We start from the raw sequence: 57671 nt of genomic DNA on the forward strand, positions 1-57671 counted from the left end.
TCGGGCCAGGCCAAGGTCTGATTCGTCTCAAGCCATTTTTTCGCAGGACATCATCATGTTTGTCGACTCGCACTGTCACATCAACTTCGAAGGACTCGCCGACCGCTTGCCGCAGGTGCTCGAGAACATGCGCAGCCATTCGGTCACGCATGCGCTGTGTGTGTCGGTCGATCTGGAGACGCTGCCGTCGGTGCTGGAGATCGCCAGCCGCCACGAAAACGTCTACGCGTCGGTCGGGGTGCATCCCGATCACGAAGACATGCGTGAGCCGGGCCTCGCCGAGCTGATCGAGCTGGCGAAGCATCCGAAGGTGGTCGCGATCGGCGAGACCGGGCTCGACTACTACCGTCTGGAAGGCCGCTCGATCGCCGACATGGAGTGGCAGCGCGAGCGCTTTCGCACCCATATTCGCGCCGCGCATGCGACGAAAAAGCCGCTGATCATCCACACGCGGTCGTCGTCGGAAGACACGCTGCGGATCATGGCCGAGGAGCGCGCGAGCGAGCCGGGCGGCGTGATGCATTGCTTCACCGAGCCGTGGGCCGTCGCGGAACAGGCGCTGGCGCAGAATTTTTACATTTCGCTGTCAGGCATCGTCACGTTCAAGAGCGCGACCGATGTACAGGACGTCGCGCGCCGCATGCCGCTCGATCGTCTGCTGATCGAAACCGACTCGCCGTACCTCGCGCCGGTGCCGTATCGCGGCAAGCCTAATGAACCTGCGTACGTAAGTTATGTCGGACGCTTCATCGCGCAACAACGCGAGATGCCGGACGAGGCGCTGGCCGCTGCGACCACGCAGAACTTTTTCCGGCTTTTCAACATCCCTTCGCCGAGCGTTGCCTGAGCCATCTGGCCGACAATGTCACGTAACATCAAAAGGATAGGGAAGTTTCCTAAAGCAAAATATGAAAATTATTTCGATGTCGACTGCTACCATTCATCAGACTTTTTCGGCGCGAGATGTGGCTCAGGTGGCGCTGGTTTCGCTCAAGCGCCGCATGTCCCGTAGCGCTGCGCGCGCTGCGTTTGCCGCCACTTTGGCGTGCGCAGCGTTGACCACGCTGGTGGCGTCGCCTGCGCAAGCCGCGCCGATCGACTCACTGATCAAGGCGGTCAAGTTCGACGACGTCGACGGTGTCAACAAGCTGCTCGCCAAAGGCCTGGACCCGAATAGCGTCGACAATCAGGGCATTCCGCTGCTGGTCATCGCCGCGCGCGAAAAATCGGACAAGGTGGGCGCCGCGCTGCTCGCGAATCCGAAGACCGACATCGAAATCCAGGACAAAGCCGGCGAGAACGCGATGATGATGGCTGCGCTGGGCGGCGACCTCGACTTCGTCAACCTGCTGATCGCGAAAGACGCCGAAGTGAACAAGAAGGGCTGGGCCCCGCTGCACTACGCGGCCGCGAACGGTCACGACGACATCGTCAAGGTGCTGCTCGACCACTCGGCGTACGTCGACGCTGGCTCGCCGAACGGCACCACGCCGCTGATGATGGCGGCTCGAGGCGGTCATGTGTCGACCGTGAAGCTGTTACTCGACAACGGCGCGGACCTGACGGTGAAGAACCAGATCGGCATGACCGCGCTCGATTTCGCGAAGACGTACAAGGAACCGGACGTGATCGAAGGCCTGACTGCCCGGATGCAGCAAATGCCGCAGAAATGACGCCAGCGCGAACTTAAAGCGAACATAAAGCGAACCTACGGTGGTGACCCGGTCTGGCCGTCATGCGCGACCGGTTCACCGCAGATTTGCCTGAAGATAGGCGGTCGGCAGCCTGCTGCGACCCCGTAAAACAGTGCAGAATGACGACTTCGGCGCGTTGTACGGCGCGCCCCTCTGGACGCGGCGAAAGACCGCCTGATAAACGACCCTGGAAAGGAACACCATGCTGCGGGCCTTGATTTTCGCCAGCGCGCTTGCCGTACCACTATCGGCAGCCGCGTTTACGGGAGGCGACCTCAACAAGCTATGCACGAAGACCGACATAGCATCGCGTAGTGCATGCGCGGCTTATATCGAAGGCGCCGCCGACGGTATCTTCAACACGATCGATGCAATTGGCGGCACCACCGGTCCGCGTGTCGGCCAGTATTTTTGCTTGCCACCCGACGCCCGCTCGGCGCAATTAACCGACGCGGTGCGCAAATACATCGCGGAAAATCCGAATGTTTCTGGCTACAACGCCAGCACTGCCATTTCGCTGGGACTCGGCAAGGCGTTCCCTTGCAGGAACGGAAGCTGACCGTAGTCATGCCGGCTGACCCGTCCCCGTGAGGGACGCAGCGCGGGCACCTTTTCCCCCCCGGCGAGGACGAACACCTAAGATGCTGGAAGGTGTAATGGACGTGCGACGAATGTGGCATTGATCCATCTCGCCGGCTCTGCGCAAGCGCTGGCAGCGAGAGCGCGATGCCGTGAGTTCCCCGGCACGCGTCGTGCACCGCACGCAGCGCATGCAGCGCCCGCAACGCCCGCAACGCCCGCAACGCCGCCCATGCGCTTCACGCGCAGCGGTCCTGTCTACCCGTCAAGCCAGGAGGATCTCGCCCGTTATGGTTACTTTCGACGACTTCAGCCGCTTCACCGATTCGCCCCTGCACACGTGGCTCGGCACGTTGATCGTCTCGGTCATTTGCGCGGTGCTGGCCGTGGTGATTCACCGGCTCGGCTCGCGTATCGTGATGCGCCTGGCGAAACCTCATCCGCTGCCGAGCGTGATATTGCGGTACATCAACAAGCCGTCGCGGTTCGTCCTTGTCATCATGGTGCTGGAGGGAATCTGGGCGGAAGCACCGGATACGCTGAACTACATCGTGCCGTTGCGCGACGTTACCGCGATCGCGCTGATCGCCGCGCTGACCTGGCTGTCGGTACGCTCGGCGGCGGCGATTGGCGAGGCGATCATCCGCGCCCATCCGCTCGACACGGCTGACAACCTGCACGCACGCCGCATCCACACCCAAGCCCGGGTGCTGGCGCGTTCGGTGATGATCGTGATCGTGATCGTCGGGGTGGGCGGCGCGTTGATGACTTTTCCGAATGTCCGGCAGATCGGCGCCAGCCTGCTGGCGTCAGCGGGCGTGGCCGGTCTGGTCGCCGGTATTGCGGCACGGCCGGTGCTCGGCAATCTGATCGCCGGTTTGCAGATTGCGTTGTCGCAGCCCATCCGCCTGGATGACGTGGTCGTGATTTCGGGCGAGTGGGGGCGTATCGAGGAAATCACCGGTACTTACGTGTCCGTGCGGCTGTGGGACCAGCGCCGGCTGATCGTACCGTTGCAATGGTTCATCGAGAATCCCTTTGCCAACTGGACGCGCAGCAGTTCGCAAATCATCGGTACGGTGTTTCTGTTCGTCGATTACCGGATGCCGCTCGCGCCGCTGCGCGAAGAGCTGGCGCGGATCGTCGAAGACGCGCCCGAATGGGATCGACGCGTGCAGGTGTTGCAGGTGACGGACGGCACTGAACGCGCGATGCAGTTGCGCGCACTGGTCAGTTCGCTCGATTCGGGGCTGAACTGGGATTTGCGTTGCCGTGTTCGTGAGGGCTTGCTGGATTTCATTCAGAGGCACTATCCGCAGTACTTGCCGAGGGCGCGTGCCGAGGTGTCGGCGGAACTGGATGTCGGTCTGGACGAGCCGCCGCTCGACTGGGTACCGCGCAGTGCGCAAGCGCCTGCCGGCAGTACGGCGGCGAATACCGAAGCGGATCCGGTGGCGAGCCGGATCGGTCGACCGGGTGTTGGGGATGTTTCGCAGAAAGCGAGGGAAAAGGCTTAGCGAGAGCTAGGGGATAATCTTCTCACCGCCCACAACGAAGCTAGGCAAGCCGCGCTATAGAACCGATCCCACCTTTGTGCGGTCGAAACGTCCACTCACTCACGAATCCGGCGTGGCCTCGCGTGCTTCACCAGGCCTCGGGCAGTCGCGGTCGCAACGTCATCGCGTTCGCGGCGCGCATCATGCCCGAGGTGCGCAACGCTGCGTCGTGCGAACCAAGGAGGACATGCACTATGGGCCGATTGATCGTCGTGTCGAATCGCGTTGCGACACCCACTGAAACCAAAGGATCGGCGGGCGGGCTGGCTGTCGGCGTGTTCGGCGCGCTAAAGGATGCGGGTGGCGTGTGGTTCGGTTGGAGCGGTGACGTGGTCAGCGAGACCGTCGCCAATGCCGGGCCCACGCTCGAACAGGACGGCGCGGTGACGTTCGCCACGGTGGGCCTCACGCGCAAGGACTACGACCAGTATTACCGCGGTTTTTCGAATGCCACGCTGTGGCCGGTATTCCACTACCGTAACGACCTCGCACGCTATGAACGTGAGGAATATGCGGGCTACCGGCGTGTCAACGCATGGCTCGCGCACAAGCTGATCAAGCTGCTCGAACCCGACGACGTGATCTGGATTCACGACTACCATCTGATCCCGTTCGCCGAAGCGCTGCGCAACGAGGGCATTACAAACCGCATCGGCTTCTTCCTGCACATTCCGTTTCCTGCTCCGCAGATCCTGCTCAACATCCCACCGCACGAGGAACTGGTGAAGTCGCTGTCGTGCTACGACCTGCTGGGCTTCCAGACCGCAACAGACGAAGAAGCCTTCCGGGATTACGTCACCCGTCATGCACGCGGCTCGGTCGGCAAGGACGGCGTCGTCGAAGCATTCGGGCGCAAGCTGCGCACAGGCGTCTACCGGATCGGTGTATTTCCCGACGAAATCGCCGAACAGGCGAAGCGTTACGAAAGCCGTCAGCACGTGCTCGATCTCAAGCAGAGTCTGGAAGGGCGCAAGCTGATTATGAGCGTCGACCGGCTCGATTATTCGAAGGGGCTTGTCGAGCGATTCCGCGCGTTCGAGCAATTGCTGGAGCGCTCGCCGGAGTGGCGTGGCAATGTCACGCTGGTGCAGATTGCGCCGCCCACCCGGTCCGACGTCGCGACTTATCAGAAGATCCGCCAGGACCTCGAGTACGAGGCAGGGCGAATCAATGGCCGGTATTCGGGCCTCGACTACACGCCGATCCGCTATCTGAATCAGCAATACGATCGCTGGAAACTGATGTCGCTATTCCGCGAATCGCAGATCGGCTTCGTCACGCCGTTGCATGACGGCATGAACCTCGTCGCCAAGGAATACGTTGCCGCACAGAATCCCGACGATCCCGGCGTGCTGGTGCTGTCGATTTTCGCGGGTGCGGCGGCGGAGCTGAGCGGCGCGTTGCTGGTCAATCCGCATGACGCAATCGGTATGTGCGAAGCGTTGCAACGCGCGTTGCAAATGCCGCTCGACGCCCGTCAGAGGCGTCACGAGATCAATATGGCGGCGTTGCGCAAGAACGATCTCGGTGTGTGGCGCGATACTTTCCTGAGCGATCTGCGTAGTGTGCCGGTGCAGAAACCGGGCAAGGGCGGCGGGCATAAGTAATGGCGTGGGCCGACGCGATTGTTCCTGAGCGTGGTCCTGTAGGGAGGTGGCGATTCGCCCTTGCCGCGAGGCGACGGGGGCTTGCATGCTAACGACCCTGGCCGTCGCCGGATACCGGTCGTTACGCGAACTGATCGTGCCGCTAGGCCGGCTGAACGTGATCACTGGCCCGAACGGCAGCGGCAAGTCCAGCGTGTACCGTTCGCTGCGCCTGCTCGCGGAAACTGCCCGCGGCGGCGTGATTACGGCACTGGCACGCGAGGGCGGTTTGCCGTCCACGTTATGGGCCGGTCCCGAGCGATTCTCGCGGGCCGTGCTGGCAGGTGAGTTGCCCGTGCAAGGCACGCGGCGCAAGGAGCCGGTCAGCCTTCGGCTCGGCTTCGCCAGCGACGAATTCAGCTACGCGATCGACCTCGGATTACCCGCGCCGGAAATGCCGTCGCCTCTGGTGCCCAGCAAATTCCTGCTTGATCCGATCATCAAGCGCGAATGTATCTGGAGCGGGCCGGTGTTGCGGCCGTCGGCGGTACTGGTCGACCGGCATGGCGTCGCGCTGCGCACGCGCGACGAGAATGGCGACTGGCAGACCGTTCCGCAGCCGGTCGCCAGTTTCGACAGCATGATGACGGAGTTTTCGGACCCGCGCAGTGCGCCCGAAATGATCACGGTTCGCGAGCAGATCCGTTCGTGGCGCTTTTACGACCATTTCCGGACCGATGCCGACGCGGCTGCGCGTATGCCGCAGATCGGCACGCATACGCCGGTGCTGTCCAACGACGGCTCTGACCTTGCTGCCGCACTGCAAACCATCCGCGAGATCGGCGATCCGCTCGCACTCGACAGCGCGATCGACGACGCTTTCCCCGGCTCGCGTCTGGACATCGACACACATGACGGCCGCTTCGAAGTGGTGATGCAGCAGCACGGCTTGCTGCGGCCGCTGAAAGGCGCCGAGTTATCTGACGGTACGTTGCGCTATCTGCTGTTGGTCGCGGCGTTGTTGACGCCGCGTCCGCCCGCGCTGCTCGTGCTGAACGAACCGGAAACGAGCCTGCATCCCGATCTGCTGCCGGCGCTAGCCCGTCTGATCGCACGGGCTTCGGCCCATTCGCAGGTGCTGGTGGTGTCGCATGCGGCGCGTCTGATTTCGGCGCTTGAACGTGAGGAGGCGAGTCAGTCGATCCTGCTGGAGAAACACTTTGGCGCAACCCGTATCGCCGATGCGGACGAGCGCGATATTCCCGCCTGGAAGTGGCCGTCGCGTTAGGTTGGTAAAAGGTTGGCAAACCGGTTGGCAAAGACGCTGCAGGTCGACGGCGGATGTAAGCTGAATGTAACAGCGCGCAGCAAATGCAAGACTCGGCGCCACGCCTGCCCTGGTAGGGAATAATGCTTTGATGCCGGTCGCACCGGCTGGCCGTGTGCGGACTACCGCATTGATTGGATGTAACGGCGCTGTCATACTCGGCGTCGCTGATGTGCACCGCCAGGAGGCGCAAGCCATCAGTCCACGGAGACAGACAACATGAAGATTGCGCAGATCGCCCCCCTGACCGAATCGGTGCCGCCCAAGCTGTACGGCGGTACGGAACGCGTCGTGTCGTATATCACCGAGGCGCTGGTCGAGCTTGGCCATGACGTGACGTTGTTCGCAAGCGGCGACTCCGTCACCAGCGCGAAGCTCGAAGCTGTCTGGCCGCGTGCACTGCGTCTGGACCCGGGCATCCGCGATCGCGTCGCGCCGCACATGCTGTTAATGGAACTCGTGCGCCGCCAGGCCGAAGATTTCGACGTACTGCATTTCCACCTCGACTACTACTCGTTCTCGGTCTTCAAGCGCCAGGAAACGCCTTTTGTCACGACGATGCACGGTCGGCTGGACCTGCCCGAACAGCAGCCGGTGTTCGATACGTTCAACACCGCGCCGGTCATTTCGATCTCTAACGCGCAACGTCATCCGTTGCCGCAGGCCAGGTGGCTGACCACCGTTTATCACGGGCTGCCGGAGCAGCTTTACACGCCGCAGCCCGTCGAACAGAAATACCTCGCGTTTCTCGGCCGTATCTCGCCGGAAAAGCGCGTCGACACGGCCATCCGGATTGCCGGCCGCTGCGGTATGCAGATTCGCATTGCAGCGAAGGTAGACGAAGCCGACCGCGAATACTTCGAGCGCGAGATCAGGCCGTTGCTGGACTTGCCGTACGTCGAATTCATCGGCGAAATCGCCGATGGTCAGAAAGCCGAGTTTCTGTCCGGCGCCCATGCGCTGCTGTTCCCGATCGACTGGCCGGAGCCGTTCGGCCTCGTCATGATCGAAGCAATGGCGTGCGGCACTCCGGTCATCGCGTTCAATCGCGGTTCGGTGCCGGAAGTGCTGGAAGATGGCGTGACGGGCTTTATCGTCGAAGACGAGATTGGTGCGGTGGCGGCGATCAACCGTCTGCACAAGATGCCGCGTGCGGGCGTGCGGCAACGCTTCGAGGAGCGCTTCACGTCGCACCGGATGGCGCAGCAGTATGTGGACGCGTATCAGTCCGTCATTCGTGCGCAGAAGCGATCACGCTTCAAGGTCATCGATACGTCGGGAACCTGAGCGGGGCCGTGTTGGCTCGCGTTGTCCTGATTGGGCAAGTCGAGCGACCAATAAAAAAGAACGGCGGTGTGCAATGCACATCGCCGTTTTTTATACCGCCCGAGGTTTGCAACGCGTGCGCGCTGAAGCTCGTGTCAAGTTACTGCTGCGTGCCGGCGACGAAAGCCCACACGCAGCTCAATGCAACCGGTGCGCGTCGCCCCTTAAATCTTCAGGCGCGTCACTTTGGTGCCCGCTAGCGACAGGTCGCCCATCAGGCCGGCATTGGTCAGCACGAATGCCTCGACCGGCGCGGTTGCCGTGTTCGAGTCGATTGCGCCGTTTGCGCCGACCGTGATCAGCGCGACCGATGCGTCACCGCCAACCGACCAGCCGTCGGCATTGCGGAATCTGTCGAGCGCGTCCTGCGTCATGAACAGGAAGATCAGGGCCTTCGACTGCGCGCCAGCCTGCAGCCCGAACGAGCCGGAGATCGTGCTGTAGTAGCCGACGGTGCTGCCGCCGACACGCAGTGCACCTTCGCCGTACTGACCGCCGACGATGAAGCCCGCTTGCAGAACCGACGGGAACACCAGCACGCCGCGCGCCTTCGAAACCAGTTCACGCGAACCCTTCACCGTGGTGAACAGCCGCGACATGGTGCCGTCGACACTGGCGTCGATCGACTGCCGTTTGGATTCATTGGTTGATGAGGTGCCCTTGTTGCTATCCGAGCCGGTTGTTGTACAACCCGCGAGTGCAAGGCCTCCGAAAGCGAGCGCAGCGGTAGTCTTCAGCATGAAGTTTCGTCTTTGCATCGTTTTTCTCCGTCATGGTTCCGGGGCGCAACCCCAGTAAGAGTGCTAGGTCGCTTTTAAGTTATATCACACGGGAGCGCAAATAGCGCATTTCGCCGGTAGGCGAAAAGCCTTACGCGGCGGGGCTTTGCGGCGAATCGTAAGGTCTCTGGCTGTAATTTTGACCGGCTTCGCGAAGCGCCACGAACGCTTCGTATGACGTGATTGATTCGACGGTTTATGACTCGCGCCTGGTTCGCGCCTGGCGTGAAGGCTGCGAAGGGACGCTGATTGACGGCCGATCAAGCTGGCCTTTTTTACCGATTTTCGTGTGCGATGTATCGATGAAATCAAATTGAAAGTGTTGTTTGCGCGCAGCAGTTGCGGCTGTAGGGGGCCAGCCGGCGGCGAGGGGGAGCGAGGAAGGATGGGTGGCAGCGAAGCGCATGCCAGAAAACCGCGCCTACGTTTGAGCGGCGCAGTTCCACCGTCGTGATTTGCACGAGCGTCGGCATGGCCGTGGTCACCCATGGTTGGCTGGACTTTTCACCGGCGGCGGCCGGCGCAACGCGCGGCGCACCATGCCGATCAGTAAACCGATCAGAAACAGTACGACTGCCGGCACGACCCAATAGCCGACGAACGCATGCCACAAGTAAGACATCAGCGTAGTGCGCCGCACACTGTATTCATGGATCGCATCCTTCTGATGCGGCAGGTTGGCGGCCAGCACATCGGCCGGACAGCCTGCGGCTTGCGCCTCTTCGGGCATCCCATGACAGCGCGCGGGGGCGCCGGCGGCGCGTTGTGCGTCGGTGAAATTCCAGGTGGTCAACTCACGGTTGAGGTCGACGGCGTTATAGGCCATTTCCTCGCGGATTTCGTTGACCGCCACGATCGCCACGGGCACGGCCCAGAATACGATGACGACGAGCCACCGCCTCAACCAGCGGTTTTTATGCTTCGATACCATCCTTGCCTCCAATCGATGCTCAGCAGCACCAACGACAAGATGGCGGCCCGTCTAATGTGGTTGATTTATATCTGGGGGGGTGGGCCGTCTCCGCAGCCATCATAGAAGAAAATGGCGGGTTAGGGCGGGCGGACTGCGACGGGGCGACGGGACGAGCGGCGGAAGAAGAAGACGGACGGGTGGCCGCGCCAGCCGACAGCGCGGCCCAATCAGCACGATGAGCGTTCCAGCAACCCGATGAACGAAAGGACCAACGCCGGCACCGCGCGCTCGCCACTCGCGTTCATCAAGCGAGAACGCCGCAATCAGTTAGCCGGCGCGGACGACAGGCACGTCTTCATGAACGCCTTGCGGTCGTCGCCCTTCTTGCCGGTGGCCTGCGTGTTACACACCTTCATTTTTTCCTGCTGGGTCATCGGCGCGGCCGCGGGTTTGGACGACAGGCACGTTTTCATGAACGCCTTGCGGTCATCGCCTTTCTTGTCGCCCGCCTGCTTGTTACAGTCGGCCATTTTCGTTTGCTGGCTGTTCTGCGCGAATGCCGGAGTGAACATGGGTGACGTAAGGACAGCGCCGAGCACCAGCGTAGCAATAGCGGATTGGATTTTCATGTGACACTCCATCGGTGGTGAAAACGTTTTTGGTCGTTCATGCGCGTGGGTGTCAACGGCATCCAGGGACCCGCGGCGCATCCATTATGGCAAATGCTGTCTGCGAGAACGGACAAAAGCGCATTCCGGTTGACAGCCTGGGCCACTCGTTTTCCCTCGGCATACGGACATCGCAGCGGGCTTCATGCGACGCTGCCGTTTGAAACAGGCGAATGAACGGCGTAATAAAATACGCTATGCATTCCAGATCAATTGAAATGGCAATTTCAAACGATTTAGCCTACCTGCTATTCAATCAGGATGATAAAAAATTGAAAATGCTTTTCGCATTGCTGCGAATGCACCCGAATAGTAAATCGGCATAAAATTCCGCCGGCGATCGCGTGAGTAATTCTGGCCAGACAAGCGGCCGGCGGTCGTCACTGACTCGCACCCGAAGCTGGCCATAGGAGGCTCGCCATGCACTATCTGTTGATGTACGACCTTGTGTCCGACTACCTCGAGCGACGCGGCGAGCACCGCGACGAGCATCTGAAACTCGCATGGGCGGCGGCGGATCGCGGTGAACTGTTGCTGGGCGGCGCATTCGCCGATCCCACCGATGGCGCCGTACTACTCTTCAGCGGCGACTCAGCCGCTGCCGCCGAAGCCTTTGCCAGAGCCGATCCGTATGTGCGGGCAGGACTCGTCGCGGGTTGGCGGGTGCGGGCGTGGAGCACCGTCGTGGGCGAGGCAGCGGCAAAGCCAGTACGCGTCACGTAGCCCACATAGTGGCATCGGAGGCAGTGACAAAAAGTCGGGCGGGGCTCACCTACACGCGTAGATGAGCGCCCCACACGATGCAATTCCCAGCGCGCATATTTTCGGCCGCCGCACTGCGTGCTGGTGTAACGGGAGCTATAGGCAGATCCAAAAAAATACGTCGAAATAGCATGCCGGCTGCTCTACTAATTCATAAAATCAATTCAGTGGTCCTGCGTGCTGTGGTGCTGTGCAATAACGCGCTTCGTCGCTGGATCCGACAGTACTTCTGTTACCGCAATACGTGAAACGACGCAGCGAAAAGGACAAGATTGTTTCTATCCGTAACACTTGTCTCAAGCGTATTCACGCAAACCCTGGTGGTGGTATGCTTCGTGCACAAATTCTCCCATGCACGAGTGAGACCACGTTTTGTGCTTCGCAATAGGGACAAACCGCACTAAGTCAGGGCGGTATTGACCAGACACCAGAACGTACAAAACATATTTGTGCAACCGCGGGGCTGCACACGAATCGTGAAAGCTGAATTCGTGGCGGGCCCAAAGCCGCGGCCAGGCCAGGCTGCGTGGAGAAAACCCAATGTTTTTCGATGAGCTAAGCAATGACGAATGGGCGCTGCTGGCAGTGCTTGTTTCCGATGAGCCGGCCGTCCGTCTGAACCGACGCGGCCGGCCCCGCGCCGAACCGCGCATCGTCGCGAATGCCGTCCTGTGGATTCTGACAACCGGCGAGCCCTGGTCGAAACTGCCAGGCCGCTATCCGTCCGGGCCTACGTGCCGGCGGCGGTTCGAAGAGTGGCAACTGAACGGCACTCTCCTCGAGATGGTTCGGCTGTTGTCGCAAACCGGGCGTACGTTCGCGTACATTCCGCAACCGGCTCCGCCAGTGGCGGCCAAACCCGTGACTCCGGTCACGGAGGCCCCCAGCATGCGCGAGGACGGGCTGCGTGGTGTGTCGTGGAAAAGCCCTGAATCATGGCAGGCGCCTCGCGTGTCGAGCACGCTGGGCAACTGGCGTTCGGCCGATCCTATCGCCGATATCACGCGGCAACTGTCCGGCCTCTCGCAGGGGGCGCCGGCGGTGCGCGCGCGTCCGTTGCCTGCCACACCCGCAGCGGTTGTGGCGCGCTCAACCGTGCGCGCCGATCTGCCGGTGAGAACGGGAGAGGCGAGTGCGGTGGGCATGGCGATGGAACAACTCGATTCCGCGATCGCGTCGGCACGCCGTTCGGCCTATGCACCGGACGACGCTCCGCGCAGTCCGCTGTCAATGAGTCTCGCGCCACGTGGCATGCAGGTCGCCGATCGTGACGGCTATCTGATCTACACCGTGGCCGAGCAGGTGCCTAACGCAATGTATCGCGCGTCGGCGGAAATCATGAAGGACGGCAGGCGCGTCGAGCGCTCCGGACTCGTGGGCCCACGCTTTGCCGATGAGGCCGAGGCGCAGCAGTACGCGCTCGAATGGGCGCGGCAGTGGATCGATCGGGACTGCGTCGCGCAGACTGCGGCCGAACCCGCGTCACCGGCGTTGAGCCAGGCCGCTACGACCCAGCAATCGACTCCGTCGACCCAGGCATCGACTCAGGCATCCACTCACACACCAGTGGCTCGCCCGTTGCCGGCGTTGCGTCACGTGCCCGAACCCGTCACCGTGAATCACGGCGCGCCGCTGCACGGCCCGCTCAATGCGTTTCGCGGACCACTGCGCCGTTATCCCGGCGAAGCGTTTGCCGCGACTGCGACAACGTCGTCCGTTGCAGCCAACGCGGTCACCGAAAGCACCGCATCAGACCGTTTTTCGTCGACCTATATAGAACTCATCTCCCACGCGGGATGAGCACGCAGTACCCCGCGGCCGGTAGGAGCAACCGCCGCAGGTTCCCGCTTCATTCGTTGTGATCTACCGCTGTTGCTTGCGTGGTTGCCCGAGTTGTTACCTGAGTCGTTACCCGAGTTGCCGTCCGGCTGACATGGTTCGCCGATGACACCCGTTGGCGCGCATTACTGGCGTCCGTATGTGTCGTCGAAGCGCACGATGTCGTCTTCGCCGAGATACGAGCCGGACTGGACCTCGATCATTTCGAGCGGCATCTTGCCCGGGTTTTCGAGTCGGTGGGTGACACCCAGCGGAATATAGGCCGACTCGTTTTCGGAGACGATAAAGCGCTCTTCACCCCGCGTGACGAGTGCGGTGCCGCGCACGACAATCCAGTGTTCCGCGCGGTGGTGATGCATTTGCAGCGACAGGCGCGCACCCGGTTTCACGACAATGCGCTTGACCTGGAAACGCTCGCCGGTGTCGACGGAATCGTAATTGCCCCATGGGCGATGCACCTTGCGATGGTTGGCCGCTTCGGCGCCGCCGTCGTTGCGGATGCGTCCAACGATCTTCTTGACGTCCTGCACGCGCGACTTGTCGGCGACCAGAATCGCGTCGGGCGTTTCGACGACGACCAGATCCTGCGTGCCCACGCAGGCAATCAGGCGTCCCTCGGAGTGAGCGAAGGTCGACGTGGCGCCTTCGAACATCACCCGGCCGCGTGCCACGTTCTGGTCCGCGTCTTTCTCGGAGATGTCCCAGATCGCGTCCCACGAACCGACGTCGGACCAGCCGGCTTGCAGCGGCACGACCACGCCCGACGCCGCGCGCTGATCGCCGCTGAGCTTTTCCATCACCGCGTAGTCGATCGAATTCGACGGCGATGCGCTGAACGCGTCGCGTTGCAGGCGGAAGAAGTCGCCGTCCGATTTGCCACCTGCGAAGGCTGCTTCGCAAGCTTCGTAAATCGCCGGTTGGAAGTGGCGAATGGCCTTCAACCACGTCGACGCACGCATGATGAAAATGCCGCTATTCCACCAGTATTCCTGCGATTCGATATAGCGCTGCGCGAGTTCGAGATGTGGCTTCTCGACAAAGCGGTCGAGCTGACGTACCACGATATTTTCCGTTGATTCGCCATCCGAATCAATGCCGACGCCTTCAGTTGTACCAAGCGCTGCGCCGACACGAATGTACCCATAGCCGGTTTCTGCACGCGTCGGCACGATGCCCATCGTGACGATATGACCGGCTGCGGCATGCTGCACGCCTGCCGATACAGCCGCCTGAAATCCTTTGCCGTCGGTCACCGCGTGATCGGCGGGCATCACGACCATGATGCCGTCCTCGTCCTGCGCGGCGATCGACATCGCAGCAACAGTCAGCGCCGGCGCCGTATCGCGGCCAGCGGGTTCGAGAATCAGCCGCGTCGGTTTGCCGCTCGTGCGCAATTGCTCGGCGGTGGTGAAGCGCTGTTCTTCGTTGGCGACAACGACGAGTTGTCCGCTAAGCGGATAACCCGCTTCGAGTCCATCGAGTCGGTGCGTGGTGGATTGCAGCAGTGAATCGTCGCCGAGCAGACCGATTAACTGCTTCGGATGCTGCTCGCGCGACATCGGCCACAACCGTGTGCCGGAGCCGCCCGCCAGAATCACGGGATGAACCTTGAGCTTGACGTTCAGGGGCGTAGCTTGAGTGGACCGGGTGTCGGCAGACTTGGCCGTGACCGGAGCTGTCATGATGAACTCCTCGAGGCTGGGTGAATGCGTCGAGATTTAACACGAGTTCTCGAATCAATAAAAGCGCGTTAAATGAAAACTATATAAAACGAATAATAAAATTAGATGCGCGATGAAGGAAAAATGTCCGATGGATTTATAAAAAAGAAAAATTACCCGAAAAAATTCAGCGGCGATTTTTTTACCCGATTTTCTGCGTCAGAATGACGTCACAGGGTGCACCGAAAGCTTCGTAGGGAAGCCAGCGAGCGGAGTATTCAATACTTGCACGAAGGCCGGAAAAAGGCCTCCGACGCGTCGAAAACGGTAACAGTTGCCGAGCAAAAGTCGGAAAAAATGACGAAATATTGACCGATACAATTTGAGATATTTTGCTGTCTTGCAGTGCGAATTTTAATATCGCTTTATCTATACCTGTACAAGGGTATTCACTCATTCCGACACATCTTTTCTGATCCGGTCGCTCAGGCAATTTCATGGGCGTTGGCGGGATCGGGAAATGGAAGGGCAATAGCACCGGTTCAATCAGTTTCGCGTTGCGTATTGATTTGCGCGACGCGAATGCCGGCGTTGCGCGCTCATCCCGCGGAGTTGATGTGCAACGGAATTTCAACCAATCAACGGACGACACTTGACTGACGAACTGAGGGGCCGCGCATGCTGAGCGTTCTATCGAGAATCATCGACATCGCCATGGTCGCGCTGGGCGCTGCCATCGCGGCGGCCATGCGCAGCGGGAAAGTCGTGTGGCTGGACGATATGCAAAGCGTGTCGCTCGCGTTTGGCTGCCTGCTGATGGTGGTGTTTTTCCCGGCGCTGGGTATCTACCAGTCGTGGCGCGGCAAGCCGCTCTACGACCTGCTGTCGCGCGTCGCAGGCGGCTGGTTGATGGTGGAGATCACCGGTGTGCTGATCAGCTTCAGCCTGCACCGCTCGGACAGCCTGTCGCGGTTGTGGCTCGTGTACTGGGCGCTCGCCACGGTCGTGCTGCTGATCATCACCAAGGTCATCGTCTATTCGATTCTGCGCGGACTGCGTCGCGAAGGGTTTAACCAGCGCGCGGTGGCGATCGTCGGTGGCGCGCCATATGGGCGCTTTCTGATCGAGCAGATGCGCAGCCGCCCGGAGGCGGGCTTCAGCCCGGTCGTGCTGTTCGATGAAGACGGCACGATCAATCCGTACGAAGACCCCGACGCGGACAATTCGATCGAAGGCGTGCCGGTCGAGCGCGACTATCAGCGGATGATCCAACTCGTACGCCAACGCTCGATCCGCGAATTGTGGCTGGCGCTGCCGATTTCGAAAGAGAAGGCCATCCATCGCTTCGTGATGGATCTGCGCAACGACTTCGTGAATATCCGCTTCATTCCGGATGTGCGCAGTCTCACGCTGTTCAATCAACCGATGGTCGAACTGCTCGGCGTGCCCGCCATCAACCTGGCCGCGTCGCCGATCACCGATCTGCGCGTGCTGCCCAAGCGCGTATTCGACCGTCTGTTCGCGCTCGCCGCATTGACGGCGCTGGCGCCGCTGATGATCGCGATCGCCGTGATGGTGAAGATCAGCTCGCCGGGACCGGTGTTCTTCCGTCAGAAACGCAAGGGCATCGACGGCAATCAGTTCGAGATCTACAAATTCCGCTCGATGAAGATGCACAAGGAAGAGGCCGGCAAGATCACCCAGGCCACGCGCCGCGATCCGCGTATCACCGCGGTCGGTGCGTTTCTGCGCCGCACGAGCCTCGATGAGTTGCCGCAATTCATCAACGTGCTGCGTGGCGAGATGTCGGTGGTCGGCCCGCGTCCTCACGCGCTCGAACACGACGACATCTACAAGGATCTGGTGAAGGGCTATATGCACCGCTACCGGATCAAGCCGGGCATCACCGGTTGGGCGCAGATCAACGGCTATCGCGGCGAAACCGACCGCATCGAAAAAATGATGGGGCGCGTCAAGCTCGATCTGTACTACATGCAGCACTGGACCTTCTGGCTCGACATCAAGATCGTCGTGCTGACGCTGTGGAAGGGCTTCGCGGGTAGCAACGCGTATTGAGTCCGGGCCGTGCAGAGCGCTTCGCGTCAGCTGCAATGGCCGCGCTCCTGAATCAACTTCACCGAATCAACTCCTTTTTCCGAGGTGCAACACATGAACCTGACGATCATCGGTAGTGGCTACGTAGGCCTCGTGACGGGCGCCTGTCTGGCCGACATCGGCCACGATGTGTTCTGTCTCGACGTCGATCAGCGCAAGATCGACGTGCTCAACAACGGCGGCGTGCCGATCCATGAACCGGGTCTGCAGGAAATCATCGCGCGCAATCGCAAAGCAGGGCGCCTGACATTTTCGACCGACATCGAAGCGGCGGTCGCACACGGCGATATCCAGTTCATCGCGGTCGGCACACCGTCCGACGAAGACGGCTCCGCCGACCTGCAATACGTGCTGGCCGCTGCGCGCAATATCGGCCGGCATATGACGGGCTTCAAGGTGATCGTCGATAAATCGACGGTGCCGGTCGGTACGGCGTCGCGCGTGCGCGACGTGGTGGCCGCAGAACTCGCGTCACGTCATGTCGATCATATGTTCTCGGTGGTGTCGAACCCCGAGTTCCTGAAAGAAGGCGCCGCCGTCGAAGACTTCACGCGGCCCGACCGCATCGTGCTCGGTTGCGATGAAGACGTGCCTGGCGAAAAGGCGCGCGAACTGATCAAACGCCTCTATGCACCGTTTAACCGCAATCGCGAACGCACGCTGTATATGGACGTGCGCTCCGCCGAATTCACCAAGTACGCTGCCAACGCGATGCTCGCCACGCGTATTTCGTACATGAACGAACTGGCTAATCTGGCCGATCGTGTCGGTGCGGATATCGAAGCGGTGCGCCGTGGTATCGGCTCCGATCCGCGCATTGGCTACGACTTTCTGTATGCCGGTTGCGGTTACGGCGGCTCGTGTTTTCCGAAGGACGTGCAGGCCCTGATCCGCACGGCCGCCGAGCAGGGATCGAATCTGCGCATTCTCGAAGCGGTGGAAGCCGTCAACGACACGCAGAAGAAGATCCTCGCGCACAAGATCGTCGCGCGTCTGGGCGAAGACCTGTCGGACCGCACGTTCGGCGTGTGGGGGCTCGCGTTCAAGCCGAATACCGACGACATGCGCGAAGCGCCGTGCCGTCCGCTGATCGCCGAATTGCTGCGCCGTGGCGCGAAGGTGAAGGCGTATGACCCGGTTGCCATCGACGAAGCGAAACGGGTTTTCGCGCTGGATCTGCAGGACGTGCCGCAACAGCATGCGCGCCTGACGTTCGTGAACGACGAGATGGAAGCGGCCGACGGCGCCGATGCGCTGGTGATCCTCACCGAATGGAAAGTCTTCAAGAGCCCGGACTTCGGCTCGCTGAAGCAGATCCTGCAGACACCGCTAATTTTCGACGGCCGCAATCTGTACGAGCCGGACGCGCTGCTCGAACTCGGTATCGAGTATCACGCGATTGGCCGTCAGCACGCGCTGCGCAATGCGCCGGCGCGAGTCGGCGCGAACGGCCTGCCGCTCGCTCATGCGGTTGCGGGTGCCGAAGCGGTGAAAACCGCTGCAATCAGCGGCTGATTCGTCGCATCACCGCGCCACCATTCGCGTCAACGGGGAGCCTGCCATGTTCGCCAACGTTCTGATCGTCTGCCACGCCAATGTGTGCCGCTCGCCGGCTGCGGAAATGCTGTTCAAGGCACGCCAGCGCGCGGTCGCCCAGGCGCGGCGGTCCACCGCGCCGATCGCGTTTCATTCGGCGGGTCTGCGTGCGATGAATGGCCACGGCATGGACCCGGTCATGCAACGCCTGCTCGCCGAGCAAGGCGTTGAATCTGGCATTCACTACTCGCGGCGGCTCGATCGCCAACTCGTGCGCTCCGCCGATCTCGTGCTCGTCACCGAGCGCGCGCAGGTGAGCGACGTCGAAGCACTCGATCCGGCCTCGCGCGGCAAGGTCTATCCGCTCGGCAAATGGGAAGACGATTCCGACGTCGCCGATCCGCACGGTGGCGCGGAAACCGCATACAGGGAGAGTCTCGTGCTCATCGAACATCTGGTCATGGGATGGCTAAAAAAAATATGCTGATGAAAAAACTCACTGCAAACTCATTCGCGAATCTCGGTTCGAAGGTCGGATCGACATTTGCCGCCACGCTTTTGCTGACGTCCTTTCTGTCGGCTTGTGCCACCGCACCGGGTAACTATCTCGACTCGTCGCGTCTGAAGGACGATGGTCAGACGCCCACCGAAACGTACCCGGTCCATCTGATCGATGCCAACCTGATCGTCGCGCAGGCGCAAGCCGCCGCATCGAAAACGCAGGAACTGCCGACCTCGGCCATCGCCGACCCGTCGCAGTACGTGTACCGCCTTTCGCCGCAGGACATTCTCGGGATCACCGTGTGGGATCACCCGGAATTGACCACGCCGCAGGGCAGCACGCTGTCGGCGGGCGGCAACACCACGCAGTCGATCGGAGGCGCGTTGCAGCAGCCGTACACCGCTGCGCTGCCTGGCCAGGCCGATCCGTACGGCCAGACCATTGCCGCCGACGGCACCATCTTCTTCCCGTTTGTTGGCCGCATTCAGGCCGCCGGCAAGACCGCGGGCCAGTTGCGCGATCAGCTCGCGAGCGGCCTGGTCCGCTATATCCGCAACCCGCAGGTCGACGTGCGGGTGCTGTCGTATCGCGGACAGAAAGTGCAGGTCACCGGTGAAGTGAAAACGCCGGGCCCGCTCGCCATCAGCGACGTGCCGCTCACGCTGGTCGACGCCATCACCCGCTCGGGCGGCACGAATTCGGATGCCGACATCCAGCGCGTGCGCCTCACGCGCAACCACAAGCTTTACGTGCTCGACGCCGACCGGATGCTCGACAAAGGCGACACGACGCAGAACGTGATGCTGCAAAACAACGACGTGATCAACGTGCCGGACCGCACCGATAGCCGCGTGTTCGTGATGGGTGAAGTGAAGACGCCGATCCAGTTGCCGATCATTCGCGGCCGCATGACGATCGCCGATGCGCTGACGCAAGGCGGCGGCATTCTCGATACCGACGCCAATCCGCGGCAGATCTTCGTGATGCGCGGCATGAAGGACCACCCGACCACGCCGGAAGTGTTCCGCCTCGATATGACGCAACCGGACTCGATCATGCTGTCGTCGCAGTTCCAGTTGAAGCCGCTTGACGTCGTGTATGTCGGCACGGCTGCCTCGACCACGTTCAACCGTGTGTTGCAGCAGGTTCTGCCGAGCGTGCAGACGCTGTTCTATCTGAAACAACTGACGCGCTGAACGTCTGAGCCGTAGACAGGCCCGCGCCGCATTGCCCATCGAGGATGCAGCGCGGGACCGAAGCAAACGCCGAGGCTGACCGCTGACGCACAACGCTGAAGCGCAAGCCTTAAGCAAACGATACGGGATCGAATTGTGAGCAATCAAATCTCTCCACACATGGCTGGTCCGATCAAGACCGAAGAAGAAGACATCGTCCTCGGACAACTGGTGCAGGTGATCCTCGACGACATCTGGTGGTTGCTTGCGATCGCCGGGGTGATCGTCGCGCTGGCCGCCGCGTACTGCTACCTCGCCAAGCCGACTTATTCGGCGGATGCGCACGTGCGCGTCGAAACCTCGGACAACACGTCGCAGGCGCTGACGCAGACGCAAACCGGCGCCGCGATCACCACCGGCTCGACGTCGCTGCCGACCGACGCCGAGATCGAGATCATCAAGAGCCGGGGCGTGGTTGGCCCGGTCGTGCAGCAGTTGAAGCTGAACTTCAGCGTCACGCCGAAGACCTTCCCGCTGCTCGGCAGCATCGCCGCGCGGATGGCGACACCGGGGCAGCCGGCGCGTCCGTGGCTCGGCCTCAAGTCGTATGCATGGGGCGGTGAAATCGTCGATGTCGATTCGATCGATGTGATTCCCGCACTCGAAGGCCAGAAGCTCACGCTGACCGTCCTCGACGACCAGCACTACGAACTGCACGCGGATAACGGCGCGTTGCTGCTGCGCGGCCAGGTTGGCCAGCAGGCGCAAGGCGGTGGCGTGACGATCCTGATCAACAAGCTGGTGGCCCGTGCGGGTCAGGAATTCACGGTGATGCGCGCGAACGACCTCGACGCGATCACCGCGTTCCAGTCGGCGATCACGGTGCAGGAACAGGGCAAGCAGACCGGCGTGATCCAGATTTCGCTGGAAGACAAGAGCCCCGAACACGCGGCGCTGGTCGCCAACGCGCTGGCGCAGTCGTACGTACGCCAGCACGTGGAAAGCAAGCAGGAAGACGCCATCAAGATGCTCGCGTTCCTGAAGAGCGAAGAGCCGCGTCTGAAGTCCGACCTGGAACGCGCCGAAGCTGCGTTGACCGCCTATCAGCGTCAGTCGGGTTCGATCAATGCCAGCGACGAGGCGAAGGTCTACCTCGAAGGCAGCATGCAGTACGAGCAGCAGATCGCAGGCTTGCGTCTGCAGATGGCGCAGTTGACGGAACGTTATGGCGACGACCATCCGACGTTGGTCGCCGCACGTGAACAGATGGCCGAATTGCAGGCGCAACGCGCGAAATACGCAGACCGTTTCCGCGATTTGCCGGCGACCGAGGTGAAGGCCGTGCAGTTGCAGCGTGACGCGAAGGTCGCTGAAGACATCTACGTGCTGCTGCTGAACCGCGTGCAGGAGTTGTCGGTGCAGAAAGCGGGCACCGGCGGCAACGTGCATATCGTCGACGTCGCGCTGCGCCCGGGTGCGCCGGTCAAGCCGAAGAAGATGCTGATCCTGTCGGCGGCGGTGATTCTCGGGCTGATTGCAGGCACGGGCTTTGTGTTCCTGCGCCGCAATATGTTCAAGGGTATCGACGATCCGGATCACATCGAGCGCGCTTTCCATCTGCCGGTATTCGGTCTCGTGCCGCAAAGCGCTGAACAGGCATTGCTCGAAAGCGGCTTCGAGCGCGGCGGCGAACGTCTGCGCTCGGTGCTGGCGACCGCGCGTCCCAAGGATGTCACGATCGAAAGTCTGCGCAGTCTGCGCACCTCGATGCAGTTCACGATGATGGACGCGCGCAACCGCATCGTCATGTTGACGGGCCCGATGGCCGGTGTCGGCAAGAGCTTCCTGACGGCGAACCTCGCCGTGCTGCTCGCGAATTCCGGCAAGCGTGTGCTGCTGATCGACGGCGATATGCGGCGCGGCGTGCTGGAACGCTACATGGGTGGCGCGCAGGACAACGGTATGTCCGAATTGCTGAGCGGGCAGATCTCGCTTGAAGAAGCGATCCGCAGCACCAGCGTGGAAGGGCTGAGTTTCGTGGCGTGCGGCCGCCGTCCGCCGAATCCGTCGGAACTGCTGATGTCGCCACGTCTGCCGCAATACCTCGATGGACTCGCGAAACGCTACGACGTGATCCTGATCGACACGCCGCCGGTGCTGGCCGTGACCGATGCGTCGATCATCGGCGCGTATGCGGGCTCGACCTTCTTCGTGATGCGCTCGGGCATGCATAGCGAAGGCGAGATCGCCGATTCGCTCAAGCGCCTGCGTGCCGCGGGCGTGCAGGTGCAGGGCGGTATTTTCAACGGCATGCCGGCACGCTCGCGGGGCGGTTACGACCGGGGTTATGCAGCGGTTCAGGAATATCTGAGCACCTGATCGAAGGCACCTAAGCACCCGAGCACCTGAGCGCCCGCGTTCAGAACCCAGCGCAATGACGATAAAAAAGGACATCACGATGAAAGTGACGGTACTGGTTCCAACTTACCGCCGCCCGGCCGATCTGGCGCGCTGCCTCGCCGCGCTGCAACGGCAGTCGCGCGCGCCGGACGAGGTCGTGGTGGTCGCACGCGCCGACGACGATGCGACCCATATGTGTCTGCGCGATCCGGCGGTGCCGGGCAAGCTGCCGTTGTCGGTGGCGCTGGTCGACGTGCCGGGCCAGGTCGCGGCGCTCAATCGCGGCCTGGATGCGGCCACCGGCGACATCATTGCGATCACCGACGACGACGCTGCGCCACACGCCGACTGGGTCGGCCGGATTGCGGGTGCCTTCGAAAACGACGCCCGTCTCGGCGCCCTGGGCGGCCGTGACTGGGTCCACGAAAAGGGCCGCGTGCTGGATGGCGAGCGGCCGCTGGTGGGCAAGGTCACCGCGCACGGCAAGATCATCGGCAACCATCATCTGGGGGTGGGCGGTGCCCGCGAAGTCGACATCCTGAAGGGCGCCAATATGAGCTACCGGCGCGACGCGGTACGCACCATCCGCTTCGACGCGCGTTTGCGTGGCGCAGGCGCGCAGGTTCATAACGACATGGCGTTCAGCCTCGCCGTGAAAAACGCCGGCTGGAAGCTGATGTACGACCCGCGTGTGGCGGTCGATCATTTCCCCGCCGAGCGCTTCGACGACGACCGGCGTGACGCGCAAACCATGAACGCACTGCGCAACGCCGCGTTCAATTTCCATCTGATCCTGCGCGACCAGTTGCCGCCGCTGCGCCGTGAAACAGCGTGGTGGTGGTGGACGCTGGTCGGCACCCGGGTCTATCCGGGGCTCACGCATGCGGCACTGGGACTGCTGTCGAAGCAGGCGGGGCTCAAGCTGTCGCGCTGGCGCGCGGTGCGTACGGGGGCGCATGAAGCTCGCCGGGCGTTGTCCTGATGCGCATGCAAGGTTTTGACGCGCTTACCCCGTCTGCGACGTCGCTGACGTTCGCGCATCGGCACACGGCCCGCACCAGGGCCGCCGATGCCCCTTTCCACCGGCAGAGCGGAGTGTCTGCATGAGTACGAAAGTTCACGTTCATCTGTTTTACGGCGCCGACCCGCGCTATTACCGGCCCGGCGACGACATCGGCTGCCTGTACGGCTATCACCACGCAGAGTCCGACGCGTTCGCGCTGACCTATTCGCAGGACGCGCGCGAGAGCAAAGCGGTGCGGTTGATCCGCCGTGGCCTGAAGGCGATGCTGGGCTTCGACCTGATCCACACATGGCGTAACCGCGCGGAAATGCTCCGCTCGGATGTGATCTGGACGCATACCGAACAGGAATGGCTGTCCGCCGCGTTAATGCTGCTTCTGAGCGGCCGCAAGGCCGGGCCAGGGGCCAAGCCCCTTCTGCTCGCGCAAAGCGTGTGGCTGCTCGATAAATGGCCTTCCTATGGGATTGTGCGTAGCTGGCTGTACCGGAAGCTGATGAGTCGCGCCGATCAATTGACCACGCTCGCGAGCGAGAACGCCGAACTATGCCAGCGCTATTTCAACCGCGATGCCACACCGTTGCTATACGGCCTGAACACGCAAGACTTCCCGGTCAACGCGCCGACCAGCTGGACACCGCACACGCCGATCCGCATCGCCGCGATCGGCAACGACCGCGACCGCGACTGGGAGACGCTGATCAAGGCGTTCGGCAACGATCCGCGTTACACGGTCAAGCTCGCGACGCGGCGGCGGATTCCGTCGTCGCTGCGCGCCTCGAATGTCGAGATTGCGTTGTTCTCGGGCATAAAAAAGCAGCACGAACTTTACGACTGGGCCGACGTGATTGTCGTACCGCTGCGGCCCAATACGCACGCGTCGGGTATCACCGTGATGCTGGAAGCGGCGGCGGTCGGCAAGCCGATGGTGGCGACCAGCGTCGGCGCCTTGCAGGACTATTTTCCGTCCAGTGAAGCGTCTTATATTCCGCCGTTCAATCCGCCGGCTTTGCGCGATGCGGTCGATCAACTCGCCGCGTTCCCAGCCGAAGCATTGCGCCAGGCGCAAGCCGCCGCAGCCGGTTTGCTCGAGCGCGACCTGACCACCCGGCACTACGCGATGCAACACGTGCGCATCACGCAGGAAATGCTGCGCGCACGGGCACGCACGCAACCTCAAGCGCAACCGCAACCGCAAACGCAACCGCAAGCCTCGGCGCAACGTGCTGCCACGCGCGAATCGCGCGGAGGGCTCTGAACCATGTCGACCATTCCGCGAGCCGACCCCGCCGCTGCCGTGCGTTCCACCTCGGGTGGTGCGCAGGAATGGCTGCCGCCGGTGTTGCTGTGGCTGATCACGGCGGTGCTGATCATCGCGCATCAGGGCACGGTGCTGACGCTCGCGTTTCCGGTGCTCGCGATCCTGACCGGCCTGTGGCTGTACTTCAAAAGTCCCGCGCGCTATATCGGCTTCATGTGGTGGCTATGGTTCCTGAGCCCCGAAGTGCGGCGTCTGGCCGACTGGTCGAAAGGCGCGTTCACGCCGACCAGCCTGATTCAGGTCGCGCCGCTAGCGGTCACGATGATCAGCGCGTTGTCCCTGCTGCGTTATTACAGATTGCTCGCGCAGCGGCGCGGTCTGCCGGTGCTGCTGATCCTGCTCGGCCTCATCTATGCGTTCATGATCGGCGTGATGTCGAGCGGGCCGCTCGCGGCCACCTATGACCTCGCGAACTGGCTCTATCCGATCCTGATCGGCTTTCACATCATGGCGAATACGCGCCAGTATCCGCAGTATCGCGACACCATCGTCAATACGTTTATCTGGGGCATGCTGGTGATGGGCGGCTACGGGCTGATCCAGTTCTTCATCATGCCGCCATGGGACGCGCTGTGGATGCTCGGCTCGCAGATGAACTCGCAAGGCGACCCGGTCCCGATGGGCGTGCGCGTATTCAGTACGATGAATTCGTCCGGACCGTTCGCCTTCGCGATGATGGGCGCGATGGTCTTCGTGATGGCGGCGACGCACCGCGTGCGCTGGATCGCCGCGGCGCTAGGCTTCTTCTCGTTCGCGCTGAGCCTCGTGCGGTCGACGTGGGGCGGCTGGGTGATCGCACTGCTGATCCAGCTCGTGAAATCGAATAACAAGGTGCGGGTGCGCATCGTTGCCAGTGCGGTACTGCTGGCTGGCCTGTGCGTGCCGCTGCTCGCGGTCGGCCCGGTCGCCGAGCGGATGCAGGCGCGTCTGACCACCATCGTCAATCTGAACGACGACCAGAGCTACGCCGCCCGGAACGAGTTCTATGCCACCTTCGCGAAAACCGCCTTTACCGATGTGTCCGGTGAAGGCATGGGCGCGACGGGCACCTCCACCAAGCTCTCGAACGACGGCGGTCAACTCGGCCAGTACGGCAACTTCGACAGCGGCGTGATGAACATCCCGTTCGTGCTCGGCTGGCCGGGCACGCTGCTTTATATGTCCGGCATCATCTGGCTCGTGACGCGCGCGGTGCTCGCGTCGTTCAAACTTCGCGACGACAAATTCGTGTCCGCGTGCCTGAGCCTGAGCCTCGCCACCTTCGCGATGCTGGTGTTCACCAACTCACTGGTCGGCACCGGCGGCCTGCTGCTTTTCATGGGTGTTTTTTCGATCCTTTCCGCGGTTCATTACGAAAAGATGAACCGCCGACGCACGCTTATTCTCCACGGAGGCACTGATTGAGAGTCGCCATTGTCACGCACGTCGTGCGCCATAACGACGGCCAGGGGCGCGTCAACCACGAGATCGCGCGCGCCGCTCTCGACGAGAACATCGGCGTCACGCTGGTCGCCTCGCACGTCGCGCCGGAATTGCTGGCGCATCCGAATGTCCGCTGGGTACCGGTGAAAATCGGCCGCTGGTGGCCCACCAATCTGCTACGCCAGCAGGTGTTCGCGTTAAAGAGCGCGTTATGGCTGCGCGCGCATCGCCGCGAATTCGACGTGCTGCACGTGAACGGCTTCATCACGTGGATGCCGGCCGACGTCAATACGTCGCACTTCGTGCATAGCGGCTGGTTCGGCAGCAAGTACTACCCGTTCGGCCTCACGAAGGGCGTGTGGTCCGCGTATCAGTCGGTGTATACGCGCTGCAACGCGTTGCTCGAAGGCTGGGCTTACCGCCGCTCGAAGGTGATTACCGCTGTGTCGCAAAAGGTCGCTGACGAGATTCGTGCGATCGGACTCACGCCGGATAACCGCGTCGACGTGATTTACAACGGCGTCGACACGCAGGGATTTGCGGCGGCCACCGGCAATCGCGAGAAATTCAATTTGCCGAAGGACGCGTTTTTGCTGCTGTTCGTCGGCGATCTGCGCACGCCGCGTAAAAACCTCGGCACGGTGCTGGCCGCTTTGAAGCATTTACCCGATCACGTGCAGATTGCCGTGGCCGGTTATCTGCCGGGCAGTCCGTATCCGGAACAGGCGAAGGCGCTGGGCATTGCGCATCGTGTGCATTTTCTTGGGCTCGTGAAAGAGATGCCCGTGCTGATGCATTCCGTCGACGCTTTCGTGTTCCCGTCGCGTTACGAAGCGATGAGCCTGTCGCTGCTCGAAGCGATGGCGGCCGGGTTGCCGGTAGTCACCGCGCGCACGGCGGGCGGCGCTGAAATCATCACGCCGGATTGCGGCATCGTGCTCGACGATCCGGACGATCCCAAGGCGCTGGCCGGCGCGGTCGCACGTCTCGCGGAGAACGACGAGGCGCGGCTCGCGATGGGCGTCGCTGCCAATCAGCTCGCGACCGGTTTCGGCTGGGCACGAATGGCCGAGCAATACATCGCGCTGTATCGCCAGTTGGCGGGGCAGCAGAAGAATCGCCAGCGCAGCGAAGCGGAAGCGTCGGCGGTGGCGAAGACCGATGCGCTGACGCTGAACACGCTGGCCGGACAGAAGAGCGCGGAGTGAGATGGCGGTTCCTTACCCTGCCATCCATTGATCCGGCGCACTACCCACACAACTCTCAGAACGCACAGGGGCAATAACCATGACGACGAGCTCAATCAAATCGCTGCAGATCGGGATGCACTGGTTTCCCGAGCGCGCGGGCGGCCTTGACCGCATGTACTACTCGCTGGTCGGCGCATTGCCGGGCGCAGGCGTCGCGGTGCGCGGCGTGGTGGCCGGCTCGCCGAAAGTCGCCGCCGATACGGGCGGCGCCATCAACGGCTTCGGCTCGGCTGCGCAATCGCTGCCGTTGCGATTGATGGCGGCACGCCGGGCGCTGCGCCAGGAAATCAGCACGTCGCGTCCTGACGTGATTTCGTCGCACTTTGCGTTGTACACGTTTCCAGGCCTCGACGTGACGCGCGGCATTCCGCAGGTCTCGCATTTTCAGGGACCGTGGGCCGACGAGAGCCATGTTGAAGGCGCGGACTCGCTCGGTCAGCGCGCGAAGCGCTATCTGGAGCAATCGGTCTATGCGCGTTCGTCGCGATTGATCGTGTTGTCGGAAGCATTCGGCAAGATTCTGACTTCCCGTTATCGCATTGCACCGGAGCGCGTGCGCGTGGTGCCCGGTTGCGTCGACGTCGAGCAGTTCAATCTGCCTATCACGCCGGCTGAAGCACGTCTGAAGCTGCAATTGCCGCAAGACCGGCCGATCGTGCTGGCAGTGCGACGCCTGGTGCGCCGCATGGGTCTGGAAGATCTGATCGATGCGGTGAAGCTGCTCAAGCACAGCGCGCCCGACGTGCTGCTGCTGATCGCCGGCAAAGGGCGGCTCGAAGGCGAATTGCAGGCACGCATCACCGAAGCGGGTCTCGAAGACAACGTGAAGCTGCTGGGGTTCGTGCCCGATCAGCATCTCGCGGCGTTGTATCGCGCGGCGAATATCAGCGTCGTGCCGACGGTCGCGCTGGAAGGCTTCGGCCTGATTACCGTTGAATCGCTGGCATCGGGCACGCCGGTGCTGGTGACGCCGGTGGGTGGTTTGCCGGAAGCGGTGGCGGGATTGTCGCCGAATCTGGTGCTGCCGGAGACGGGCGCGAAGGCGATCGCGGATGGACTCGCCGGTGCGTTGAACGGCTCATTGAAGTTGCCGGATGCCGAAGCGTGCCGCCGTTATGCGCGCGACAATTTCGATAACTCGGTGATCGCGAAGCGGGTGGCGTCGGTGTATAGCGAGGCGATTCGCGCAGGCGAAGTGCACTGAGTCTCGCGCATCTCGCGCATCTCACGCAGGGAAATAAAAAACGAGGCCCGAATCATAGCGATCGGGCCTCGTTCTTTTGCGTCTGACCGGGACAAAGGAGCGCGGCCTTCAGGCCGCGCGTCGTCGTCAATCAGAACGTCTCGTGATGCTCGTTACGGCCAATGTCTGCATGAACCATCATGTGGCAAAGCTGTTCCAGCGTGGTTTCAGGCTTCCAGCCGAGCGTATCGCGGGCTTTATCCGCGCAGCCAATCAGCAACTCCACTTCAGCCGGGCGATAGAACTTCGGGTTCACGCGCACCAGCGTCTTGCCGGTCGCCACATCGATACCGGTTTCGCGCTCTTCCTTACCCGACCACTCGATCTGATAACCCGCTGCGGCAAACGCCATCCGCACAAAATCGCGGACCGTTTCGGTGCGGCCGGTGGCGAGCACGAAGGTGTCCGGTTCATCGGCTTGCAGCATGCGCCACATGCCTTCCACGTATTCGAGTGCGAAGCCCCAGTCGCGCTTTGCGCTCAGATTGCCGAGTTCGAGCGCGTCCTGCTTGCCGAGCTTGATCTTCGCAACCGTGTCGGTGATCTTGCGCGTGACGAATTCGCGGCCACGCAGCGGCGATTCGTGATTGAACAGAATCCCGCTGCTCGCAAACAGGTTGTACGACTCGCGATAATTGATCGTCGACCAGTGGGCGAACAGCTTGGCAACGCCATACGGACTGCGCGGATAGAAGGGCGTCTCTTCGCGTTGCGGAACCGCTTGGACCAGGCCGAACATTTCCGATGTCGACGCCTGATAGAAGCGTGTTTTAGGGCTCAGAATGCGCAGCCCCTCGAGCAGATTCAGCGCGCCGATGCCGGTCACTTCGGCGGTGGTCACGGGCTGATCGAACGACACACCCACGAAGCTTTGTGCGGCGAGGTTGTACAGTTCGTCGGCCTGGGTATTGTCGAGCAGTCGCAGCGTGGAGCCGAGGTCGGTCAGATCGTGTTCGACCAGACGCAGATTCGGATGATCGAGCACGCCGAGCTCACGTATGCGCCAGAAGTTGACGGAACTGGTGCGGCGGTACGTGCCGGTCACGTGATAGCCCTTTTCGAGCAGCAGCTTGGTCAGATAGGCGCCGTCCTGCCCGGATACGCCGGTAATGATCGCTTTGCGTGGTTGGCTCATAGCTCGCCTTCAATATGGGTTAATTAATAAAAAATATTCACGCCTGACTGGCGCATTTCTTCGGCACACCCGGAAGCGCATTTCAGAAGCACGTTCGGCGTCGTTTCGCTTCACGCGATTCGGTCGAATCGCGTAGCGCGCTTGAAAAAGAGCTTCAGCGCGTGCCGTCCAGCAGTCGCCGCACCAGCGGTTCGACGACCTGATAATCCTGTTCTGCTTTCAGCCGGTACAAACCCGGCTTGGGGTGTGCACCGTCGGACATCAACGTCTTCCAGTCGGGCAGGCCGCTCACATAAGCGAACTGGTCGACCAGCGGCACCTGTTGTTCGATCGCGACGCGGCGCGTCATCGTTACCATCGCGGCGAGCCGCGCATTGAGTCGGTTATCGGGCAGCGGATTCGAGGTTTGCAAAACCGGCTGCTTGCCGAGCGCGCGAGCGGTTTTTACCAGCGTTGTTTCTGCCGCATAAAACTGCTCGGGCGTCTGGTTCTGCATCACCTCGTTGATGCCGTAGTTGATCAACACGATCTGCGCTGGCGACGCTGCAAGACGCGCCTGCCAGGGCAAGCCCGCTGTCGGCCCCGCACGCCGGTTGCCCGTGCCGTCGCGCAATTGCGTGGCCATCGTGCCGCCCACGCCGTAGTTCGTGACGCGCACCTGGTCGCCGTGGTGCGTTTGCAATTCATCCTGCAGATACGACACGGCGTTTTGCGGCTGCGGGCCGCAATGGCCGTTGGCGCACGTAATGCCGAGCGTGGTCGAATCGCCATACGCTTCGATCACGACCTGCGCAGGCGGCGGCGGCGTCGTGCGTGCAGCGGCGGCGAACGTCGTCAGCGCAGGTGTAGCCAGCATGCAGAGGTTTGCCGCCAGCCATGCCCGCCGCCTCATGCGCGGCTTTGCGGCGCTTGCCGCGCGGCGCCCGCCGTGGCGACGCTCTCATTGGCCGTCACTTGCACGCGCGCCTGCGCTTTCTTGTGCGCCGAGCCGAATATCAGCCGCTTTTCAAACGCAAACCACGTGAAGCTGGCGTAGAGCAACGTGATCGCGAGTGCGAGCGCGGCGCTCGGATAGCGATTCAGATGCAATGGCCACAGCATGTACAGCACGCTCAGGTGAATCAGATAGATCGTGTAGCTGATCGTGCCGATATACACCAGCACGGGATTGCACAGCAGCCGTTTGACGATGCCCTTGCTTTGCAGGGCGATGACCACGATTGAAGTACAAAGCACCAACGAAACGCTGTAGAGGCCCGCGTTCGACAACGGCGTATTAGCCGCGCGAAAACGCGGAAAGTGCAGATGCAGCCACGCGAGCACGGCTAGCGCCGCGAACAAACCGAGGACCGCGAGCCCTTTGAACGGCTCCAGCGCATTGCGATCGCGTCGCACCGCCGCCGCGAGCAACGCGCCGGCCGCGAGCAGGTCCATGCGGAACGGCGTCAGGTAGTAGATCGGCCAGAACGAATCGAACCACGGCGTAGCGACCGCGCGCAGCACCGGCACCAGAACGATCAGCGCGGCAGCGACGTAGCCGAGCACGCGCTCGGGCACCAGCAGGATCACGAACGGCCAGAAGATGTAGAACTGCTCCTCGACCGCGAGCGACCACAGCACGTTCAGGCTGTCATGACCGCTCTGATTGAGCGCATCGCCGATATTGGTGGCAAAAAACGTGTACCAGTACCAGTGTTGCGCCCAGCCGAGGCCGAACAGAACCGACGACACCACCATCAGCAGCACATACGGCGGCAGGATGCGTCGTGCGCGGCGTGCGTAAAAGTAGCCGAAATACGATTGCTCACGGGCCTTGCGATCCAGCAGGATGCCGCTGATCAGAAAACCGCTCAGAACAAAAAACAGATCGACACCCATCCACAGCGGCGCTTTCAACGCGTGTTGCGCGAATACCGCGAGCACGGCGATGGCGCGCAGGCCATCGAGCTGCACGATGCGGGAGTGGGTGGGCGCGAGGGGCAATGCGCTAGCAGTCATGAACCGTCCATGGTGTGAAGCGGATGGGCCGGGCGAACGATTCGCGTCGCAACCGAAGTGCAATCGATTCTAGGGAAAATAAAATCGCGAAAAAACGGGAATGAATTGGATAAATGAATCAGATTGCAACAGGGTGTTTCGTTACCCATTCGAAATGGATTTATATGCTTGGTCGATAACGATGGCGCAGTGCGTAATAAATTCTTGGCGTACACCGCGGCATCGGTAAAGATGGGGCAAACCCATCGCGACGGGATCCGCTTCACAATGCATTCCGGCTTATTCGATTTTTAAATCGATTTCTTTCACGCCGCTTAAAGCGCCGAATATTTTTGAATTATTTTCGATTTTCGTTGCGGTGTTTTTTCCGCGTAATGTGAGCCGTGCGGACTGAAGGTCCAGGGACGGCGCGTGGGCCGCATTCGGCGGCTCGCTGCCGGTTTCTTTCCAGTCGCATTGAAGTGCCTCGTTGAAGTGCTGCTTTGCCGACGTCCTTTCCTGCACGAACCGGCCACACGTTCTTGCGTGGCCTCTGACGGACCGATCCGTCACATCACTGAATTTTTTAGCCGCGTGGGCGATGCCCGACGCGCGACATGTCGCTGACTGGAGGACTTACCTTGCGCCGTTTCTCGTTCAAAAGCTGGCTCGCTGTACTCGCGTATGCCGCTGGACTGGCTGCTGGATCAGCCAGTTTCACGGCTTGCGCTGAGACGGCATTGAACGCGAAGACGTCGTGGATCGGCAATACGTTCGGTTTCGGCGACGGCACCTGGGCGCAGATCAACATCACCGCGATCGCGGTTGCGCCCGACGGCAAGGTGTATACGAACGCGCCGTGGGATGAAAGCGGTGCTGAAGCGAGCGTCTATCAGAACGGCAAGATGCTCGGCTTTGCGGGCGGCACGCACGGTTGGGGCAATGCCGGCGGCAGTGCGGTTGCTGTGAATCGCAAGTATGCGTTTGTGGCGATTGCGGTCGGCAATGAAAAGGGCCGCCTGGTCCAGCAGGGTGTGTGGCCGGACAAGGGCAAGCAGTGGTTCGGCATTTCGCGCCGGGATATCGCCGATACGAAACGTGCGGCGCCGTTCCAGCCGGCTGCGAATAAGGCCGACCCGCATGCGCAACTCGCCGCCGCCTTCCTGATGATGAACGAGGTGCCGAGCGGCACGAACGCGGACATTGGCGGCCTCGCGGCCAATGACACCACGTTGTATGCGGCGAATACCACGCACGATCGCATCGAGGTGATCGACGCCGAGACGATGCAGCAGAAAAACACGTGGAGCGTGCACGAACCTGGCCGCCTCGCGCTGGCGCCGGACGGCACGCTGTGGGTACTGAGCGGCACACGCACCGATCGCGCGCCGAAGGTCGAGCATTACACCGCGGCGGGCAAACGCATCGACGAGAACTTCACGCTGCCGGCCGATACGGTGGCAGTCGACCTCGCCGTCGATGCGCAAGGCCGCATCCTGATCGCCGATAACGGCCCACGTCAGCAGGTTGTGTTCTTCGCGAAGAGCAATGGCGGTTACAGGGAAGCGGGCTCGTTAGGCGAGCGCGGCGGCATTTTCAGCGGCGTTGCAGGCAAACCGGGCCCACGGCGCTTCAACGGCCTGACGGGTGTCGGCGTCGATGCGCACGGCAACGTGTACGTGTCGACCAATGGCATCGGCCCGCATTACGACCCGATCGGCGCGGGCCTCGGCGCAACCCTCGAAAGCTATGCGGCGGATGGCAAACAGAACTGGCAGGTACAAGGGCTGCTTTTCGTCGATGGCGCGTGGATCGATCCGTCGCGGCCCGATAGCGTTTATACCGGCAACAAACGCTTCGAACTCGATCTGACGAAACCTGCCGGACAGGACTGGAAATATGCCGGCTTCCTGTCGAACCGTTTCAAATATCCGGACGATCCCGTTTTCCACACCGATCAATATCCGGGCCTGCCGATTGCCCGCAAACTGAAGGGCCATACCTTCCTGTATCTGACGGACATGTATGCGGATCATCTGAAGATCTACCGCTTCGATCCGCAGCACGATGGCGAAACAGCCATTCCCTCCGGCTTTATCGCCGGACGTGAGCGCGCGGTCGCCAAAGTGCCGAATGCGCCGCCCGGCGGCGACTGGATCTGGCGCGACGTGAACGGCGACGGCAAGTTCGACAACGACGAATTCACGCTCAACACGACCGGCACCAAGCTCGCGGGCGGCTGGGGCTGGTGGGTCGACACCGCAGGCGACATCTGGCGCACGCGCGACAACAAAGGCATTAACCGCTTCCGGTTCGGCGGACTCGATGCGAAGGGCAACCCCGTTTATTCGTATTCGAACATGACGCAGTACCCGGTGCCGCAACCGTTCACCGAACTGCATCGGGCGATCTACGAACCGGCTACCGACACGCTGTACGTGACCGGCTATACGTCGGACCTGCCGTTCGATCGCGGCTTCTGGAAGGAAACCGGCCGTGTGCTGGTGCGCTACGACAAATGGTCGAGCGGCAATCCGGTGCAGCGATACGCAATCACGCTGCCCTGGCAAACACAGAGCAAACCGATTGCCACGATCATCGGCGTGACCGTCGAAGGGCAATACATCTTCGGTGTCGAGCCGGTTGGTGCGGTGCATGTGTGGGACAAGGACAGCGGCAGGGAGCTCGGCGTGATCCGGCCAGGCGCGGAAGTGGGACGCGCGTCGGGTTGGGTCGATGTGCCCAACGGTATCAGTGCGGCGAAACGCAGCAATGGCGAGTACCTCGTGTTCGTCGAAGAAGACGCGCGGGGCAAAGTGATGATGTATCGCTGGAAACCGTGAAGTCAGAGCATCAGCAACGCAAACGTAGTCAACCCCAAGGCATCCGATGGACAAAGGCATTCTCAAGAACGTAGCGATCAATTTCTTCGGGCTGGTACTGCCGACTTTCGTCTCGCTCGTGACCGTGCCGTCGTATATCAAGCTGCTCGGCGTCGAGCGCTATGGCGTGATCAGTCTCGTGTGGACCTTGATCGGCTACTTCGGGATCCTCGATCTCGGCATGAGCATGGCCGCGCAGAACCACATCTCGAAGGCGCGTGCGTCCGGCGACAAGGAAGAGAGCGTGCGGGTGTTCTGGAGCGCAACGTGGCTCAATCTGGCGACCGGTGTGATCGGCGGCCTGATCATTTATTTCGGTGCCTTTCTTTACACCGCGTATTTCACGAAGGTATCGCCCGAGTTGCAGCACGAGGTGTATATGGCGCTGCCATGGCTCGCGGTGGCGATTCCGATTGCCAACGTGTCGTGGGTCTTTGCCGGTGCGATCAATGGTGCGGAGCGCTTTGGCGTCTACAACACGAACCAGACCATCGGCACGTTTCTGTTCCAGTTGCTGCCGCTCGGCGCTGCGCTGTGGATGGGCGCGACCTTGCAAAACGTCCTCGCGGCAGCGGTGTTCGCGCGCATTCTCGCCGCGCTTCTGCTGGGCCGCTCGGCGTTGAAGGTATTGGAAATTCGCCGCGTATTGCCGCCGCAATTCGGCGTGGCGAAGGGGCTGTTCAATTTCGGCGGCTGGATGTTGATTGCCAGTGTCACCACGATGATCGCCGACTCGCTCGATCGCGTGATGTTGGGCACGAGCCTCGGCGCGCGTTTCGTTACGTATTACACGGTGCCGCAGAACCTTGTGACGCGTTTGAACATCGTGCCGACCGCGCTGGTGCGCACGCTGTTTCCGCGTTTGTCCGCGGTGGGGCGTGCGGATGCGGACACCATCACGCAGCAATCGCTCGAGTTTCTGAACGGTGTATTCACGCCGGTCGCACTGGTGGCGATGCTCGTGCTCGAACCGTTTCTGCATCTGTGGGTCGGCAATGAAATTGCGACTGTGGCGGCTCCGGTGGGCCGCATCATGATCGTCGCCGTGTGGCTCGTCGGCCAGGCGAACGTGACGCGGATTCTGATCCAGTCGCAGGTCAATCCGGCCACGGCCGCGCGGGTCGGTTTGTTCGAACTGCCGCTATTTGCAGCCGCGCTGTGGTTCGGCATCACGCATTTCGGCCTGACCGGCGCAGCGATAGCGGTCGCAGCCCGCGCGCTATTCGACTATGCGGTGCTGCTGCATTTCGCGGCGATCCGGGCACGCCAGATCGCCCTCGACATGCTCGCGCACCTCGCTTTCCTGCTGGCCAGCCTGTGGCTCGCCAGCTTCCTGCCGAGTCTGACCATGGCGATTGCCGCCGGCGTTCTGATGGTCGCCGCCAATATCGCGTGGTCGATCACGATGACTCCCGCCTTGCGCAATCTTGCGCGTTCACTGCTGTTGCGACTGAATCCGAGGAAAAGCGCATGAACCACGAAGTCCTTGAAGAAGCCGTGCTGAGACCGGCGACGCGCAGTGCTCTGAGCGAACTCACGAGCGTGCCCGGCGTACAGCCCGCCACGCGCCGCGCTGCACTGCGTACCGACAAAACCGTGCGCATTGCGATCGTGCACGACTGGCTCGTCACCTACGCCGGTGCGGAAAAAGTACTGGAGCAGATCGTCGCGTGCTTTCCGGACGCCGATCTGTTCAGTCTCGTCGACTTTCTCGACGACCGCAGTTTTTTGCGCGGCAAGTCGGTGACCACGTCATTCATCCAGAAGCTGCCGATGGCGCGCAAAAAATACCGCTCGTATCTACCATTGATGCCGCTCGCGATCGAGCAACTCGATGTGTCGGCCTACGACGTGGTGATCTCCAGCAGCCACGCGGTGGCCAAAGGCATTCTCACAGGCCCCGACCAGGTGCATATCAGTTACGTGCACTCGCCGATCCGTTACGCGTGGGACTTGCAGCATCAGTATCTGCAGCAATCGAAGCTGACCAGCGGCCCGAAATCGGCACTGGCGCGGCTGATTCTGCATTACATCCGCAACTGGGACGTCCGCACGTCGAATTCGGTGGACGGCTTCGTCGCGAATTCCGACTTCATCGCGCGACGCATCAAGAAGGTCTATCAGCGCGACGCACAGGTGATTTTCCCGCCGGTCGATGTCGAAGCATTTTCGCTCTGTACCGACAAGGAAGATTTTTATCTGACCGCGTCGCGGATGGTGCCGTACAAGAAAATCGACCTGATTGTCGAAGCGTTTGCGCGGATGCCGGAGCGCAAACTGGTGGTGATCGGCGACGGCCCCGACATGGAAAAAATCCGTGCGAAGGCGGGGCCGAATGTCGAGATCATGGGCTATCAGCCGTTCAAGGTGCTGAAGGACCGGATGAGCCGCGCGAAAGCGTTTGTGTTCGCCGCCGAGGAAGACTTCGGCATTTCGGTGGTCGAAGCGCAGGCCTGCGGCACGCCGGTGATTGCGTACGGCAAAGGGGGAGCGCTCGAAACCGTGCGTGATCTGTCCGAAATCCGGCCAACCGGGATGTTCTTCGACGAACAGAATGCCGACTCGATCATCACGGCAGTCAAACGTTTCGACGATCACATCAAGCGCTTTTCAGCAGCGGACTGCCGCGCCAACGCCGAGCAGTTCTCCGCCGCGAATTTCCGCGAACGCTTTTTCTCGCATGTGCTGGCTGCGGTGCCTGCGCTGCGCGGCGCGAGGCTGCCGGCCTACGTGCCTTATAAGGCTGAACCCGTCGCTAGCGCGCCGCGCATTCTTGCCGTCGATCAAAGCGGGGTGCTGGGCGGCGCCGAACTGTCGCTGCTGGAAATCGTCAAGGCGCTGCGCTCGCGCATCGAGGTCGTGCTGTTCGACGACGGCCCGTTCCGCACCGCGCTGGATTCGGCGGGCGTCACCGTCAACGTGCTCGATGCAGGGGCGCTGAAGCATGTCCGCAAACAGGGCGGCTCGCTGCCGAAGGGGCAGGCGATCAAGGGCCTGTTGTCGCTCGTACGCGCCACCGCGCGACGCGCGCGCAACGCCGAGGTGATTTACGCCAACACGCAACGCGCGATGGTGATCGGCGCGATTGCGGGCAAGTTGGCGAGGCGACCGGTGGTCTGGCATCTGCGCGATATCGTCAGCCCCGAGCATTTCGGCGCCAAGCAACTGGCGATCATCAAGTGGTGCGCGCGGCTCGGCCTGACGCATGTGATCGCCAATTCGGCGGCGTCGGCGCGTGCGTTTGTGGAGCTGACGCAATTCGACGAAAAGCGTATCGATGTCGTGTTCAACGGCATTTCGTCGGCACCGTTCGACGCGTTGCAGGGCGTGCCGCAAGGCACGCTGCGCGACCTGCTGGGGCTGCCGCAGAACGCGTTTCTGGTCGGTTCGTTCAGCCGGCTCGCGCGCTGGAAGGGGCAGCATGTTCTTCTGGAAGCCATGGTTCTGAATCCGCAGATGCATGCGGTACTGGTCGGTGCGCCGCTGTTCGGCGAGGATCAGTACGAAGCCGAATTGCATGCGTTCGTCGCCGCACACAATCTGGGCGAGCGCGTCCACTTCCTCGGTTTCCAGCACGATATTCCGGGTTGCATGTGTGCCGTCGATGCTGTCGTTCACACGTCGATCACGCCTGAGCCGTTTGGCCGCGTGATCGTCGAAGGGATGCTGGCGCAGCGCCCGGTCGTGGCGGCTCGCGCGGGTGGCGTGCTCGAGATCATCGACGACTACGAAAACGGCGTGCTGTGCACGCCTGGCGACGCGCACGGCCTGGCCGATACGCTCGCGGAGCTGCGCTCGAACGACGAACTGCGCAATCGCCTGGTCAGAAACGGTTATCAGACGGCGCTGAGCCGCTTTGGCACTGGAACGTATGTCGAAGGTGTCGCGCGGATTCTGAAAGGCGTGGCGGGGCGTTAAAAGCGGTTGGGGAGGCCTTGGTGGGTCTCCCGCAGTCTTTTATGGCGGCCCGGTTTTACTGGCAGATGAAATGAGGTGAGGCGTGGCAGATGCTTGCGCGCCGAAGGTGAGCGCAACGGTTTTTACGCGGGGGTAGGCAAGGGCTCGGCCGGTTCTTGTCGTTGGCGCAGCGGAGCGAAGATCCAAGGACCTTCGCTCCGTTTTTTTCGTTCGTTTTGAGGCCCGCAGAGACGGGCCCGCGAGTTCACACCGGTGTCCGTACCGTCTTCGGTTTGAAACTGGCCGACCACTTCATCGCCGGCAATTCGACCAGCCGGTAGAACACATAGGCAACCGGCACGGCCACCAGCATGTAGCCAAACGATGGCCAGATCGACATTTGCAGCGACGAGCGGAACAGCAGCGACGACAGCAGCACAAAGATCGGCAGATGGATCAGATACAGCGAGAAACTGAAGTCGCCGAAACGCGACAGCCAACGCGTGCCGAACGTTTCGCGCTGATTGCCGCTGCCGCGCTCCAGTGCTTTATAGAGGTAGAACGCGAAGCCGACCGCCCATAACTGGAACGCACCGTACTGGCCAAAGTGGAAGGCCACGCAACCTAGCACGATAAAAGCCGCCGCCAGCACGTAAAGCCAGATCGACGAACGGGCGTCGGACGCGCGACGGGTTCTGGCGTCTGCGATCCACGCGCCGAGCGTCCACGAAAACCAGTACGACGTGAAGAACTGGATGTCGTGACGCTCCAGCACGTAGGCGGATATGACATTGACTACCGCGACGATGGCGAGCACCGACGTCATGCCGATTCGCCGGCGCAGCGCGAACAGCAACGGATAGATCGCATAGAACTGCACTTCGAGCGACAGCGTCCACAGCGCGCCGTTCGACCCATAGGTTTTACCCGCGACGCCTTGCAGCGAGAGCAGATTGACGACGAACGACTGCCAGCCGATCTCGCGAATCTTGTGACTGACAGGCGGCAGTTGCAGACTGAACCAGTCGAGCGCAAATGTCAGCACCAGCGCCGCCAGCAACACCGGGTAGATGCGCGCAAAACGCCGCACCCAGAAATTGCCGGTGTCGAGCCGGTAATCGGGATTGCTGGCCAGCCGCAGCGCACCGCCGCGATGAATGCAATAGCCGCTGATCACGAAGAAAATCGGCACGCCCGCCGAGCCCCACGCAATCGGGAACGTCAGATAAGCGGCAATGGCGCCGACACTCAATGAATGCCCGACGCTCTGGTGAAAAGCCTGCATGCCGACCCACGCCACCTGGCGGCAATGAAAATACGCGACCAGTAACGCGGCGAAACCCCGCATCGCGTCGATCACATGATCCTTGCCGGCGCTCGCGGCGCGCGCATCGCTATGCGTGCGCGCTGCCGCGGCGGTACGGGGCGGAGAGAGGGGCAGGGATGAGCCGGCGGCATCCAGTGCAGAGTCGCTCATGCGCGGTCCTTATCTTTCTGACGGAGGAAAAAGCGGATTCCCGGACGCCATACACGCCCGCGATGCCTGACATCCTAGTGCAGCACGCGGGTAAAAAAATCGATAAAAAAATGCCTGATCAATTCTATTTGAATGGCGATTTTGTGACGAATTGTAATTGAGCATAAGCAGATGAATAATCGAATTATTTGCCGCTTTTGTCGTGCTAATTTTAGTCATGGATTCTCTTGATCAGAGGTGAAGTCATGAACCTGCATTTACTCGCCGGCATTGCCGTGCTGCTGATCCTCGTGGCGGCCTCCGCTTACCGCGAAGCACTGCGCAACGAGCCGATCCGCCGTTACCGGATGAATCCCGGCAAGCTGCCGCCAGTGGACGACAACGAATAACGCCGACCCGCAACGCATCACACACGCTAGCCCTTTGACGGGTTAGTCTGTGTTGGTCTTGCGGGTCGTAACATGCGGGCCGCGTAGCCGGATCTGGCAAAAAGTTCAGAATTCCGGAAAAATAATTCAATTCGAATGAGTCATTATTTCCTGTTTTCACCGCGTATTTTCCACAGTCCGGAATATCGAAGTCGAATTAATTTATTTATTCAGGCGAGGAAAATTTGACAGGTGAATCGGTCTGAAATTTTTGCTAGTCTTTTCGGGCGACATCGATTGGCCGCAAGGCCCGCGACACCACTAACTTCTAACCGATGTGGGAATGCCTACCATGCTGAAAGTCACCAAAGCCGTGTTTCCCGTAGCGGGCCTCGGGACACGATTCCTGCCGGCTACCAAAGCAAGTCCGAAGGAAATGCTGCCGATCGTCGACAAGCCGCTGATTCAATATGCGGTTGAAGAGGCGATTGCCGCCGGCATCACGGAAATGATTTTCGTGACTGGCCGCAGCAAGCGCGCGATCGAAGATCATTTCGACAAGTCCTACGAAATCGAAGCCGAACTCGAAGCGCGTAACAAGCAGAAGTTGCTGGACCTCGTGCGCAGCATCAAACCGGCTAACGTCGACTGCTTTTATGTGCGTCAGGCCGAAGCGCTCGGCTTGGGCCACGCGGTGCTGTGCGCCGAGAAACTGGTGGGCGACAGCCCGTTCGCCGTGATTCTGGCCGACGATCTGCTGCATAGCTCGAAGCCCGTCATGAGCCAGCTTGTCGACACGTTCAACCACTATCACAGCTCGGTGATCGGCGTCGAAACCATTGCGCGCGAAGAAAGCCGTTCGTACGGCGTCGTCGACGGCCGCGAGTGGGAAGACAACGTGATCAAGATGTCGGGCATCGTCGAAAAGCCGTCGCCGGAGAATGCGCCGTCGAACCTCGGCGTGGTCGGCCGTTATGTGCTGATGCCGACCATCTTCAAACATATCCGCGCGTTAAAGCCGGGTGCAGGTGGCGAACTGCAATTGACCGATGCGGTGCAATCGCTGCTGACCGAAGAACAGGTGCTGGCGTATCGCTATTTCGGCACGCGTTTCGATTGCGGCAGCAAGCTCGGCTATCTGAAGGCGACGGTTGAATTCGCGCTGCGTCATCCGGAAGTGAAGGCGGATTTCGAGGCTTATTTGCAGGCTTATATGCAGAATAATGTGCCGGCGGGTGACGCGGTTCAGTACACGGCGGAAGCGGCTTGATGATGCCGATGAGCTGAACGGCAACGTCGTGCCGTTTCGCGACGCTTAAGCATTGCCGGGAACTACCTAAAAAAAACGGGCGCCGTATCATCACGGCGCCCGTTTTGATTGTCAGCCAGACCACATCAAAAACGCGGTCCGTCCACCACAGCCTCACCCCAGCTTCTTCACTTCCAGCCGGAACTTGTGCAGCAACGGTTCGGTATAACCGCTCGGTTGCTGACGTCCTTCGAATACCAGCGCCTGCGCAGCCTGAAACGCGATCGTGTCGAAACCCGGCGCCATGGGCTTGTACTGCGGATCGCCAGCGTTCTGCTCGTCGACCACCTGCGCCATGCGCTTAAAGGTCTCTTCGACCAGCTCGCGCGTCACCACGCCGTGATACAGCCAGTTAGCAATATGCTGGCTCGAAATGCGCAGCGTCGCGCGGTCTTCCATTAGACCGACGTTGTGAATGTCGGGCACCTTCGAGCAACCGACACCCTGGTCGATCCAGCGCACCACGTAGCCGAGAATCCCTTGGGCGTTGTTATCGACTTCGCTGCGAATCTCGTCGTCGTTCCACTTCGCCGATTCGACCACGGGAATCGTCAGTAGCCCGTTGAGCAGCTCGTCGCGCACTGTCGCATAGTCGGAGCGCTCCAGCTGCTGCTGAACCGCCTGTACGTCGATCTGGTGATAATGCAGCGCATGCAGCGTCGCAGCGGTCGGCGAGGGCACCCATGCGGTGTTCGCACCGGCCTTCGGATGCGCGATCTTCTGTTCGAGCATCGCGTGCATCAGGTCGGGCATCGCCCACATGCCCTTGCCGATCTGCGAGCGGCCGCGCAGGCCCGCGCTCAAACCGGCCAGCACGTTGCTGCGCTCATAAGCGGCAATCCATGCGCTCGACTTCATGTCGCCCTTGCGCATCATCGGGCCGGCTTCCATCGCCGTGTGCATCTCGTCGCCGGTGCGGTCGAGGAAACCCGTGTTGATGAACGCGACACGCTCCGACGCTTCGGCGATACAGGCGAGCAGGTTCACGCTGGTGCGGCGCTCCTCGTCCATGATGCCCATCTTGATCGTATTGCGCGGCAATTGCAGCAGGTCTTCCACACGCGCAAACAGTTCGCTCGCAAACGCGACTTCAGCGGGACCATGCATCTTCGGCTTGACGATATAGATCGAGCCGGTGCGCGAGTTCAGCTTGTGTTTGCGGTCGTGCAGCGCGCACAGCGACGTGATCACTGCGTCGAGAATGCCTTCCGGAATTTCGTGGCCGTCTTTCGTCACGATGGCCGGATTGGTCATCAGGTGACCGACGTTGCGGATGAACAGCAGCGAGCGGCCATGCAGGACGACTGGCGCGGTGCCGTTCGCGGCGACGTACACGCGGTCTTCGTTCAGCCGGCGCGTGAAGGTCTTGCCGTTCTTCGTGACCTCTTCGGTCAGATTGCCGTTCATCAGGCCGAGCCAGTTGCGATACAACTGCACCTTGTCGTCGGCATCGACGGCGGCAACCGAATCTTCACAGTCGATGATCGTGCTCACGGCCGCTTCGACCACCACGTCCTTCACATGCGCGGAATCGGTCTTGCCAATCGAGTCGTTGGCGTCGATCTGAATCTCGAAGTGCAGGCCGTTGTGCTTCAGCAGCAGCGCCGACGGCGCGCTTTCCGTGCCCTGATAGCCGATGAATTGCGCGGGCGACTTCAGTTCGCTCTTGCCGCTCTTCAGCGTGACGACCAGCTTGCCGGCTTCCACGCCATAGTGCGTGGCCTCGGCGTGCGAACCGTTGGCAAGCGGCGCGGCCTGATCGAGAAACTGACGCGCATACGCGATAACCGCAGCACCGCGTACCGGATTGAACGCCTTCTGCTTTTCCGCACCGTTCGTGTCGGGAATCGCGTCGGTGCCGTAGAGCGCGTCGTACAGACTGCCCCAGCGCGCGTTCGCGGCGTTCAACGCATAGCGTTGATTCGACAGCGGCACCACCAGTTGCGGGCCGGCCTGTTCGGCGATTTCGGTATCGACGTCCGAGGTCGTCGCTTTGACGCTGGCCGGCACCGGCACGATATAGCCGATGCCTTCCAGAAACGCACGATAGGCGTGCAGATCGCGCACCGGGCCCGGATTCGCGCGATGCCAGTTGTCGAGTTCGGTTTGCAGGCGGTCGCGCTCGGCGAGCAGCGCCCGGTTTTTGGGCGCCAGCTCGTGGACGAGGGCGTCGAAACCCGACCAGAATGCAGCGCTGTCGATTCCGGTGCCGGGCAGGGCTTCGGTTTCGACGAACTGGTCGAGATTGGCGGCGACCTGCAGGGCGCCGCGCGGGTTCATCTGAGTCATCGACTGCTCCATCTGTCTGATGGGACCGATGAGGGGGCATCGGTCCGCGTTGTTGCCAGTTAGCTTCTTGATTGCGGAACTGCCGGTTGTGCGTTGGCGCCGTTGCGGGATGGCGGGCGGCGTCAGGCCACAAGCGGCTCAGGCGGCTGAGGCGCCTCAGGCGGCAATAGCCTGGATGCCGGCCTTGGCGATCTGCGCGTCCTGATCCGACTTGACGCCCGACACGCCGACCGCGCCGACCACCTGGCCGTCGACGATCACCGGCACGCCGCCTTCCAGCGTACCTTGCAACGGCGCGCTCAGGAAGGCCGTGCGGCCGTTGTTGATCATGTCTTCATAGACCTTGGTCTCACGACGGCCGAGTGCCGCCGTGCGGGCCTTCTCCGTTGCGATGTACGAGCTGGACGGCGCACTGCCGTCCAGACGCAGCAGGCCGAGCGGATGGCCGCCGTCGTCGGCGACCACGATGGCGACGGCCCACTGATGCTTTTCGGCTTCCGCGCGGGCGGCTTCGAGGATTCGGGTCGTTTCGGCAACGGTCAGCACGGGTTTGCTCAGCATGATGAATTTCCTGTCTCGGTGATGGGAGGGATGCTTCTACAAGTTCTAGCCAGTGACTTTAGCTGGTGATTCTAGCCAGTGACGCGGTGGCATTCGCCAGGCGCTGCCTCCGCGGCTTCAATACGTCCTTCAGCGAAATGGAACAGGTGCCCGCCGCTCGGTCACGCAGATGACGATGGGACCGGGCCGCGTCATTGCAGGCTCGGCCCGGCCACGTCACCAGCTTGTGCGCAGGCGGCAACTAGCCCGCTGGCCTGCGCCGCGAAACGCGATTTCTCTGTTGCGCGTGCCCGTGCCAATCTTTGCTGTAGATGGATTGGCGACTGTCCTGGGCCGACGCTACCGTTGGGGATTTTACGTCCAAGCGCGACCGGAAGAAACGGCCGCCTCGCGTGACCGGCTTACAATCAGGTTTTCGCCATAAGAACCTGTGATCCCCAGGGCGCCCCGACCATGCCGACCATCAGCGAACTTTTCGTCTATCCGATCAAATCCTGCGGCGGCATTGCGTTGCACGAGGCGCGGCTGCTCGATACGGGCCTCGAATACGACCGTTACTGGATGCTCACCCATCCGGACGGCGCGATGCTCACGCAGCGTGCGTACCCGCGTATGGCGCTGATCAAGGTCGAGATCGGCGCCGACGCGCTGATCATTCGCGCACCTGGCATGAGCGAATTGCGCACGCCGCTCGATGCCGGCCGACTCGACGCACCGCGCAAGGTACAGACCGCCGTCTGGCACGACGCGGCCTACGGCCTCGACACCGGTGAAGCAACCGCCGCGTGGTTTTCGACCTTTCTCGGTCTGCCGGCGCGGCTTCTGCGTTTCGATCCCGAGCGCGAACGCCAGGTCGATCCGGACTACACCAGCAGTGTCGGCGGCGCCACGACTTATTTCGCCGATGGTTTTCCGCTGCTGGTCGTCGGCCAGGCATCGCTCGACGACCTGAACACGCGTTTGATCCGCAAAGGCGCGCCGTCGATTTCAATCGACCGCTTCCGTCCCAATGTCGTGCTGACCGGGCTCGACGCATACGAAGAAGATTATGTGGAGACGTTGAGCGTCAACGGCGCAAGCGCAGCGGAGCAGGGCGTGCAATTGCAACTGGTCAAATTGTGCGCGCGTTGTCCGATGCCGACCGTCGATCAGGCAACCGGCGCGCCCAACCCCGAATGGCCCCACGAACCCACCGACACGATGACCACCTACCGCGCGAATCCGCAGCACGACGGCGCGGTGACGTTCGGCAATAACGCGTTGATCGCGAGCGGCGCGGGCGCGTGGCTGCGGGTGGGGCAAGAGGTCGACGCGGAACTTGGTTTTGGCGACTGATCGATGCGCGGCCGCCACTTTGGCGGTTCATCACGGGGTTAGTGTCTCGTGCGCCCGTTTAAAGCCGCGAGTATCACCGGCATCGGCACCGGCTTGACGAAGTGATGGTTGAAGCCCGAGCGCAGAGACTCGTTTTTTTCCTCGGCGCGGCCGAGCCCGCTGACTGCAACCAGCATCGGCGCGGGCGTATCGGCGACATAGCGGATCCGGCGCGCGACCCCGCGTCCGTCGAGACGGGGCATTTCGACATCGAGTAAAGCGGCCTCGGGATGCCACGCGCAGTATTCCGCCAGCGCATCCAGCCCGTTGCGCGCCGTGCGGATATCGAAACCGTGCGCGCTGAAGTAGAGTGCGTAGGCAGCCAGCAGATCGGCGTCGTCGTCGGCGATCAAGAGGCGAGCTTGGTGAGTGCGCATCCGGCCTCCCAGGTTGTGTTACTGATAATGAGCAATTTGAAGTCCCGATACAATCGGGACACCAAAGTCACTGTTTTCACGCCTTACCGGCAAGGGCACCCGGCAGCGCCGCCTTATGAATAATTTACCGTCTGGAAGCAGAGACCCGGATCTCGCGCGCGATATCGAAGCGGTTCAGCGCATCGACGCGGTGCCGTCCATCCTGCGGCTGATCTGCAAGAACACCGGCATGGGCTTTGCCGCCGTGGCTCGCGTGACGGACCAGACGTGGACAGCCTGCGCGGTTCAGGACGAAGTGAACTTCGGCCTCGCGGCCGGCGGTCAGCTCGATCTGCACACCACGCTGTGCTTCGAATCACGGGCCGCGCGCGCTTCGATCGTGATCGACAATTTCGGCGACGACCCTGTCTATCACGGCCATCACACGTCCCGAATCTACAACCTGGGCAGCTATATTTCCGTGCCGATCATTCTGCCCGACGGCAATTACTTCGGTAATCTCTGCGCGATCGACCCGGCGCCGGCCGATCTGTCGAATGCCCGCATCGTGAGCATGTTCGAAGTATTTGCCGATCTGATCGCCTTCCAGCTGGTCAGCGAAGGGCGGCGGCAGGCGGCCGAGACCGCGCTGCTTCGCGAGCGCGAAACCTCGAATCTGCGCGAGCAGTTCATTGCCGTGCTGGGACATGATTTGCGCAATCCGCTGTCGGCGGTGAGCGCGACGGCCGAGTTGCTATCGCTGCGCAAGAACGAGCCGGATCTCGTGAAAATCGGCCAGCGTCTGAAGGCCACCACACTGCGAATGGCGCGTCTGATCGACGATGTGATGGATTTTGCGCGCGGACGGCTGGGCTCCGGCATTGGCGTGTCGATCAACGAGGTCGACGATCTGGCGACCGCGCTGCGTGTCGTGATCGCCGAAGCGCGCGAAGCGAATCCCGGCCGGGTGCTGGCCGACGACATCGCCATCAGCACACCGGTGCGTTGCGACCGCACGCGCATCCAGCAGTTGCTGTCGAACCTGCTGGGGAATGCTGTCACGCACGGCGCGATGGAGTTTCCGGTGCGGGTGCAAGCGCGGATCGACGGCAGCGAGTGGGTGCTGAGCGTGGTGAATGGCGGCAATGCGATTCCGTCGGACGCGTTGACCAAAGTCTTCGAACCGTACTGGCGGCCCGCTACCAGTACGCCCGGTGGTGGGCTGGGGCTCGGTCTGTATATCTGCAAACAGATCGTGCTGGCGCACGGCGGCTCGCTGGAAGTGAGTTCGTCGGCGGAAGCGGGGACGTGTTTCAACGCGAGGCTGCCTACTGGCGTTTGAGCCTTTAGCGGCGCTTTAAACCACCTCCACGCTGGTGCCGGCAACAAACGCACGGCGCAGCCCAGGCACGGCGGCAACCCGAGTTCAGGCCGCCTGAGCGACCACCCCATCATCCGCTTTGTCTACGGCCGTCAGCGCCCCCGCTGCGGCCCCGTATTCCGCTTCCACGCTCTCGCCAATCGCATCGCCCACCAGAATCACCGCCGGGCTGTCGAAGCCCGCGTCGACAGCATCCGCCGCGAGCCGGTCGAGGCGGGTCAGCAAACGCCGCTCGGCGATTGCGCCGGCCCACTGCACGACCGCTGCCGGGGTGTCGGCGGGCAGGCTCGCCAGCAACGCAGCGGCGATGCTCCCAATGCGCCGCATTCCCATATAGATGGCCAACGTGGTGCGGGTCGCGGCCAGCGCCGCCCAATCCGGCTCGCCGTGATCTTCCGTGTGCGCTGTCACGAAGGTCACGCCATGACAATGCCGCCGATGCGTCAGCGAAATGCCGAGCCCCGCCGCTGCGGCGAAGCCCGACGAAATGCCGTTGACGATGTCGAGTGCAATGCCGGCGTCGCGCAAGATCGCGATTTCTTCACCGGCGCGGCCGAATAGCAGCGCTTCACCGCCTTTCACCCGCACCACGTGCAGGCCTTTGAGCGCATAGCGCCGCATCATGCGCTCGATGAACGCTTGCGGCGTCGAGCGACAGCCGCCGCGTTTGCCGACCCGGATCACGCGAGCCTGCGGCGCGAGCGTGACGATGTCGGGGTTCGCGAGATCGTCGAGTAATACGACGTCGGCGGCTGCAAGTGCCTTGACGGCTTTGAGCGTGAGCAGATCGAGGTCGCCGGGGCCTGCGCTCAATAGCGTGACCTTGCCAGTGTTCGTATTCATCGCGGTGTCCTTAATTTCCCGGGTGGCTTCTGTCCGGGCCGACGATCGTCATCCCGTCGGCATCAAATAAAAAAACGGCGTCCGCTCGTGATGCTCACGAGGGGACGCCGTTGTCCGTTGCTGCGTTTGCTGTGTTTTCTGCGCGTGGCAGGGGGCTGGATGTCATTGCGACTGCGTTGCCGCGATGACCTTGCATTGAACAATGCAAGGACTACGCCACCCACCATCGACATCTTCGCTATTCGTTGCAGCACGTTGTTCGCAACGCCGAAACCTCACCGAGGATGCACCGTCGATGCACCACCGCCACGCGCTTTTCTCGCACGCGCTCAGTGCTGCGTCGCACCACTCAAGTGCTTCGCTGCATCGAAACGTATCGCAACTGCAGATCGCAGCACGTCCGTTCAATTCATCCAGAAGCCTTGCGCAAGGGCCTTGTCGCGTGGATTTCATCTGCCTGGCACAGGCTTTGCATTAAGGCTTGCCATCGGATCAACGTGGGTCCGGCGCGAGTGCAACACAAAGTACTCGCCGTAGCACAGGTCAGGACAATGGCGTCCCCCGAATTCAGTCACCGACTGGGTTTGCGGGACGCCATTTTTATTTCCGGAATCGTTTCGCCAGCCCTTCGGTGGCGACGCCCGACGCCCTAGCACTTTGAGGACACCGCGCTCATGAAAATCATCGTTATCGGTCACGGGATGGTCGGCCACAAACTGGTCGAGAGCCTTGCGCAAGACGCCGCACATGGTCTGGACATCACCGTGCTGTGCGAAGAATCGCGGCCGGCCTACGATCGCGTGCATCTGTCCGAATTCTTTGCGGGCAAGACCGCGGACGATCTTTCGCTGGTCGAGCCGGGCTTCTTCGAGCGCCAGAACGTGCTGCTGAAGCTGAACGCCAGGGCCGTCGCCATCGATCGCGATGCGCGCACCGTCACGGTGTCGACCGGTGAAGTCCTGCCTTACGACAAGCTGGTGTTCGCGACCGGCTCTTATCCGTTCGTGCCGCCCGTAGCGGGACGTGAGCGCGCCGATTGCTTCGTCTACCGAACCATTGACGACCTCGAAGCGATGCAGGAATGCGGCGCGCGTTCGACAACCGGCACGGTGGTCGGCGGCGGACTGCTCGGACTCGAATGCGCGAAGGCATTGCGCGACATGGGGTTACAGACCCACGTGGTGGAATTCGCCCCGCGTTTGATGGCCGTGCAGGTGGACGACGGCGGCGCTCGCGTGCTGCGCACGAAGATCGAAGAGCTCGGCGTGACGGTACATACGCAGAAGAACACCACCGCGATTGTCGACGGCGAAGCAGCGACGCACCGGATGCAATTCGCGGACGGCTCGCATCTCGACACCGACATGATCGTGTTTTCCGCCGGTATTCGGCCACGCGACGATCTCGCGCGCGAATGCGGACTGACGCTTGGCGCGCGCGGCGGCATCGTGATCGATAACGCATGCCGCACCAGCGACCCGCACATCTACGCAATCGGCGAGTGTGCACTGTGGAACGGCCAGTTGTTTGGTCTGGTCGCGCCGGGCTATGAGATGGCGCGCGCGGTAGCGAAGCAATTGCTGGGCGACTCCGCGGAATTCGCGGGCGCCGACATGAGCACCAAACTGAAGCTGATGGGCGTCGACGTGGCGAGCATCGGCGACGCGCATGGCAACACGCCGGGCAGCCGCGCCTATCAGTTCAGCGACGAGCGCAAACAGGTGTACAAAAAGCTGGTGGTGTCGGAGTGCGGCAAGTATCTGCTCGGCGGCGTCATGGTGGGCGACGCGAGCGATTACGGCACGCTATTGCAGATGATGCTGAACCGCATCGAACTGCCGGCATCGCCGGAATTTCTGATCCTGCCGCAAGCGGACGGCAACGCAAAACCCGCGCTCGGCGTCGAGGCATTGCCGGCCGGCGCGCAAATCTGTTCGTGCAATAACGTGTCGAAAGGGGACTTGTGCGCCGCTGTATGCGCGGGCGCCACGGACATCGGTTCGCTTAAATGCGCAACCAGCGCGGGTACTTCGTGTGGCGGTTGCGTTCCGCTCGTCACGCAGGTAATGAAAGCGGAGTTGAAGAAGCAGGGTCTCGCGGTCAATAACCACGTGTGCGAGCACTTCGCCTATTCGCGCCAGGAGCTGTATCACATTGTGAGGGTCGAAGGGATTCGCAGCTTCGGCGAATTGCTCGCCAAACACGGCCACGGGCTGGGCTGCGATATCTGCAAACCGGTCGCGGCAAGCATCCTCGCATCGTGCTGGAACGAATTCGTGCTGAAGAAAGAGCACGCGTCGTTACAGGACACTAACGACTACTACCTCGCGAATATCCAGCGCGACGGCACTTATTCGGTCGTGCCGCGCATGGCGGGCGGTGAGGTGACACCGGATGGTTTGATCGCGGTCGGCCAGGTCGCGAAGAAATACGGTCTCTATACCAAGATTACCGGCGGTCAGCGAGTCGATCTGTTCGGCGCGCGTGTCGAACAATTGCCGCTCATCTGGGAAGAACTGATCGCAGCCGGCTTCGAATCAGGGCATGCGTATGGCAAATCGCTGCGCACGGTGAAGTCCTGCGTCGGCTCGACCTGGTGCCGTTATGGTGTCGGCGATTCAGTGGGCCTCGCGGTCGAGATCGAGAACCGCTACAAGGGTCTGCGCACACCGCACAAGATCAAGTTCGGCGTGTCCGGTTGCACGCGCGAATGTGCGGAAGCGCAGGGCAAGGACGTCGGCATTATCGCGACTGAAAAGGGTTGGAATCTCTACGTCTGCGGCAATGGCGGAATGAAGCCGCGTCATGCCGAACTGCTCGCGTCGGACCTCGATAAGGAAACGCTGGTTCGCTATATCGACCGCTTTCTGATGTTCTACGTGCGGACTGCCGACCGCCTGCAACGCACCAGCGTATGGCGCGACAACCTCGAAGGCGGTCTTGAATATCTGATCGACGTGGTCGTCAACGATCGGCTCGGCGTCGCCGCCGAACTCGAAGCGGACCTGCAGCACGTGGTCGACACATACGAATGCGAGTGGAAGAAGGCGGTCACCGATCCCGAAACACGCAAGCGCTTCCGTCATTTCGTCAACAGCGGCGAGTCCGATAGCAACGTCACCTTTGTTGAAGAACGCGGCCAGATTCGTCCCGCGACCCACGCAGAACGGCAAGCGAAGCAATCGGCGCTCGCATCGATTCCTGTCGTCGTTGAAATGGTCTGAGTCGTTTTCCTACCTATCTGCAGCACTTATCTGGACTTCCGTGATGAACAACGATCGTGTGCCACGCCCCTGGACAGCTATCTGCCGACTTGACGATATCGTTCCCAACACTGGCGTCTGCGCGCTGGTCAACGGCGAACAGCTGGCGATTTTCCACGTGAATCACGGTGATGCCACGCCGGCCGTTTATGCGATCGAAAACTTCGATCCAGGCTCACAAGCGGCGGTGCTGTCGCGCGGGCTGATTGGCAGCCTTGGCGAACGCATCGTGGTCGCGTCGCCGATCTACAAGCATCACTTCGATCTGCGCACCGGCGAGTGCGTCGAAACACCGTCGTATTCCGTCAGCGCGTTCGCTGCGCGAGTGGAAGACGGTCAGGTATGGGTCGCGGCGTGAAGCGCTGATCGACAAAACTATTCTCCAACGACATTGCCCGTTATGTCCTCGTCAAGCGTAAAAACCGTGTGCCCCTACTGCGGCGTTGGCTGCGGCATGGTGCTGCACGTCGAGGGCGGCCAGGTCGTGAAGATCTCCGGCGACAAGGAACATCCGTCCAACTTCGGCAGGTTGTGCACGAAGGGGCAGTCCGCCCATGTCGCGCTGCGCAAGTCGGGGCGGCTCGAAGAGGCGTTCGTCCGCCATGCGCGTGACGCAGACCCCGCGCCGCTACCCATGGCGCAGGCAATCAGCACGACCGCCTCGCGCCTGCGCGGCATTCTCGATGAACACGGACCAGACGCGTTGTCGTTTTACGTGTCCGGCCAGATGTCGATCGAGGCGCAGTACCTGATCAACAAGCTCGCGAAGGGCTTTGTCGGCACGAACAACATCGAGTCGAATTCGCGTCTGTGCATGGCGAGCGCGGGAAGCGGCTACAAGCTGTCGCTCGGCGCAGATGGGCCGCCTGGCTCGTATGAAGACTTCGATCATGCCGATCTTTTCTTCGTGATCGGCGCGAATATGGCCGACTGTCATCCGATTCTGTTTCTACGCATGATGGACCGCGTGAAAGCCGGGGCCAAACTGATCGTCGTCGATCCGCGCCGTAACACGACCGCCGAGAAGGCCGATCTGTTCATGCAGATCAAACCCGGCACCGATCTCGCGTTGCTCAACGGTCTGCTGCACCTGCTGCACGAAAACTGCCAGACCGATGCCGCTTTTATCGCCGACGCGACCGAAGGCTGGGACGCGATGCCCGAGTTTCTGGCCGACTACACGCCCGACAATGTCGCACGCATCACCGGTCTCGCCGCCGACGATATTCGCAAGGCCGCGCAGATGATCGGCGCAGCCAAAGAGTGGATGAGTTGCTGGACCATGGGCCTGAATCAGAGCACGCACGGCACGTGGCACACCAACGCGATCTGCAATCTGCATCTGGCAACCGGCAAGATCTGTCGTCGCGGCAGCGGGCCGTTTTCGTTGACAGGCCAGCCGAACGCGATGGGTGGCCGCGAAATGGGCTACATGGGGCCGGGTTTGCCAGGACAGCGTTCAGTGCTGGTGGACGCCGACCGCGCGTTTATCGAAGACCTGTGGCGTATTCCGCGCGGGACTTTGAAGACGGGAGTCGGCAAAGGCACGATCGACATGTTCTCGCGAATGACCGCGGGCGAGATCAAGGCGTGCTGGATCATCTGCACGAATCCGGTGGCAAGCGTAGCGAATCGTCAGAACGCGATCGACGGTTTGCGCGCGGCCGAACTCGTCATTGCACAGGACGCATTTCTCGACACCGAGACCAATCGCTACGCCGATGTGCTCCTGCCCGGCGCTTTGTGGGCCGAAGCGGAAGGCGTGATGATCAACTCAGAGCGCAATCTCACGCTGATGCAAAAGGGCATCGAGCCACCAGGTGCTGCATTGCCGGACTGGCAGATCATTGCGCGTGTCGCGTGTGAAATGGGTTTCGCCGCTGCATTTACCTATGCGAGCGCCGACGAAGTTTTTGCCGAAATCACCGGTACGTCGAATCCGAAAACCGGTTATGACCTGCGCGGCGCAAGTCATCGCAGGCTGAAGGACACGCCGTTGCAATGGCCGCTTTCAGCCACCGATTCAACCGATCGCAATCCGATTCGCTATCTCAACGACGGTGTGAGTCAGACGCTCAACGAACTGCCCGACGGCTGCCGCCCGCGACTCGTGTTTCCGACTGCCAGCGGCAAGGCAATGTTTTTCGCCCGCGTCTATGCGCCGCCCGCCGAATTGCCTGACCGCGAATATCCGATCGTGCTGAACACGGGCCGATTGCAGCATCAATGGCACACGATGACAAAGACCGGCAAGGTCGCCATGCTCAACAAGCTGAACCCGGGACCGTTCGTCGAGATTCATCCCGAAGATGCCGCAGCACTTGGCATCAACGCAAAGACGCCAGTCGAAATCCGCTCGCGCCGAGGCCGTGCGGTGTTGCCCGCGGTCATCACCGAACGCGTGAGCGCGGGCAACTGCTTTGCACCGATGCACTGGAACGACGTATTCGGCGACGACCTGTGCATCAACGCGGTAACGAGCGATGCGATCGACCCGGTCTCGCAGCAACCTGAACTGAAGTTCTGCGCAGTCGCGCTGACTGCGGTCACGGTCGACACGATTGAGCCGGCTTCGAGCAGTGACGACGAGTTGCGAATGGATGCTGCTGTCGCCGTTGCTGCCGACCCGGTACAAACGAGCGCTGGCATGGCTAGCATTGAGGATCAGGTTATGCCACGTATTGAAGCACTGAACAATCTTCTGCAACTGCCGCAGGTACCGGTGCCGTCGTTCAGCGAAACGGAGAAAGCGTATCTGGCCGGATTCGTTAGCGCACTGCAATCGGCGCAAGCGCAAGGGCTCGACGGCGTGCCGGTTTTGCCCGCAAGCGCGCCATTCGATGCGAACCATCGCCTGTACGTGGATGGTCTGCTGGCCGGTCTTTACAGCCGGAGCGGGGCCGCCGGTATCGCGACGCCTGCGGCATTGCCGGCTGCGACTGTGGCGTCGGAAGCGGCAGCGGCATCCGGCGTACGTATCGTTCGCGCGCGACCGAAAGTGACGTTACTGTGGGCCTCGCAAACCGGCAACACGGAGTCGCTCACCGAACGTTACGCCACGCGCCTGATGGAATCGGGCTTTGAAATCCGCACGTCGTGCATGGACGACTATCAGGCAGCGTCGCTGGCAAAAGCGCAATACGTGCTGCTGATGACGAGTACTTTCGGTGACGGCGATCCGCCCGACAACGCGCAAAGTCTGTGGACGCAATTGAGCGCCGACGACGCACCGCGTCTCGATGGCGTGCGCTTTGCGGTACTCGCACTGGGCGACCGCAACTACGATCAGTTCTGTGGTCACGGACGCCGTCTCGACGAGCGGCTCGCTACGCAAGGCGCACTGCGTTTGATGGATCGCGTCGATTGCGACGGTGAATATCAGCAGAGCGCAGACGGGTGGCTCGAACGCATCATCGTGCGGATCAATGAAGAGGATGCCGCGCTGCATGCGGTGCCGGCAGGCGGAATGATCAATGCGGTCGTGCCCGGTGCCGTGCCGACCAAAACGCGGCCGGCCGCGTCGCGCGTCGTCAGCAATCTGCGCCTGAACCGGCACGGCGCAGCGAAGGACACGCGCTATGTTTCGCTGAATACACGCGACGCCGGCCTCGAATACGAAGCGGGCGACGCACTGGGCGTATGGCCGGTCAATTGTCCCGAACTGGTCGGTGAGTTGATCAGCCTGAGCGGCGCAACTGCGGACGCTCCGGTACACGTTCCAGGTGCCGGCGAAATGCGTCTGGCCGATGCCCTCAGCACCCACTACGAAATCGCGCGGCCCGGTACGGACGCACTCGCGCTGATCGCGGCACGCAGCAGCAATGGCGCATTGCGCGATCTGCTGACAGCAGAGCGCAAAGCCGATCTCAAGCAATGGCTATGGGGTCAGCAACTCGCCGATGTATTGCACGAATTTCCCGTCAACCTCACCGCGATCGAATTGACCGGCATGCTCAAGCGATTGCAACCGCGTCTTTATTCGATCGCGTCGAGTCCGAAAGCGCATCCCGGTGAAGTTCATCTGACGGTTTCCGCGGTGCGCTACAGCAACGGCCGCCGCCATCGGAAAGGGGTGTCGTCGACTTTTCTCGCCGACCGTGCAAGCGATATCGACGTACCGGTCTTCGTGCAGAAGTCCGCTCATTTCCGTCCGCCTCATCACGCCGGCACGCCGATGATCATGGTCGGTCCCGGCACGGGCATCGCACCGTTTCGCGGCTTCCTGCACGAGCGTCGTGCACGCGGCGATCAGGGCCGCAACTGGTTGTTCTTCGGCGAACAACATGCCGCCACCGATTACTACTATCGCGACGAACTCGAAGCCATGCGCGACAGCGGTGTGTTGACCCGGCTCGATGTCGCGTTCTCACGCGACCAGGCCGACAAGATCTACGTGCAGGACCGCATGCGTGAGCAGGGTGCGCAACTCTGGGCATGGCTCGAAGAGGGCGCGCATTTCTATGTATGCGGCGACGCGAACCGGATGGCACGGGATGTCGACCTGGCGCTCAAGGAAATCGTCGCAACACATGGCGGCATGAGCGACGACAAAGCGCTCGACTACGTGAGCCGCCTTTCGCGAGAAAAGCGCTACGCCCGCGACGTTTATTGATCGCGAAAGCCGCTTTGAAACGGCGGTTCAAAACGCGGTAGCCAGCGTGTCGAAGAGCATGCGGTCGAGTCTGAAAACAGCTTCAAAAAGGCGGACCCGGATGGCATGGAGGTTGCATGTCAAGGCCGGTATTTTCAATCACGTGACATGCCGGTGCATCGCGTTCATCGCCACTGCCGGACAGTCGAAAAATCAGTTTTGTGAGGATGTCTGATGAAAAACGTAATGGCCTCCCTGAAGAGCGGGGACTGGCGCGCACTGGTCGCGTGCTTCCTCTATTTCGATACCGGCTTTACCGTGTGGGTGCTGTATGGACCTCTCGCGCCGTTCATCAGCAAGAGCATTGCGATGACACCCGCGCAACAAGGTTTGCTGGTCGCGGTGCCGGTCCTGTCGGCGGCGATTCTGCGCGTGACGCTCGGCAACCTCTATCAGTCGGCGCATGGCAAACGCATTGCGTTAATGGGCGTGTTGTTGTCGGCGGTGCCGACCATCGTGCTGCCCGCGATGCACTCAGTGCCGTCATACAACATGCTGCTGGTACTCGGCGTGTTCCTGGGGGTAGGCGGTGCGAGCTTCGCGGTCGCGTTGCCGATGGCGGGCAGCAACTATCCAGCGAAGGTTCAGGGCCTCGTGCTGGGCCTCGCTGCCGCCGGCAATATCGGCGCGGTGCTCGACGGTTTCCTGTTCCCGCAACTGGCCACGCATTATGGCTGGCAGATGGCTGCTGGCGGCGCCTTGCCGTTGCTCGCGATTGCTGCGATCACGCTGTACTTCTGGGCCAACGATGCGGGTATCAAATCGGGTAGCGTGTTGCGCGCATTCGGCAGCTTCGCGGTGACGCTGGTCGGCTTGATCGTGCTCGTGCTGCTGGTCGAAGCAGGCTTGTTCGGTTCCGGAAAAACCGGCGTGCTGCTGTTGCCGGTGATCGGCGCACTGCTGGCGATTGCCGTGTTGCCGAAGCGCTATCGGTCGGTGCTCGGCGAACGCGATACGTGGGCAATCATGCTGGTGTACAGCATTACTTTTGGCGGCTTTGTCGGCATGTCGTCGTATGTGGCGTTGCTGCTGACCAACCTGTATCAACTGTCGAAGATCGATGCGGGGCTCTTCATGGCCTTGCTCGCCGCGACCGGCGCGATGGTGCGGCCGCTCGGCGGTCTGATCGCCGACAAGGTCTCCGGCGTGCGCGCATTGACCTTCCTGCTCGCGATCATTTCGCTATGCGACTTCGTATTCGCCGCGGCGATGCCGTCGATGGCGGGCGGTATC

The 57671-nt window shown here is 61.6% G+C and carries 44 protein-coding genes (2 of these 44 only partly in view); 31 read left to right on the plus strand and 13 right to left on the minus strand.

The window, feature by feature from the left end; all coding sequences use genetic code 11:
- From LMG28727_RS02230 to LMG28727_RS02265, 8 genes are all read left to right on the plus strand, one after another.
- A protein-coding gene (locus LMG28727_RS02230; protein WP_201640669.1) for a GNAT family N-acetyltransferase crosses the window boundary here: on the plus strand, positions 1 to 21 show its final stretch. 516 nt of this gene lie to the left of the window's left edge; 21 of the gene's 537 nt are visible here — the last part of the coding sequence; its start codon lies off the left edge, out of view; its stop codon occupies positions 19 to 21.
- A gap of 34 nt (positions 22 to 55) precedes the next feature.
- Positions 56 to 847, plus strand: coding sequence for a TatD family hydrolase (locus tag LMG28727_RS02235; RefSeq protein ID WP_201640670.1), 792 nt, complete (start codon positions 56 to 58; stop codon positions 845 to 847).
- Between the two features lie 76 nt (positions 848 to 923).
- Positions 924 to 1673 carry an ankyrin repeat domain-containing protein gene (locus LMG28727_RS02240; RefSeq protein WP_201640671.1) on the plus strand — a complete coding sequence of 250 codons (750 nt, stop codon included), beginning with the start codon at positions 924 to 926 and terminating at the stop codon, positions 1671 to 1673.
- Between the two features lie 223 nt (positions 1674 to 1896).
- The gene (locus LMG28727_RS02245; protein ID WP_074763979.1) at positions 1897 to 2253 is read left to right on the plus strand and encodes a Rap1a/Tai family immunity protein; all 357 of its coding nucleotides are present in this window, start codon (positions 1897 to 1899) and stop codon (positions 2251 to 2253) included.
- A gap of 310 nt (positions 2254 to 2563) precedes the next feature.
- A complete protein-coding gene (locus LMG28727_RS02250) occupies positions 2564 to 3790 on the plus strand; it encodes a mechanosensitive ion channel family protein (protein WP_201640672.1) in 1227 nt (408 codons plus the stop codon).
- A 233-nt stretch (positions 3791 to 4023) separates the two neighbouring features.
- Positions 4024 to 5436 (plus strand): alpha,alpha-trehalose-phosphate synthase (UDP-forming), encoded by a 1413-nt coding sequence (otsA, locus tag LMG28727_RS02255; protein ID WP_201640673.1) that lies wholly within the window; start codon positions 4024 to 4026, stop codon positions 5434 to 5436.
- 85 nt (positions 5437 to 5521) lie between these two features.
- On the plus strand, positions 5522 to 6703 hold the full coding sequence (locus tag LMG28727_RS02260; RefSeq protein ID WP_201640674.1) for an AAA family ATPase: 1182 nt from the start codon (positions 5522 to 5524) through the stop codon (positions 6701 to 6703).
- A gap of 258 nt (positions 6704 to 6961) precedes the next feature.
- The gene (locus LMG28727_RS02265) at positions 6962 to 8029 is read left to right on the plus strand and encodes a glycosyltransferase family 4 protein (RefSeq protein WP_201640675.1); all 1068 of its coding nucleotides are present in this window, start codon (positions 6962 to 6964) and stop codon (positions 8027 to 8029) included.
- 203 nt (positions 8030 to 8232) lie between these two features.
- Here LMG28727_RS02265 and LMG28727_RS02270 read toward each other — a convergent pair whose 3' ends face one another.
- From LMG28727_RS02270 to LMG28727_RS02280, 3 genes are all read right to left on the minus strand, one after another.
- Positions 8233 to 8826: a BPSL1445 family SYLF domain-containing lipoprotein gene (locus LMG28727_RS02270; RefSeq protein WP_201640676.1), complete on the minus strand. Its 594-nt coding sequence runs from the start codon at positions 8824 to 8826 to the stop codon at positions 8233 to 8235.
- 502 nt (positions 8827 to 9328) lie between these two features.
- Positions 9329 to 9778 carry a hypothetical protein gene (locus LMG28727_RS02275; RefSeq protein ID WP_201640677.1) on the minus strand — a complete coding sequence of 150 codons (450 nt, stop codon included), beginning with the start codon at positions 9776 to 9778 and terminating at the stop codon, positions 9329 to 9331.
- Between the two features lie 305 nt (positions 9779 to 10083).
- Complete coding sequence (locus LMG28727_RS02280; protein WP_201640678.1) at positions 10084 to 10389, minus strand: PsiF family protein; 306 nt, start codon at positions 10387 to 10389, stop codon at positions 10084 to 10086.
- A gap of 459 nt (positions 10390 to 10848) precedes the next feature.
- On the opposite strand from LMG28727_RS02280, the gene LMG28727_RS02285 reads away from it, so the two are divergent.
- Entirely contained in the window at positions 10849 to 11151 is a 303-nt protein-coding gene (locus LMG28727_RS02285; protein WP_201640679.1) for a YciI-like protein, read from the plus strand.
- Positions 11152 to 11730: 579 nt separating this feature from the next.
- Positions 11731 to 12990: a DUF6566 family protein gene (locus tag LMG28727_RS02290; RefSeq protein ID WP_201640680.1), complete on the plus strand. Its 1260-nt coding sequence runs from the start codon at positions 11731 to 11733 to the stop codon at positions 12988 to 12990.
- A 164-nt stretch (positions 12991 to 13154) separates the two neighbouring features.
- On the opposite strand, the gene LMG28727_RS02295 is transcribed toward LMG28727_RS02290, so the two are convergent.
- On the minus strand, positions 13155 to 14711 hold the full coding sequence (locus LMG28727_RS02295; protein ID WP_201640681.1) for a mannose-1-phosphate guanylyltransferase/mannose-6-phosphate isomerase: 1557 nt from the start codon (positions 14709 to 14711) through the stop codon (positions 13155 to 13157).
- Positions 14712 to 15368: 657 nt separating this feature from the next.
- Here LMG28727_RS02295 and LMG28727_RS02300 point away from each other — a divergent pair.
- From LMG28727_RS02300 to LMG28727_RS02345, 10 genes are all read left to right on the plus strand, one after another.
- Positions 15369 to 16766, plus strand: coding sequence for an undecaprenyl-phosphate glucose phosphotransferase (locus tag LMG28727_RS02300; protein ID WP_201640682.1), 1398 nt, complete (start codon positions 15369 to 15371; stop codon positions 16764 to 16766).
- Positions 16767 to 16859: 93 nt separating this feature from the next.
- The gene (locus LMG28727_RS02305; protein ID WP_201640683.1) at positions 16860 to 18320 is read left to right on the plus strand and encodes a UDP-glucose dehydrogenase family protein; all 1461 of its coding nucleotides are present in this window, start codon (positions 16860 to 16862) and stop codon (positions 18318 to 18320) included.
- A gap of 46 nt (positions 18321 to 18366) precedes the next feature.
- Positions 18367 to 18828 (plus strand): arsenate reductase/protein-tyrosine-phosphatase family protein, encoded by a 462-nt coding sequence (locus tag LMG28727_RS02310; RefSeq protein WP_201640684.1) that lies wholly within the window; start codon positions 18367 to 18369, stop codon positions 18826 to 18828.
- Complete coding sequence (locus LMG28727_RS02315; protein ID WP_201640812.1) at positions 18822 to 20039, plus strand: polysaccharide biosynthesis/export family protein; 1218 nt, start codon at positions 18822 to 18824, stop codon at positions 20037 to 20039. Before LMG28727_RS02310 ends, LMG28727_RS02315 begins: the two co-directional genes overlap by 7 nt.
- Before the next feature lie 159 nt (positions 20040 to 20198).
- Entirely contained in the window at positions 20199 to 22397 is a 2199-nt protein-coding gene (locus tag LMG28727_RS02320) for a polysaccharide biosynthesis tyrosine autokinase (protein WP_201640813.1), read from the plus strand.
- Positions 22398 to 22476: 79 nt separating this feature from the next.
- Positions 22477 to 23400 (plus strand): glycosyltransferase family 2 protein, encoded by a 924-nt coding sequence (locus tag LMG28727_RS02325; RefSeq protein ID WP_201640685.1) that lies wholly within the window; start codon positions 22477 to 22479, stop codon positions 23398 to 23400.
- A gap of 121 nt (positions 23401 to 23521) precedes the next feature.
- Positions 23522 to 24697: a glycosyltransferase gene (locus LMG28727_RS02330; protein WP_201640686.1), complete on the plus strand. Its 1176-nt coding sequence runs from the start codon at positions 23522 to 23524 to the stop codon at positions 24695 to 24697.
- Between the two features lie 3 nt (positions 24698 to 24700).
- The gene (locus tag LMG28727_RS02335; protein WP_201640687.1) at positions 24701 to 26164 is read left to right on the plus strand and encodes a glucose-6-phosphate isomerase; all 1464 of its coding nucleotides are present in this window, start codon (positions 24701 to 24703) and stop codon (positions 26162 to 26164) included.
- A complete protein-coding gene (locus LMG28727_RS02340; RefSeq protein WP_201640688.1) occupies positions 26161 to 27390 on the plus strand; it encodes a glycosyltransferase family 4 protein in 1230 nt (409 codons plus the stop codon). The genes LMG28727_RS02335 and LMG28727_RS02340 overlap by 4 nt, the downstream gene beginning before the upstream one ends.
- 79 nt (positions 27391 to 27469) lie before the next feature.
- Positions 27470 to 28636 carry a glycosyltransferase family 4 protein gene (locus LMG28727_RS02345; RefSeq protein ID WP_201640689.1) on the plus strand — a complete coding sequence of 389 codons (1167 nt, stop codon included), beginning with the start codon at positions 27470 to 27472 and terminating at the stop codon, positions 28634 to 28636.
- 130 nt (positions 28637 to 28766) lie between these two features.
- Here the strand turns inward: LMG28727_RS02345 and gmd are convergent, their stop codons facing one another.
- The 4 genes from gmd to LMG28727_RS02365 form a co-directional block, all read right to left on the minus strand.
- Positions 28767 to 29810 (minus strand): GDP-mannose 4,6-dehydratase, encoded by a 1044-nt coding sequence (gmd, locus tag LMG28727_RS02350; protein WP_201640690.1) that lies wholly within the window; start codon positions 29808 to 29810, stop codon positions 28767 to 28769.
- Positions 29811 to 29964: 154 nt separating this feature from the next.
- Positions 29965 to 30702 (minus strand): SGNH/GDSL hydrolase family protein, encoded by a 738-nt coding sequence (locus LMG28727_RS02355; RefSeq protein WP_201640691.1) that lies wholly within the window; start codon positions 30700 to 30702, stop codon positions 29965 to 29967.
- Complete coding sequence (locus tag LMG28727_RS02360) at positions 30699 to 31808, minus strand: acyltransferase family protein (protein WP_201640692.1); 1110 nt, start codon at positions 31806 to 31808, stop codon at positions 30699 to 30701. Before LMG28727_RS02360 ends, LMG28727_RS02355 begins: the two co-directional genes overlap by 4 nt.
- Before the next feature lie 279 nt (positions 31809 to 32087).
- Positions 32088 to 32312: a hypothetical protein gene (locus LMG28727_RS02365; RefSeq protein ID WP_201640693.1), complete on the minus strand. Its 225-nt coding sequence runs from the start codon at positions 32310 to 32312 to the stop codon at positions 32088 to 32090.
- 116 nt (positions 32313 to 32428) lie between these two features.
- On the opposite strand from LMG28727_RS02365, the gene LMG28727_RS02370 reads away from it, so the two are divergent.
- Genes LMG28727_RS02370 through LMG28727_RS02380 form a run of 3 tightly spaced genes read left to right on the plus strand, consistent with a single transcriptional unit; the run spans position 32429 to position 38587 of the window.
- Complete coding sequence (locus LMG28727_RS02370; RefSeq protein ID WP_201640814.1) at positions 32429 to 34630, plus strand: NHL repeat-containing protein; 2202 nt, start codon at positions 32429 to 32431, stop codon at positions 34628 to 34630.
- Positions 34631 to 34676: 46 nt separating this feature from the next.
- Entirely contained in the window at positions 34677 to 36143 is a 1467-nt protein-coding gene (locus LMG28727_RS02375; RefSeq protein ID WP_201640694.1) for a flippase, read from the plus strand.
- The gene (locus tag LMG28727_RS02380; RefSeq protein WP_201640695.1) at positions 36140 to 38587 is read left to right on the plus strand and encodes a glycosyltransferase family 4 protein; all 2448 of its coding nucleotides are present in this window, start codon (positions 36140 to 36142) and stop codon (positions 38585 to 38587) included. Before LMG28727_RS02375 ends, LMG28727_RS02380 begins: the two co-directional genes overlap by 4 nt.
- Before the next feature lie 244 nt (positions 38588 to 38831).
- Here the strand turns inward: LMG28727_RS02380 and LMG28727_RS02385 are convergent, their stop codons facing one another.
- Positions 38832 to 40043, minus strand: a complete 1212-nt coding sequence (locus LMG28727_RS02385; protein ID WP_201640696.1) for an acyltransferase family protein — start codon at positions 40041 to 40043, stop codon at positions 38832 to 38834.
- Positions 40044 to 40288: 245 nt separating this feature from the next.
- On the opposite strand from LMG28727_RS02385, the gene LMG28727_RS02390 reads away from it, so the two are divergent.
- Positions 40289 to 40432 carry a hypothetical protein gene (locus LMG28727_RS02390; RefSeq protein WP_201640697.1) on the plus strand — a complete coding sequence of 48 codons (144 nt, stop codon included), beginning with the start codon at positions 40289 to 40291 and terminating at the stop codon, positions 40430 to 40432.
- Between the two features lie 331 nt (positions 40433 to 40763).
- Positions 40764 to 41681 (plus strand): UTP--glucose-1-phosphate uridylyltransferase GalU, encoded by a 918-nt coding sequence (galU, locus tag LMG28727_RS02395; protein ID WP_201640815.1) that lies wholly within the window; start codon positions 40764 to 40766, stop codon positions 41679 to 41681.
- A 153-nt stretch (positions 41682 to 41834) separates the two neighbouring features.
- On the opposite strand, the gene LMG28727_RS02400 is transcribed toward galU, so the two are convergent.
- On the minus strand, positions 41835 to 44009 hold the full coding sequence (locus LMG28727_RS02400; protein ID WP_201640698.1) for a malate synthase G: 2175 nt from the start codon (positions 44007 to 44009) through the stop codon (positions 41835 to 41837).
- Between the two features lie 156 nt (positions 44010 to 44165).
- Positions 44166 to 44570, minus strand: a complete 405-nt coding sequence (locus tag LMG28727_RS02405; RefSeq protein ID WP_201640699.1) for a heme-binding protein — start codon at positions 44568 to 44570, stop codon at positions 44166 to 44168.
- 453 nt (positions 44571 to 45023) lie between these two features.
- Between LMG28727_RS02405 and LMG28727_RS02410 the strand changes: the two genes are divergently transcribed.
- Positions 45024 to 45905 (plus strand): MOSC domain-containing protein, encoded by an 882-nt coding sequence (locus LMG28727_RS02410; RefSeq protein WP_201640700.1) that lies wholly within the window; start codon positions 45024 to 45026, stop codon positions 45903 to 45905.
- 38 nt (positions 45906 to 45943) lie between these two features.
- On the opposite strand, the gene LMG28727_RS02415 is transcribed toward LMG28727_RS02410, so the two are convergent.
- Positions 45944 to 46321, minus strand: a complete 378-nt coding sequence (locus LMG28727_RS02415; protein WP_201640701.1) for a response regulator — start codon at positions 46319 to 46321, stop codon at positions 45944 to 45946.
- Between the two features lie 115 nt (positions 46322 to 46436).
- On the opposite strand from LMG28727_RS02415, the gene LMG28727_RS02420 reads away from it, so the two are divergent.
- Positions 46437 to 47642, plus strand: a complete 1206-nt coding sequence (locus LMG28727_RS02420; protein WP_201640702.1) for a sensor histidine kinase — start codon at positions 46437 to 46439, stop codon at positions 47640 to 47642.
- Between the two features lie 84 nt (positions 47643 to 47726).
- Here the strand turns inward: LMG28727_RS02420 and cobA are convergent, their stop codons facing one another.
- Complete coding sequence (cobA, locus tag LMG28727_RS02425) at positions 47727 to 48524, minus strand: uroporphyrinogen-III C-methyltransferase (RefSeq protein ID WP_201640703.1); 798 nt, start codon at positions 48522 to 48524, stop codon at positions 47727 to 47729.
- A gap of 674 nt (positions 48525 to 49198) precedes the next feature.
- Between cobA and nirB the strand changes: the two genes are divergently transcribed.
- The 4 genes from nirB to LMG28727_RS02445 form a co-directional block, all read left to right on the plus strand.
- Positions 49199 to 51748, plus strand: coding sequence for a nitrite reductase large subunit NirB (gene nirB, locus LMG28727_RS02430; protein ID WP_201640704.1), 2550 nt, complete (start codon positions 49199 to 49201; stop codon positions 51746 to 51748).
- Positions 51749 to 51791: 43 nt separating this feature from the next.
- A complete protein-coding gene (nirD, locus tag LMG28727_RS02435; RefSeq protein WP_201640705.1) occupies positions 51792 to 52145 on the plus strand; it encodes a nitrite reductase small subunit NirD in 354 nt (117 codons plus the stop codon).
- Between the two features lie 42 nt (positions 52146 to 52187).
- On the plus strand, positions 52188 to 56399 hold the full coding sequence (locus tag LMG28727_RS02440; protein WP_201640706.1) for a bifunctional nitrate reductase/sulfite reductase flavoprotein subunit alpha: 4212 nt from the start codon (positions 52188 to 52190) through the stop codon (positions 56397 to 56399).
- 213 nt (positions 56400 to 56612) lie between these two features.
- A protein-coding gene (locus tag LMG28727_RS02445) for an MFS transporter (RefSeq protein WP_201640707.1) crosses the window boundary here: on the plus strand, positions 56613 to 57671 show its 5' portion. Its footprint extends 309 nt past the window's final position; only the first 1059 of its 1368 coding nucleotides appear in the window; its start codon is at positions 56613 to 56615; its stop codon lies off the right edge, out of view.

Source organism: Paraburkholderia metrosideri (assembly GCF_904848625.1).
GTDB lineage: Bacteria > Pseudomonadota > Gammaproteobacteria > Burkholderiales > Burkholderiaceae > Paraburkholderia > Paraburkholderia metrosideri.

Bases quoted from the DNA above. Each gene is read 5' to 3' on its own strand.
- LMG28727_RS02235 (WP_201640670.1), top strand. From the start codon at position 56: ATGTTTGTCGACTCGCACTGTCACATCAACTTCGAAGGACTCGCCGAC.
- LMG28727_RS02240 (WP_201640671.1), top strand. From the start codon at position 924: ATGTCGACTGCTACCATTCATCAGACTTTTTCGGCGCGAGATGTGGCT.
- LMG28727_RS02245 (WP_074763979.1), top strand. From the start codon at position 1,897: ATGCTGCGGGCCTTGATTTTCGCCAGCGCGCTTGCCGTACCACTATCG.
- LMG28727_RS02250 (WP_201640672.1), top strand. From the start codon at position 2,564: ATGGTTACTTTCGACGACTTCAGCCGCTTCACCGATTCGCCCCTGCAC.
- otsA (WP_201640673.1), top strand. From the start codon at position 4,024: ATGGGCCGATTGATCGTCGTGTCGAATCGCGTTGCGACACCCACTGAA.
- LMG28727_RS02260 (WP_201640674.1), top strand. From the start codon at position 5,522: ATGCTAACGACCCTGGCCGTCGCCGGATACCGGTCGTTACGCGAACTG.
- LMG28727_RS02265 (WP_201640675.1), top strand. From the start codon at position 6,962: ATGAAGATTGCGCAGATCGCCCCCCTGACCGAATCGGTGCCGCCCAAG.
- LMG28727_RS02270 (WP_201640676.1), bottom strand. From the start codon at position 8,826: ATGCAAAGACGAAACTTCATGCTGAAGACTACCGCTGCGCTCGCTTTC.
- LMG28727_RS02275 (WP_201640677.1), bottom strand. From the start codon at position 9,778: ATGGTATCGAAGCATAAAAACCGCTGGTTGAGGCGGTGGCTCGTCGTC.
- LMG28727_RS02280 (WP_201640678.1), bottom strand. From the start codon at position 10,389: ATGAAAATCCAATCCGCTATTGCTACGCTGGTGCTCGGCGCTGTCCTT.
- LMG28727_RS02285 (WP_201640679.1), top strand. From the start codon at position 10,849: ATGCACTATCTGTTGATGTACGACCTTGTGTCCGACTACCTCGAGCGA.
- LMG28727_RS02290 (WP_201640680.1), top strand. From the start codon at position 11,731: ATGTTTTTCGATGAGCTAAGCAATGACGAATGGGCGCTGCTGGCAGTG.
- LMG28727_RS02295 (WP_201640681.1), bottom strand. From the start codon at position 14,711: ATGACAGCTCCGGTCACGGCCAAGTCTGCCGACACCCGGTCCACTCAA.
- LMG28727_RS02300 (WP_201640682.1), top strand. From the start codon at position 15,369: ATGCTGAGCGTTCTATCGAGAATCATCGACATCGCCATGGTCGCGCTG.
- LMG28727_RS02305 (WP_201640683.1), top strand. From the start codon at position 16,860: ATGAACCTGACGATCATCGGTAGTGGCTACGTAGGCCTCGTGACGGGC.
- LMG28727_RS02310 (WP_201640684.1), top strand. From the start codon at position 18,367: ATGTTCGCCAACGTTCTGATCGTCTGCCACGCCAATGTGTGCCGCTCG.
- LMG28727_RS02315 (WP_201640812.1), top strand. From the start codon at position 18,822: ATGCTGATGAAAAAACTCACTGCAAACTCATTCGCGAATCTCGGTTCG.
- LMG28727_RS02320 (WP_201640813.1), top strand. From the start codon at position 20,199: ATGGCTGGTCCGATCAAGACCGAAGAAGAAGACATCGTCCTCGGACAA.
- LMG28727_RS02325 (WP_201640685.1), top strand. From the start codon at position 22,477: ATGAAAGTGACGGTACTGGTTCCAACTTACCGCCGCCCGGCCGATCTG.
- LMG28727_RS02330 (WP_201640686.1), top strand. From the start codon at position 23,522: ATGAGTACGAAAGTTCACGTTCATCTGTTTTACGGCGCCGACCCGCGC.
- LMG28727_RS02335 (WP_201640687.1), top strand. From the start codon at position 24,701: ATGTCGACCATTCCGCGAGCCGACCCCGCCGCTGCCGTGCGTTCCACC.
- LMG28727_RS02345 (WP_201640689.1), top strand. From the start codon at position 27,470: ATGACGACGAGCTCAATCAAATCGCTGCAGATCGGGATGCACTGGTTT.
- gmd (WP_201640690.1), bottom strand. From the start codon at position 29,810: ATGAGCCAACCACGCAAAGCGATCATTACCGGCGTATCCGGGCAGGAC.
- LMG28727_RS02355 (WP_201640691.1), bottom strand. From the start codon at position 30,702: ATGAGGCGGCGGGCATGGCTGGCGGCAAACCTCTGCATGCTGGCTACA.
- LMG28727_RS02360 (WP_201640692.1), bottom strand. From the start codon at position 31,808: ATGACTGCTAGCGCATTGCCCCTCGCGCCCACCCACTCCCGCATCGTG.
- LMG28727_RS02375 (WP_201640694.1), top strand. From the start codon at position 34,677: ATGGACAAAGGCATTCTCAAGAACGTAGCGATCAATTTCTTCGGGCTG.
- LMG28727_RS02380 (WP_201640695.1), top strand. From the start codon at position 36,140: ATGAACCACGAAGTCCTTGAAGAAGCCGTGCTGAGACCGGCGACGCGC.
- LMG28727_RS02385 (WP_201640696.1), bottom strand. From the start codon at position 40,043: ATGAGCGACTCTGCACTGGATGCCGCCGGCTCATCCCTGCCCCTCTCT.
- LMG28727_RS02390 (WP_201640697.1), top strand. From the start codon at position 40,289: ATGAACCTGCATTTACTCGCCGGCATTGCCGTGCTGCTGATCCTCGTG.
- galU (WP_201640815.1), top strand. From the start codon at position 40,764: ATGCTGAAAGTCACCAAAGCCGTGTTTCCCGTAGCGGGCCTCGGGACA.
- LMG28727_RS02400 (WP_201640698.1), bottom strand. From the start codon at position 44,009: ATGACTCAGATGAACCCGCGCGGCGCCCTGCAGGTCGCCGCCAATCTC.
- LMG28727_RS02405 (WP_201640699.1), bottom strand. From the start codon at position 44,570: ATGCTGAGCAAACCCGTGCTGACCGTTGCCGAAACGACCCGAATCCTC.
- LMG28727_RS02410 (WP_201640700.1), top strand. From the start codon at position 45,024: ATGCCGACCATCAGCGAACTTTTCGTCTATCCGATCAAATCCTGCGGC.
- LMG28727_RS02415 (WP_201640701.1), bottom strand. From the start codon at position 46,321: ATGCGCACTCACCAAGCTCGCCTCTTGATCGCCGACGACGACGCCGAT.
- LMG28727_RS02420 (WP_201640702.1), top strand. From the start codon at position 46,437: ATGAATAATTTACCGTCTGGAAGCAGAGACCCGGATCTCGCGCGCGAT.
- cobA (WP_201640703.1), bottom strand. From the start codon at position 48,524: ATGAATACGAACACTGGCAAGGTCACGCTATTGAGCGCAGGCCCCGGC.
- nirB (WP_201640704.1), top strand. From the start codon at position 49,199: ATGAAAATCATCGTTATCGGTCACGGGATGGTCGGCCACAAACTGGTC.
- nirD (WP_201640705.1), top strand. From the start codon at position 51,792: ATGAACAACGATCGTGTGCCACGCCCCTGGACAGCTATCTGCCGACTT.
- LMG28727_RS02440 (WP_201640706.1), top strand. From the start codon at position 52,188: ATGTCCTCGTCAAGCGTAAAAACCGTGTGCCCCTACTGCGGCGTTGGC.